This is a genomic window from Pseudomonas fluorescens HK44, from assembly GCF_000217955.3.
Taxonomy (GTDB): domain Bacteria; phylum Pseudomonadota; class Gammaproteobacteria; order Pseudomonadales; family Pseudomonadaceae; genus Aquipseudomonas; species Aquipseudomonas fluorescens_AQ.
This window is the reverse complement of record NZ_AFOY02000010.1, coordinates 114,997-172,667: the sequence shown is the minus strand read 5'-3', so window position 1 is coordinate 172,667 and position 57,671 is coordinate 114,997. Positions and strand designations below refer to the sequence as shown.

Below are 57,671 nucleotides of genomic sequence, written 5' to 3'. Positions count from 1 at the left end.
AGTTTGATCGATTCACAGGCTCTCTTGCGGCGTCATATGATCTTCTATACACAGCAATTGACGCAGGGGCATGCATTGAGATCATTGCGATTACAGCAAATCAAATAGACGCACATTTAAGGTTGAGCCTGGTAATTGCAAAGCAGTTGGAGAACAAGACGGACGATATCGAAATTAGATATCTTTTCCAGGCAGATGGTGAAAAGGGAATAATGGAGAGAAAGGTCTTCGAAGATGCTTTAAAATTTCAAGTAATCGATCTGGAGACTTTCGATAATTTAAATGACCTCTACAATCTGAGAAACCGCGTTATCCACCGATACATCATCTCAGACATTAGATCGTGCGATCTCGTAGAGATCGCTGAAAAATATTTGAATGCTTTGGAAAAAACACGTTTAATCCTTCGCGACTTCGAGCAGAAACAAGCGGTCGTGCCTTATGGGTTGTACGGAACGAAACTTGGGAAAACCCCTATTACGGACGACGCTATAAGACGGTTATATGCGAGTGCAAATGACAAGCATCTTCTCCAAAAATATAAAAGAAGCGTTAGTGAAAGAAAAATTTAACAAGACACCTGGTCGAACAGCATGCGGTGCGTGAATGTCTAGTGGCCAAAATCGACGGAGGCCTCGCCTGGGGCTTGTCGATTCGCCTGGGTAGCAGCAGCGCCCGCTGGGTGCCGGTGCGCTCGCGACGTGGACGTTGCGCACCTGGGCCAGCCTGACGGCGGTCGGACGCTTCGCCGACAACGTGGGCCTTCGCGGATTCAGTGTGGAGCTGTGACCGGCGACAGCTACGCTATTGGCTGAAAGCAGCCATCGCTTACCAAAATTACCTATTCGCCGCGCCCTCCCCGAAAATGTCATCCGTCGAGCTATGCTGCATTCATTTTCAGGGCGACGAGATGAGTACCGAAGACGAACATTCCATCACGAACGAAAAGCTGGTCGCTGTTCTCAGCAATGCTGTGGCTTACGTTGCAAATGAGGCGGTTGTTCTAGGCCAATATGAACGAATCCAGCAAGGGCGATTCACGCAGCTATGGCCTGCGGGTGGTGACAGTGAAGACTTTGAAAAACGTATTAATCGCGTCGTAGAGCATTTGGGCGGCCCGCCTGAGCTGTATTTATTACGAACAGGCGAAAGTCCTCCCCCTGCTGATGACTACCCGGCGAGCTCGATGCGTGAAGTGTTCGACGTGTTCCGGCGCGCACGCAAATCAGTAATACGCGCTCATTTATTCATGACCGGTTCAACGATGCTGGTCGAGCAACCGGATTTACTGCAAAAGCCTGAGAATCCGGGCACCGAAGAATTGTTTAAAAAGCATGCGCAGTCAGCTTTCTGGGAGCACGCAGAGGCCGCGTACATTCGCCTCTTTTCGTTTTGGGATCGAATAGGACAAGCCCTCGATTTCACATTCTTCAACATACGGAAATTCGACCATAACGGCTTTCATGCTGTAATGGATCGCATCCATGCGAACGTGAGGCCGATGAACGATCACCTTTGCAATAGCGGCAGCTGGAAGCGCCTCCGCGCGTTCCAGACGTCAAACAAAGACGACGGCCTACAGTTTCTTCTCCAGCGACGTAACCTTCTTGTGCATAGCCTCCACCTACATCCGCACAGGACCGACGACGATGAAATGTTCAAGTCTCAGTTCAATCACCTGGATGAAGCCCATCGCAAAAAACTGCAACCACGAGAGCCAGCAGCTGAAGCCGAGCTTTTAGTTGGCCAGCTCAATAAAGCGTCGACGCTGTTCGACGACTTTCTGGTATTGGTCGAATTTTCCTCGTCTCGTAAATCCAGTCGTTGGTGAGCTATTGAAAAACACCAGTGTCTCGAAAACGCCTGCTCGCTAAGGGCTGCAGGCGTTTTTAACCATCCCAACACCCGGCCCATAAAACAATACAAGTGGGATCCGCTCAAATCCCAAAAACACTCCAAAACTCAAATTTTGAAAGTCTTAGCCCAATTAAACTGGGCACTTCAGAAAAAATGGGAACAAGAAAAAATGGACCGCAAAAAGGGGACAGATTTATTTTTTGCCCACTGCCCACCACTGATGATGGTAAAAAATAAATCTGTATAAAATAAATCCGTCCCCTTTGATTCGGGTTGCAGGAAATGTCCGATGCTGGTGTGGTGTGTTGGTAGCTGGATTCAATTGTAAAAATTTGCTCTGTTTGCTCGCCGTCGCCTCGATGACCAATCGACTGGAAGCACTGGAAGACTGGGTCGCCGGCTTGCTCCGGCAACTTGAACCCGCAGCGCGAAATCAGCTCGCTCGTAGTCTCGGTCAGGCATTGCGCCGCAGTCAGCAGCAGCGGGTTATCGCCCAACGTATCCCGGACAGCAGCAAGTACGCTCCTCGTAAACAGCGCAACCTACGGGGTAAACAGGGTCGAGTGAAACCCAAGGTGCAGATGTTCCAGAAAATGCGCACCACACGCTTCATGAAGGTCAAGGCTGATGGCAACTCTATCAGCGTTGGGTTTAAAGGGCGTATTGCCCGCATTGCCTGGGTGCACCAGTACGGACTGAAAGACCGCACTGAACGAAGTGCACCGGATGTAATGTACGAACACCGGGAAGTGCTCGGTTTCATGGAGGCTGACCTCGATTTGATTCATGACGGTCTACTAGTGCACCTCGCGAACTGAAGGTTTGAGTCAGGCTCGCGAGTACTAGCAGTTCTGCTAGTACAGAGGACGAATCCATTACTGTAAAACTGAAACCATCTCTATCAACGTCCAGGACGGCAGACAGCTATGGTCACTCTTACTCAAACCAACGAGAACGGCCAGCAAACGATTCTACTGGCCACAGTCCAAAGCCAATCCGTGCTGCTAGAAGTGACTCTGGGTGAAGTCAACAGACTGAAGTACACCGCGTACGGGCACCTCAGCACAGATCGTCAAATATCAACCCGCTTAGGATTTAATGGTGAGCTTCGGGAGCAACGCACCCACTGGCACATGCTCGGCAATGGCTATCGTGCTTACAACCCGGTACTGATGCGTTTCCATAGTCCCGACAAATTAAGCCCGTTCGGGACAGGCGGGTTGAACTCATACATGTACTGCGTCGGAGATCCCATAAATCATCGTGATCCCACAGGACGCTTCGGCATACCGATTATCCTGAGTCAACTTCTAAGTTTTGCAGGCGGGACCTCATCAGTCGGGGGTATGGGGCTTTCGTTAACCAGTAGTGGACGCTTCAGCAGACAAGGAATTTTGGCTCTGGGTACAGGGGCAACTGGGGTATTACTTGGTGCGGCAGCTGCTGTAAACCCGGCATCCGTAATTGCGCCCATTCTGGCCAGCTCAAGTATCGCCTCAGGAGCAGCGAGTCTGACGTTGGCATATAGGGCTGCGAGAGCTGCCACGACAAGGAGCACTCAATGGTTTCAGGATATGGCACGAGTTTTCGATAGACCTCCTCGATATTCAACTCTGTCATTAGCCGCGCCGGAGGCACTACCCCCTTCATTCTCCAGCCTGAGTCTGCCCCCACCATACTCGCCACCAAGGACCCGAAGCCCGATTGCGCTCACTCACACCACTGCTCGTGCGATACCGGCTGCAACTGAACGCCGGCCGCGGAATCTACACTCTGTGAGAGATCATGAGGCACTCTTGAATCCCCCGGTGCTATTGAAGGCCAGGATGAGTGAACTACCTAAACTGCATTACATAGACGAAACCAGATCTGTATCGACAAAAATCAGATCATCGGTTTCCTAAGTACCAGCCACTGTTTTGTAAACCTTGCAGTTACAACCTCAACCGTGAGCAGGCTACGCGTGAGTGCGCCACTGCAGGCGCCATGAACGACTTAGCCTCCTCGCCCGCCTGATTGAAAACCTCATCCGCTTCGGCACCATTAAAACAAAGGGGACACCCATTGATTATTGTCAGCGTGACACACTATTTCTTTCTTGGATCGTCTGCCGGGTTGACGTAGTCAATCCCGGTTGGGCCTGGGCCATCCACCTGAAGGATGACCTCTGTGCCTTTGCTTGCCCCAAAGTGCCTCACGTGCCCCTCTCCATAAATGCTTCCGGCCGGAAACTCATGCAGTTTTGTCGCATCGTATTTATCCCCATCGCCGTGATACCACGTACCCGAGATCACAGTGACTGTGCGCTCGTCGGGATGAGTGTGGGCGGGAAGAATATAGTTCGGCGGGAGTTTTACTCGCACGATATACGGGCCAGCGTTGGGGTCGCCCTGGATGACGGCGGTTTTTGCCCCCTTTGGTAAAGCAGGGTTATCGGCCCATTTGATGTCTTTTGGGGTAACCATGATGTAAGCGCCAGGCTCAGCCCACCCCGTTGATGACCCAAGGCATCCAATCGCAAAGACAACGGATAACGCCGCGAGATTGCTGTTCATCGTGTTCTCCTCAGAGCGGTTTGAACGAGGTGGGGGGATATTGAGCACGCAGGCATTGGCCTACCAAGACTGCCTGCCTAACTGATCATCATAGTCCAGGGTTGAAGGCACACCGAGACACTCGACACAGCGCCCCCCCCCCTTTTCAGCCATCCCACCCCATTCCTGATAAACTGCCGCCTCGCCCCACCGATCCAGATACCCATGCCCTTACTTACCACGCCAGCCACGCCCCAATCCCTCTCCCGCCGCTTCTCCGTCGCCCCCATGATGGACTGGACTGACCGCCACTGCCGTTTCTTCCTGCGCCTGCTCTCCAAGCACGCTCTGCTCTACACAGAAATGGTCACCACCGGCGCGCTGCTCAACGGCGATCACGAGCGTTTCCTCCGTCACAACGAAGCCGAGCATCCACTCGCGTTGCAGTTGGGCGGTAGCGTTCCAGCCGATCTGGCCGCCTGCGCGCGTATGGCGCAGGAGCACGGTTACGACGAGGTGAACCTCAACGTCGGCTGTCCGAGTGATCGGGTGCAGAACAATATGATTGGTGCGTGCCTGATGGCGCATCCGGTGTTGGTGGCGGAGTGTGTGAAGGCGATGCGCGATGCGGTGTCGATTCCGGTGACGGTGAAGCATCGGATCGGGATCAATGGGCGGGACAGTTACACGCAGTTGTGTGATTTCGTCGGGACGGTTCGGGATGCCGGCTGCACCAGTTTTACCGTGCATGCGCGGATTGCGATTCTGGAGGGGTTGTCGCCGAAGGAGAATCGGGACATTCCGCCGTTGCGCTATGACGTGGCGGCGCAGTTGAAGACTGATTTTCCGGAGCTGGAGATTATTCTCAACGGCGGGATCAAGACGCTGGAAGCCTGTCACGAGCATTTGCAGACCTTTGACGGCGTGATGCTGGGCCGCGAGGCGTATCACAACCCTTATGTGATGGCTGAGGTGGATCAGCAATTGTTTGGCAGCACGGCGCCGGTGATTTCACGGGCCGAGGCGCTGGCACAGTTGCGGCCTTATATCGCCGCGCACCTGGATGCGGGTGGTGCGATGCACCATATCACTCGGCATGTGCTGGGCTTGGGCACCGGTTTTCCGGGGGCGCGCAAATTTCGGCAGTTGCTGTCGGTGGATATTCACAAGGCTAAAGAGCCTTTGGTGTTGCTGGATCAGGCGGCGGAGTTGCTAGAGGGGCGCTAGCCCGCGACGGCAAGCTGATCATTACACGATGGTAGTCACGTTTACTGCCACGTAAGTCAGATCACGCGGACAGCCGCGGTAGGAATCAGCCTTCGCCAGGCAGCTTCCTCCAACATTATCGAAAATTGGGCCGTAGTCAGCCGCCAGCCGCTGGCAGCTTGCGGCCCTATCTCGGCGCTCTTGGTTCCCTCAATCCAAAAATTCGCCACTCTCGCCATATGGCCCTATACTTTCGCCAAATGGCACGCGCGAGGTAGCCTCCCATGACAGCTCAAGTCGAAACACATCATTACCAATCTCAGGATCCAACCAAGCCGCTGCAGCTATTATTTGGTAGCCGGCCACCCCACGCGCGAACTGCATTCGAGGTTCATGAGCTCATCGAAAAAGGGTTTCCTTCAGATGTGGTGATCAGCTTCGTTCAGTCCATCAATCGATTCAAAGACAAGCAGGTCTTCGTCAAAATCATTGGAATTTCTGATCGCACCCTTCAACGCCGTATCAAGAACCCGGAGCCTCTGACGTCCGAGCAAAGCAGCAGTGCCTGGCGGTTAGCCAAGATATTCAGTAAAGCAGAGGAGGTTTTTGGTGACCGGCAGGAATCGGCGAACTGGATGGTAACGCCCGCGCTTGGGCTTGAGGGGCGCGCACCAATGGATTTACTGACCACTCAGGTGGGCTTTGAGTTGGTCGATGACTTCCTGACCCGTATGGAATATGGAGTCTATTCTTGATGGACTTACCGCTTGGTAGTAAGGAGGTCTACCTCTGGAGACTGGACCGCAAGGAGCACTCTGCGACATGGTTCAGTGGGATCGGCGCAGAATTGGGTGGTGGTCGATGGAATTCGAAGGGAGTAAAAGCGGTATATAGCTCTGCCGATCCTTCTACGGCCATCCTTGAAGTCGCCGTCCATAAAGGCTTTCGCGCGCTCGATGCGGTCCCCCATGTACTGACTGGCGCACGCGTCATCGATCTATCCCATGTGCATCGCGTGACTCCTGACGATGTCCCAAACCCGAACTGGCTGGTACCGGGCACACCTAGCCTTGACCAACAGAAATTCGGAGATGATCTACTGGCGCTACACCCGTTCATCCTGATTCCATCGGCAGTCTCTCGACATAGCTGGAACATCATAATGAATCCAGATTTGGCTGAAGGGTTGTTTGAGGTTGTCCGGCAAGAAAGGTTTGCCCTCGATACGCGCTTGAACCCGCCAGTTCGCTGACTAGCCTCCCATTAGGGACAACTCGGATCGGCAGCTTCTCTCTTACAGCTACCCGTCACTCCGGTTGAACCTGTGGTCTGTTTTGACATCGTAATTAGCGGATACCGCCAGGCCTTTCAAACGCCTGTTCTCAGGTTGTTGCCGCCCTGGCCGTTGTTACGCATTTACACCCTTGAGTGGCTGTCAGCGCTCGGGTAATGTCAACAGACCCACAGGATAGAGCACGCTCATGACATCCAAGCTGGAACAACTCAAACAATTCACCACCGTAGTGGCCGATACCGGCGACTTCGAGGCAATCGCTCGCGTTAAACCGGTGGATGCCACCACCAACCCTTCCCTACTGCTTAAAGCGGCGGCCATTCCTGCTTACGCCGATTTGCTGAACGCCTGTGTCAGCGACTGCAAAGGCGACGTAGGTCTGGCCAGCGACCGTTTTGGGGTCGCGGTCGGCCAAGAGATTCTGAAAGTGATTCCGGGGCGTATTTCCACTGAAGTGGATGCGCGCCTGTCGTTCGACACTGACGCCGTATTGAAGCGCGCGCACCGTCTGATCGAGCTGTACGAAAAGGCCGGCATTGGCCGCAACCGTGTGCTGATCAAGATTGCTTCCACCTGGGAAGGCATCCGCGCCGCCGAGAAGCTGGAACGCGAAGGTATTCAGACCAACCTGACGCTGCTGTTCTCCTTCGCCCAGGCGGTTGCCTGTGCCGAGGCCGGGGTGTTCCTGATTTCGCCGTTCGTGGGCCGCATCTACGACTGGTACAAGAAGGCCAACGGCAACGACTACACCGGTGCCGATGATCCGGGCGTGCAGTCGGTGACGCGCATCTACAACTACTACAAGGCCAATGACTACAAGACTGTGGTCATGGGGGCGAGCTTCCGTAACCTCAATCAGATCGAGCAACTGGCCGGCTGTGATCGCCTGACCATCAGCCCGGACCTGATCGAGAAACTGGCGGCCGACACCGGCAAGCTGGAACGCAAACTGGCGCCAGGCCACGCTGGCGAAGCGCGTCAGAGACTGACGGAAGCGCAGTTCCGCTGGGCGTCGAACGAGGACGCCATGGCGACCGAGAAACTGGCTGAGGGTATTCGTCAGTTCGCTCGCGACCAGGAAAAGCTTGAGGCGCTGCTGCAAGCCAAGCTGTGATCTGATCCAGGCAAGCGCAAAAAGGGCGAACCCTCACAGGTTCGCCCTTTTTTGTGCGCTGATTTTAGGGCTGCTTCGCAACCCAACGGGAGCAAGCTCCCTCGCCACAGGTCCAGCCTTGCCTCAGTGACGCTCCAGGGCGTTCACCAAGTCATGGAATGCTTCGCGGTTGGAGTCGTTCAGGCCCATGAGGATCTTGTGCGCTTCCAGCACCTTGATCCGCACCACTTCTTCGGACTGATCCTGGTCTGGCAGGTCGGTCAGGCATTCCGGGCACGGAATCGGGCGGTCAACGATGTTGAACACCTGTTCGAAGCCCATGGACTCCAACAGCCGCGTGATGTCTTCGTGGGTGGTGACGACGGTCGGCAGCAGGCCGACCTTTTGCCGCGACATGATCGACAGCTTGGCCAGCAGGCCCAGGGTGGTGCTGTCGATGCTGCGGGTTTCGGTCAGATCGATCACGATCGCGTTGAAATTCACCGCGTTGAAGATCCGCTCAATAGTCGCATCCAACGCCGAACACAAGGTCAGGCGAACTTCACCGACGAACTTCAGGACGAAGGTGCCGTCCTGCTCGGCGAACTGGATTCTACCGGTACTCATTAAAGATTCCTGCTCAACACCAACAGGGCGATATCATCCGGCATCTCCCCTAGCGTGGCCAATCCAAAAACCTGCCGCAAGCCATCCAGGCTGCCGCCCGCCGTTCTTACCCGTTCAGGTAAGGCAGCCTCTTTCTCTTTGAGTGTAGGTTCTGGCAAAAGGTCCAGAATGCCATCGGACATCAGCGTCAGGCTGAACACCGGCGGCAGCTCGATAACGTGGTCTTCGTAGGTGGCTTCATTGAACAAGCCCACCGGCAGGCCGCGCCCTTCGAGATAACCCACACTGTCTGGCGTGTACAACACTGGCAACGGCAGGTGTCCGCCGATGCTATAGGTCAACAAACCCGTCTCCTCGTCGATGACTCCACCGACCATCGTGACATGTTTGCCCAGCTTACAGCTGATCAGGCCTCGGTTGATATGACCAAGGACCTCTGAAGGGGTGAATTCTGGCAAGGTGCCATTACGCTTGGATTCAAACAGCAAGCGCGTGGTCATGAATTTCAGCAGTACGGTCACGAATGCCGATGAAGCGCCATGCCCTGAAACGTCCGCCAGGTAGAAGGCGACCCGACGCTCGTCGACCCGAAAGTAGTCAACGAAGTCGCCCGACAGGTACAGCGACGGGATGATCTGGTGCGCGAACTTGAACTCGTCGATCGTCCAGGGACTGACCGGCAGCATGTTCATCTGCACCTGGCGCCCGGCGTTCTGGTCTTCCTGCAACAGGTTCAGGCTGGCTTCGAGCTCGCGGTTGGCGTTTTCGAGTTTTACCCGATAACGCTGGTTTTCCAGCAGCAGGCGCGCACGATCCAGGGCCCGGCGCACGGAGTGCTCGAGCACGGCCAGATCTTCCAGCGGTTTGATCAGGTAGTCCGCCGCGCCCAGGCGCAAGGCCTCGACGGCGTCGTTCATCACGCCGGCACCCGACACCACGATCACCGGCGTTTGCGGCGAAAGGTCGGTGACCTGACGAATGAGTTCGAGCCCGCCCATCTGCGGCATGCGCAGATCGCAGATCACCAGGTCGGGTTGGTTTTTCTTGAATACCTGAAGCCCCTGCTGGCCATTGCTGGCCTGAAGGACGCTGAACCCACTGTCTTCCAAATAGGCCGCGAGACTCGCGCGTACTACTTCGTCGTCATCGATTATCAGCAGCGTGGCACTGGTTTTTTGCATGTGGGCAAACGGCGCCAGAATTAGGTTGGCGTAGCTGGCAGGGCATTCGCCCCGGCACACACTACTGGATTCGCTTTCTAGCCTCTCTGTCGCACCGCTTTCGAGCATTTGCCCTACAAGCGTGTTCATCAGAGGTGCCCTTCTAAGGCGCAGACGGTACTCCCATCCGCGAGGCGTTTCAAGCTCACGCCGATGCTCATCAGGCGTCTTTACATCGCAAATCACCGGGAGTTATAAGAACAGCCAAAACCGCAACACAATGGAAGGATCGAGCCCATGAGCCAAACCGATCGTGACTACAGTGAAAAGCGCGATTACATCCGCATGCGGGTCGATGCGGATATCACATTGATTCACGCCGGTGATTTGATTCCAGCTGTCTGTATCGACCTTTCCAGCAGCGGTATGCAGGTTCGGGCGACCCGATCGTTTCAGGTGGGCGACACGCTGAACGTACGCATCGACTCCGAGCATGCCGCGCTCAAGGGCCTGGAAGCCGAGACTGAAGTGGTCTGGGTGACTCAACAGGACGCTGGCGGTCAGAAACTTGGGCTTACAATCCTGAAAATGAATTGAGCACGAACACAAACAAAGAAGGCGGCCAAATGGCCGCCTTCTTGTTGTTGCGCGGGTGACGATTTAAAAATCGTCTTCCACCTTGCCATCTTTGACCTTGAATTCGCGGTTCTGCAGGTAAGCGTTGCGAATGAAGATGTATTTGTCGCCGGTGATCAGCTTCTCGCTCGACAACAGGCTGGCGCGGGTGTCGATCACGCTCATGCCGTACGCCATGTTGCGCGCCGGAATGTCGTTCATGTAGCGGTAGGGTTCGGTGTAGGTGTCGATGTATTTGGACGGTGCATCACGCAATGTGCTTGGGCCGAAGAATGGCAGCATCACGTAAGGGCCGCTAGGCATGCCCCAGTAGCCAAGGGTCTGACCGAAGTCTTCGTCGTTGCGGTGCAGGCCCATTTTGGTACCCACATCGAAGAACCCGGCCACGCCGAAGGTGGTGTTCATCAGCAGACGAGCCGTATCGACGCCAGCGGCGTGAGGCTTGGCCTGCAGGATGTCGTTGGCCAGGTTGCCGACGTCACCGATGTTGCGGAACATGTTGTGAATGCCGTCCGAGAGAAACGTCGGCGTAATGAATTGATAGCCCTGTGCAATCGGTTTCAAGGCGTAGGTATCCAGCACGTCGTTGAACTTGTAGATCGGCCGGTTCACGCTTTCCCAAGGGTCATCTTCCGATGCCGCCTGGGCGGCGAACGGAACCAGCAATACGCTGGCACACATACATAGTCGAGCTAGACGATTGCTCCAGCGCATAGCAAAAAACTCCTTGGACCGTACTGGCGCGGGCCTCAATACCCGGGCGATAAGCGAGCTAGTATAAGACGGATAAGCATTTTTAGGCAGCCACCCGGGAAGCGCCCTACGACGAACCGGCCTTGATGCGGCCGATTCATCCCGATGTCACTCAACTGTCATGGGGCCTCCCTAATCTCCAAGATTATTTCAGGGACGTTGAAATGCCCCACGCCCAAGCCCTCCCCCAGAGCATTCCCAACCCGACCGCCGTGCTCTTCGGTCTCAGCGGCTGCCTGGTGGATTTCGGCGCCCGCAGCCGTCAGAACGACCGCGACACCGCTGAACGAGCGCACCTGACACCGGGCGCCCTGGAGGCGCTGAACCGCCTGCAACTTCAAGGCATTCCGTGCGCCTGGCTCGACGAGTTGCCGCACGCGCAAAGTCTCGCGCTGGCCACCTCGCTGCCGGACTGGATCACCGCCAGCCCTCACACGCTGAACATGGGGCAATGGCCGTCCCCCGATGCGTGCTGGCAAGCGTTGATGATGCTGAACATTGATCGTCTGGACGGTTGCGTGCTGGTCAGCGGCGAACCGCGCTTGCTGCAATCAGGCCTCAACGCCGGGCTCTGGACCATCGGCCTGGCGTCCTGCGGCTCGCTCTGCGGGCTGACGCCCAGTGAGTGGCAAGCCTTGAGTCAGCCGGAACGCGAACTCAAGCGCGGCAAAGCAACCGTGCAATTGTTCGGCCTTGGCGTGCACTCGGTGATCGATCACCTGGGTGAACTCGACACCTGCCTGTCAGACATCGGCCTGCGCCGACACAAGGGTGAAAAGCCCTGATCGGCCGTTCTTGATCAAGATCATGCACTTCGCTCGCCAGTGGATTAATCTAAAGGTCAGATGCAGACCTTTGGCCCATCGCTGCGGTCTATGCCAGTGCCTATCGATAAAAGGAAGAACGCCATGCCTGCCCGCGAACTGCAAGAACAGCTCAACGCCCTGCGCGAGCAACTGGAGCAGAACCCGCCGCTCACGCTGGAAGAGCGTGAGCACCTGCAAGAACTGATGCAGAAGATTGAGGCACAAATCAAACTGGAAACCGCGACGCCTGACAGCAGCCTGGCGGACGGCGTCAACCTTGCCGTGGAGCGTTTCGAAGTGGACCACCCGGCGCTGGCCACCGTGTTGCGCAGCATTGTGCAGACCCTGGGCAACATCGGGATCTGACTCTTCAGATGCAAAAAAGCCCCGTTAGCGATAGCGGGGCTTTTTAGTTTGTGCGGCCGAAACAAAGTCTGACGACCACCGCCAACCCATTGTGGCGAGGGGGCTTGCCCCCGCGGGGTCGCGAAGCGCCCCCCCCCAAACCAGCCGCCTAAATTTTTCGGGTGTACCGCATCGAATGGTTTACGACTGCTTCGCAGCCGAACGGGGCGGTGCGGCGTTCCGACAAGCCCCCTCGCCACGGAACACCTGCCTGATTTTACTGGCGGACCAAACGGCGGTTCGGCAGTTGCACGTCTTCAGTGCTGCGATACGGGTTGATGTCCAGCCCGCCGCGACGCACGTAACGCGCATACACGGTCAGTTTTTCCGGTTTCAGCAAGCGTTGCAGGTCGAGGAAGATCCGCTCTACGCACTGCTCGTGGAAGTCCGAGTGCTGGCGGAAGCTCACCAGATAGGCCAGCAGACTCGCGTGATCCAGCGCTGCGCCTCGGTACTCGACCGCGACACTGCCCCAGTCCGGCTGGCTGGTGACCGGGCAATTGGATTTGAGCAGGTGGCTGTGCACGCTCTCTTCAATGATGCGCGAATCGTCACAACGCAGCAGTTCCGGGCGCGGATGCTCGTAGTTGCTGACGCTGATATCCAGATCATCGATGCACACGCCTGGCAGCGCTACAACGCCTTCAGCCTCGACCTCACTCAAACTGCGAATGCGCACGCCTACCGGTTTGCCCGCGGCCGCCGACAAATCGCTCACCAGCGTGGCTTCAAGGCTTTGGGTATCGGCAAACGGCGTCTGGTTCAGCGAGTTCAGGTACAGCTTGAACGACTTCGACTCGATGATGTTCGGCGAGTCCGCCGGGATGCTGAATTCGCCGATGGCCACCACCGGCTTGCCCGATGGCAACAGCCAGGACAATTCGAAGCAGTTCCAGAAATCCACGCCCTTGTACGGCAGGGTTTGCGCCGTCAGGCCCAGCTCGGCCCATTTCGCGGTGCGCGGGATCGGGAACAGCAAGGACGGCGTGTACGTGGCGATGTATTCACTGGATTTGCCCAGCGGCGAATGTTCGGCTGCGGGATGCATGGCGGAAACCTGACTGAAGAATCAGCGGATTCTAACAGCCTTTGCTCCCGCCTTTGAGTGCTTACTGACTGACAGTCAATTTGCCGACCATGCCCGCCTGATAGTGACCGGGGATGTTGCAGGCGAATTCCAGGTTGCCGGCCTTTTTGAAGGTCCAGGTTAATTCGGCGGTTTTGCCCGGTTCAATCAGCACGCTGTTCGGATCATCGTGCTTCATGCTTGCGCCGTGATCCATGCCTGGCATCGAGTTGTGATCCATGCCCGCCATCGAGCCGTGGTCCATGGGAGCGCTTTTCATCATGGTCGGAGAGAGCATGCCGCTCTGTTGCATTTTCAGCATTTCCTGTTGATGCGCAGCATGCATCGCCGCATCGCCGAGGTTGAACTCGTGCAGTAACTGGCCTTTATTGATCAGCACAAAACGCACTGTCTCGCCGGCCTTGATGTCCAGCGCCTTGGGTGTGAACGACATGTCGTTCATCACGATTTCGACGCTGCGCGTAGCCTTTGCCGCCGGGGCCGGTGCGCCGAAGTCATAGGTCTGTGCCGGCGATGCCCATACGGGAAAACTCAACACCAGCAAACAGCCGGCAAGCACCAATCGATGACGCAAAAACATGATCACACTCCAACAAGATGAGGTTCAGCCTGTGGGAAACTCTACAGCTGCGCCGCTGCCAGCCAGCTGACGGCCAGATTACAACTTTGTAAGGTTGCGCTGCATGGCCGTCCACCACGGTATAACGCACCTGTTCCATTGACCTCGAGCTGCCCATGAAACTGCTGATCGTCGAAGACCAACCGAAAACCGGCCATTATTTGCGCCAAGGCCTGACCGAGGCCGGTTTCAACGTCGAACTGGTGGCCGACGGCGACACCGGCCAGCACCTTGCGCTGACCGGCGATTACGCGTTGCTGATTCTCGACGTGATGCTCCCCGGCCGTGACGGCTGGCAGATACTGCAAGCGGTGCGCAGCGCCGGCCTGGACATCCCGGTGCTGTTTCTCACCGCCCGCGACGCCGTTGAAGACCGGGTTCATGGCCTGGAACTGGGCGCCGACGATTACCTGGTCAAGCCTTTCGCCTTTTCCGAGTTGCTGGCCCGCGTGCGTAGCCTGTTACGTCGCGGCAGCGCGACGCCGCAGGAAACCAGTCTGCAACTGGCCGATTTACGACTGGACTTGATTCGCCGCCGGGTCGAGCGCAGCGGCCAGCGCGTCGACCTGACCGCCAAGGAATTCGCCCTTTTGGAACTACTCTTGCGCCGCCAGGGCGAAGTGCTGCCCAAATCGCTGATCGCCTCGCAGGTCTGGGACATGAATTTCGCCAGTGACACCAATGTCATTGAAGTGGCGATCCGCCGCCTGCGCCTGAAAATCGACGACGACTTCCCGAACAAGTTGATTCATACCGTACGCGGCATGGGTTACGTGCTTGAAGAGCGTCCCGCCTGATGCGCCGTCTATCCCTGAGCGGCCGTCTGGCACTGTTGTTTGCCGCCTGTACGGCAGTGGTTTCGTTGTTCGCCGGCGTGCTGTTCAGTCGCGCCAGCGAGACGCACTTCATTGAACTCGACCAGCAACTGCTCGACGGCAAGCTGATCGCCCTGCGCAGTGTCTTGGCCGGCGCCGACGACCCGCGGTTGTTCGCCGAACGAAAAGCCCGATTGCAGGATGAAATGAGCCATCAGCCGGACCTGGCATTGCGGGTGCGCGGCGCCGATGGTCACGTGTGGTTCGACAGTGCAGCGAACCTCCCCGACGACTTGCCAACCCAGTCCGGCATTCACAGCTTGCAAAGCGCCGGCACGGCGTATCGGGTCTACAGCGCCGCGCTGGAGCCGGACAAAGCCGATTCCGCGCAGCTGATGCTGATGCTCGACATCACCCACCATCAGCACTTTTTGCAGCGCATGCAGCATTTGATCTGGCTGACCGTCGGCCTGTCGGCGCTGGCCACTGCGCTGCTCGGCGCGTGGGCAGCGCGCAGTGGTTTGCGGCCGTTGCGGCGCATGAGTGAAGTGGCCGCCGGGGTGTCCGCCAGCTCGCTGACCCAGCGCCTGCCCGAAGATCAAATGCCCGCCGAACTCGCCAATCTGGCCCACACTTTTAATGCCATGCTCGGTCGTCTCGACGACTCGTTCCAGCGGCTTTCAGCCTTCTCTGCCGACATTGCCCACGAGCTGCGCACACCATTGTCGAACCTGCTGACCCACACTCAGGTCACCCTCACCCGCCCGCGCGACCTGGAAGATTACCGCGAGGCGCTGCACAGCAACCTCGAAGAGCTGCAATGGATGGCGCAACTGGTCAACGACATGCTGTATCTGGCCAAGGCCGATCACGGCTTGCTGACGCCAAAACGCGAACCACTGCAACTGGCCGAGGAAGCGGATCTGTTGCTGGAGTTTTTCGCACCGCTGGCCGAAGACGCACGGGTCAAGCTGACCCGTCTCGGCGACGCCAACCTCAATGGCGACCGCAGCATGCTGCGCCGCGCCCTCTCTAATCTGCTGGACAACGCACTGCGTTTCACCCCGCCCAACGGTGAGGTTCAGGTGCGGATTGTCGATGAGCCGAAGGGGTTAAGCCTGACTGTTGCAAACAGCGGCGACGGGATTTCTGAAGAGCTGCTGCCACGTCTGTTCGACCGGTTCTACCGCGCAGACCCGGCGCGCCATGAAGGCAGCCACGAGCATGCAGGATTGGGATTGGCGATCACTCAGTCGATCATCCGCGCCCATGGCGGGACGATTCGTTGCGAATCAGGCCTGGGGTGGACGCGGTTTTTGATGGAGTTGCCGAAAGGGGGTTGAGGCCAGGCTGGCTGGCCCCATCGCGAGCAAGCTCGCTCCCACAGTTGACCGAGTTGAATCACACTTTTGTGAACGATTCGAGTCCCTTGTGGGAGCGAGCCTGCTCCGGGCGGCGATCCGACGATTGCGGTGTAACGACTTACGAATAGCGCAACGCAGTCGCCGGTTCGATCTTCGCAGCGCGCCAGGCCGGGTATACCGTGGCCAGGAAGCTCATGATGAAGCCCGCCGAGCAGATCAGCAGCACATCGCCGCCTTGCAGTTCCGACGGCAAGTTGCTGACGAAGTACACGTCGGAACTGAAGATATGCTGGCCCGTCACGCGCTCCAGCCAACCCACCATCTCACTGACGTTCAACGCCGCGATCACCCCGAGGACGCCGCCAATCAGCGTGCCGACAATGCCGATGACCGTGCCCTGGACCATGAAGATTGCCATGATCTCCCGAGGTGTGGCGCCGATGGTCCGCAGGATCGCGATGTCCGCGCCCTTGTCGTTCACCACCATGATCAAGGTGGCGATGATGTTGAACGCAGCGACCGCCACGATCATCAGCAGCAACAGGCCGATCATGGTTTTTTCCATTTTCATGGCGCTGAACAGACTGCCTTGAGTATGGGTCCAGTCATCGGCCTTGAAATCGACGCCCAGGCCGCCAGCAATGTCTGACGACACCTTGGGTGCGGCGTACAGGTCTTTCACCGCCAAGCGCACGCTTTGCACCTGATTCGGCTCCCAATGCTGCATTTGCGCCGCATCGGCGACATGAATCAGTGCCATCGAGCCGTCGAGTTCGGCACCGACCTTGAACACCCCGACCACGTTCAGCCGCTGCATGCGCGGCGTGATGCCACCCGGCGCAGTGCTGACTTCCGGCACAATCAGGGTGATCTTGTCGCCGACGTTCAAGCGGAAGCGCCGTGCGGTGATTTCACCGACCACCACCCCGAACTCGCCCGGCTTCAAGTCTTCCAGACGCCCCTGCACGATGTGCTGGGCGACGATGGACACCTTGCCTTCCTGCGCCGGATCAACGCCGCTGATCTGGATCGGCTGCATCGAGCCCTTGTAGGACAGCATGCCTTCCATCTCGGTGAACGGCACGGCGGCCGTCACTTCAGGGTTCTTCATCGCAGCAGCGGCGACAGGCTGCCAATCGTTGATCGGCTTGACGCCAACGATGGTTGCGTGGGGCACCATGCCGAGGATGCGCGAGCTCATTTCACGCTGGAAGCCGTTCATCACCGACAACACCACGATCATCGCCAGCACGCCCAGGGCGAGGCCGATCATCGAGGTCATCGAGATAAACGAAACAAAGCGATTGCGGCGCTTGGCGCGGGTATAGCGCGTGCCGATAAAGATCGATAACGGTCTGAACATTCGCTGGGGCACCGTATAAAAATAAAAGACCCGACACGCTTTTCAGTCGTGTCGGGCTTCGGCCAATCAGATGGGCGTCAGGCGACCTTCCTGCAGGTGCAGGACGCGATCCATCTGGCGGGCCAGGTTCATGTCGTGAGTCACCACCAGGAACGCGGTGCGCATCGACGTGCTGAGTTCCAGCATCAAGTCCTGAATGCCCTGGGCGGTATGGGAGTCGAGGTTGCCGGTCGGCTCATCGAGCATCACCAGCCCTGGCTTGTTCACCAGCGCGCGGGCGATGGCCACGCGCTGACGTTCACCACCGGACAGTTCGGCCGGTTTGTGCTCCAGACGATGGCCCAGCCCTACCCGCTCCAGCAAGGCCGTGGCGCGCTGACGGGCTTCCGGGATCGCAGTGCGGCCGATCAATAGCGGCATGCAGACGTTTTCCAGCGCGGTGAACTCAGGCAGCAAGTGGTGGAACTGGTAAACGAAGCCCAGCGAGCGGTTACGCAACAGGCCACGGGCCTTTTCGTTGAGCGCCGACAGCTCTTCACCGGCCAGCCAGACACTGCCTTTGGTCGGCGTATCAAGGCCGCCGAGCAAGTTGAGCAAGGTACTTTTACCGGAACCGGAGGTGCCGACAATCGCCACGCGCTCACCTGGGTGCAGCTCCAGTTGCAAACCGGACAACACCACCACCGATTCCGGGCCTTCCTCGTAGGATTTACCCAGGTCGCGGCAACTCAAGACTGCTTTAGTACTCATACCCAAATCACTCATAACGTAGCGCCTCCGCAGGCTGGGTGCGCGCAGCACGCCAGGCTGGATAAAGGGTGGCGAGGAAACTCAGGACCAACGCCGCGCCGCAGACCATCAACACGTCTTCGGCCATCAGTTGCGACGGCAAGTAGTCGATGAAGTACACGTCGGCGTTAAGGAATTTGTGCCCGATCAGGCCTTCGAGGACGGAAATCGCGGCGCTGACATTCAGTGCGGCAAACATTCCGACCACGGCACCGATCGCCGTGCCGACCACGCCAATCACCGTGCCCTGGACCATGAAGATCGCCATGATCTGGCCCGGCGTGGAACCGAGGGTCCGCAGGATCGCGATGTCACCCTTCTTGTCGTTCACCACCATCACCAGCGTCGAAATGATGTTGAACGCGGCCACCGCAACGATCAGCAGCAACAGCAGGCCGATCATGGCTTTTTCCATGCGGATCGCCTGATACAGGTTGCCGTGGGTGCGGGTCCAGTCACGGGCGTAGTAATGGTCTCCGCCCAGGTTCTGGGCAATGTTCCATGCAGTGCGAGGCGCCTGGAACAAATCGTCGAACTTCAGCCGCAAGCCCTGGACCTGGTCCGGCTTCCAGCGATGCAGGCGCGCCAGGTCATCCAGATTGGTCAGCCCCAGGTAGCCGTCCAGCTCACCGGCGCCGACGTGGAATATGCCGACCACGGTGAAGCGCTTCATCCGCGGGAACATCCCGGCCGGGGTCACGGTGACCTCCGGGGCGACGAAGGTCAGCTTGTCGCCGAGACCCACGCCAAGTTTGGTCGCGGCCTTGTCGCCGATCACGATGCCGAAGCTGCCCGGCGACAGGTCGTCGAGTTTGCCCTGCGTCATGAAGTTGTCGATGATCGAGACTTTACGCTCCTGATCCGGGTCGACGGCATTGAGCAGGACTTTCTGCACCTGGCCGTTGTTGGTCAGCAAACCCTGCATCTGGGTGAACGGCGCAACCGCCACCACCTGCGGGTTCTGCTGGACCTTGGCGGCCAGGCTTTGCCAGTCGCTGATGGGCTCACCGGACTCGATGGTCGCGTGGGGCACCATGCCCAGCACGCGGGTGCGCATTTCATGATCGAAGCCGTTCATGACCGATAGCACCACGATCATCACGACCACGCCGAGGGCGAGTCCGATCATCGAGGTCAGGGAAATGAACGACACAAAATGATTGCGACGCTTTGCACGGGTATAACGCGTGCCGATAAATACGAAGAGAGGTCTGAACATGTCGGGGCTTGTTCGGAGGGAAAAGGAACGTCCTTGTGGCGGGGGTCGATAACCAGCTTTACACTCAGACCACCGCCGCTACCATGGGTTCGCCATGTCGACATTAGATGAAGAAGATCGCCGCGAATACTACCGTATCGAGGACACGATCGCACTGGAAATTCGGCCCCTGTCTGCCTCCGAAGCGGCAGGCCAGGAAGTGTTGCAGGATGCTTCCCCGCTGTTCAACCTGCTCAGCGAACTGCACTTGAGCGAATTCGAGTCGCAGCACTTGCTGCGCCAGATCAGTGAGCGGGATCGAAACACCGCCAACTATCTGAAGGTCATGAACAAGCGCATCGACCTGCTGAGCCAGGTGGTCGCACACACCGTGCTCGGCAAGTTCGGCGAGCCGCAGCCCGTGGTGCTGTCGGAAGGCGGCATCGAGTTCGAGCACCACCTCGCCTACCCGACCGGCAGCCATCTGGCGGTCAAGCTGTTGTTGATGCCGCAAGCACTGGGCCTGCTGTTGCGGGCCAGGGTTACCCACTGCGAACCGGAAAGCTTCGGCACGTTCGAGATTGGTACCGAGTTCGAAGCCCTGACCGATGCGCAACGACAACTGCTGGCCCGCTATATCTTGCAGAGACAGGCGCATGAGCGACGCCTGGCACGCGAGCAAAACGAATCAGGCAATTAATTAAGGAAGACCCGTGACCCTAATCTACGGCCACCGCGGCGCCAAAGGCGAAGCACCGGAAAACACTCTGAGCAGTTTCCAGGAATGCCTCAAGCACGGCGTACGCCGCTGCGAACTGGACCTGCACCTGTCCATGGACGGCGAGTTGATGGTCATTCACGACCCGACGCTCAAGCGCACCACCGAGCGTCGCGGCAAGGTGGTCGAGCATACGGCGGCAGAATTGGTGACCTACGATGCGCGCAAGGGTGGTCCGGGCTGGATCAAGCCCTGCCCGATTCCAACGCTGGAAGAGCTGTTCGAAAAGTGCGATTTCGAGCACTGGCAGCTGGAGGTCAAGAGCGCGTCGCGTATGCGCGCGGCGACGACAGTGTTGGCGATCCGCGAAATGGCGCAACGGTTTGGCTTACTGGACAAGGTCACCATCACCTCGAGCTCGCGCGAAGTGCTGAAGGCCGCAGTCGATCTGGTACCGGATGTGTCGCGTGGACTGGTCGCCGAATATGCCTGGCTCGACCCGCTGAAGGTCGCGCAAAGTTATGGCTGTGAGATTCTTGCGCTGAACTGGACCCTGTGTACGCCGGAACGCCTGCAGAAGGCGCAGCGACAAGGTCTGCATGTGTCGGTATGGACAGTCAACGAACCTGCGCTGATGCGCAGGCTCGCTGATTTCGGCGTTGACAGCCTGATTACAGACTTTCCCGGTTTGGCCAGCGCCACGCTCGAGAATTGCTGAAATCGGTCTCCCCGGCCGGCTCAGGCCACCGGCCGGAGCCGCTCAAAAAAGCCGGTTGAGGCCGTCGTAGGCCGCTACCCGATAGGCTTCGGCCATGGTCGGGTAGTTGAACGTGGTATTGACGAAGTACTTCAACGTGTTCTGTTCACCTGGCTGGTTCATGATCGCCTGACCGATGTGGACGATCTCCGATGCCTGATAACCGAAGCAGTGCACGCCGAGCACTTCCAGCGTCTCGCGGTGGAACAGGATCTTCAGCATGCCTTGCGGCTCGCCGGCGATCTGCGCACGCGCCATGCCCTTGAAGAACGCCTTGCCGACTTCGTACGGCACTTTGGCCTGGGTCAGCTCTTGCTCGTTCTTGCCGATCGAGCTGATCTCCGGAATGGTGTAGATCCCGGTCGGTACGTCGTTGACGAAACGCCAGCTGTTGTTATCGACGATGCTGCCAGCGGCCGAACGACCCTGGTCGTGGGCGGCACTGGCCAAGCTCGGCCAACCAATCACGTCGCCCGCACCGTAGATGTTCTGGATGCAGGTGCGATAGTTCTGGTCAACTTCGATCTGGCCACGGCTGTTGACCTTCACGCCGATGTTTTCCAGGCCCAGCGCGTCGGTATTACCGGTACGGCCGTTGCACCAGAGCAAGGCGTCGGCCTTGATCTTCTTGCCGGACTTGAGGTGCAGGATCACCCCGTTGTCCACGCCTTCGACGCGATCGTAATCTTCGTTGTGGCGCACAGTGATGTTGTTGTTGCTGAAGTGGTAACTCAGCGCCTGGGAGATTTCCGAGTCGAGGAAGCTCAGCAACTGACCGCGGTTGTCCACCAGCTCGACCAGCACGCCCAGACCACTGAAGATCGACGCGTATTCGCAACCAATCACGCCGGCGCCGTATACAATGAGTTTGCGCGGGGTGTGGCCGAGGCTGAGGATGGTGTCGCTATCGTAGATACGCGGGTGGTGGAAATCGATGTCGGCCGGGCGATACGGACGCGAGCCGGTGGCGATGATGATGTGTTTGGCCACCAGTGTTTCGACCACGCCGTTGGCGCAAACCACTTCGATGGTTTGATCGTCAGCGAAGCTGCCGGTGCCGAAGAACACGTCGACCCGATTGCGCGCGTAGTAACCGGTTCGCGAGGCGACTTGTTTGGCAATGACTTTTTCTGCGCTTTTCAGTACGTCCGGAAACGAGAACCAGCGCGGCTCACCAATGGCCCGGAACATCGGGTTGGTGTTGAACTGCATGATCTGCCGGACCGAGTGACGCAAGGCCTTGGACGGGATAGTGCCAAGGTGGGTGCAGTTGCCGCCGACCTGGCGACGACTATCGACCATCGCCACTTTGCGCCCTGCTTTGGCGGCGTTCATTGCCGCGCCTTCTCCCGCCGGGCCGGAACCCAACACCACCACGTCGTAGTTGTAGACAGCCATGCGTACTCCTCAGAACAGGCCGCGGCACCCCGTTGGCACCTGCGGCTAAATCATGCCGGCCTTGCGGCATGAAGGAACAATTTGGGGTCAGTCGAGAACCCGGACACAGTCTATAGAAGCGTCAACGCCGCGCACATTAACCCTTGGTCGCGTCGTAGGCTAGTTTTGCCTGCACTACAACGCCAACAATGAGTGTCCATGAAACCGCATTTACTTGGCTTTTTCGGCGCTCATGCGATCAAAAGCCTGACTGGTTCGCGTGACAAAGCCGGTATCGGTTCGAATCACAAAAAATGCACCGATGTCATGCTTTTCGGCGTAGTCCCAACCGCGCTCGGGGCCGAGAATCAGCAACAGCGTCGATAAGCCATCGGCCATCAGCGTCGAAGGATGAATCACCGTGACGGACGCCAGGGTATGGGTGATCGGTGCGCCGGTTCGGGCATCGAACGTGTGGGAATAGCGCCGGCCATCCTGCATGAAATAATTGCGGTAGTCGCCTGAGGTCGAAACACCGTTGCCGTCCAGCGTGATCACCCGCTCGACAACCTGCTGATCATCGCGCGGCTCCTCCAGCGCAATCATCCAGGGCGAGCCGTCGAGCTTCTTGCCGACGGCCTTGAGTTCGCCCGTGGCATCGGCGATGAAGCTGTCGATACCCATTTCCTGCAACTTCGCAGCGATCCTGTCGATGGCGTACCCGGCGCCAATGCTGCCGAAGTCAACCTCGACCGGCGCGTCCTTGCATAACTGATCGCCTTCAATCCGCAGATGCGCATAACCAACGCGTTGTCGGGCCAAAGCCAAGGCTTCGGCGCCTGGGACTTTTTCATCGCGCGATTGTGGGCCGAACCCCCAAAGGTTCAGCAACGGCTCCACCGTCAGGTCGTAGGAACCGTCGCTCGTCTCTGACAGTTGCTCGCCCACCTTGACCAATTGCAAGACCGGCACCGGCATTGGCTGACAGCTATGGGCCGGCAAACCATTGAATCGCTCGATGTCCGAATCACTGCGGTAGGTCGACAACTGCCGGTCGATCTCGGCCAGAATCAACTCGACCTGCTTCTGCACCTCGACCGGCCCGGGAGTCCCCGGATGGCGGATGTATTTGACCGAATACGTGCTGCCCATGGTCGGGCCGCCAAAGCTTTCCAGAGTGTCGCCATTACCACAGCCTGACAAGGCGCCGACAAGCACCACGAAAACACCCAATCGCCGGTTCAACAACGCGCCCCCCTCCCCAAAAGAACTCCCCCGACGGAACGCCAAGGCCAGCCATTATGCGACAGATGCTTGAACTGGCTCATGGCTATAACGTTTAAGCAGCACGCTAACTATTGGTTGCCTACCGTTCCTCTTACACATATCGTTACAAAACTGCTCGAGGCACCGGCACAGACCAGACCCGTCAGCAAGGATGTTTCAAGACCATGGATTTCTAATAAGACAGCCAAAGTGAGTAAGATCAAATGGCCTCGACTACGAGCAAGGGCAAAGCGATATTTCGCGTTGTCAGCGGTAACTTCCTAGAGATGTTCGACTTCATGGTCTACGGCTTCTATGCCACGGCCATTGCCAAAACCTTCTTCCCTGCCGACAGCGCTTTCGCTTCCCTGATGTTGTCACTGGCCACCTTCGGTGCCGGCTTCCTCATGCGCCCACTGGGTGCAATCTTTCTCGGCGCCTACATCGACCGTCACGGCCGTCGCCAAGGCCTGATCATTACCCTCGCGCTGATGGCGGCCGGGACCGTGTTGATTGCCTGTGTGCCGGGTTATGCGACCCTTGGCGTCGCTGCGCCGCTGATCGTACTGTTCGGCCGCTTGCTGCAAGGTTTTTCCGCGGGCGTGGAATTGGGCGGTGTGTCGGTTTACCTGGCCGAGATCGCTACCCCTGGCCGCAAGGGCTTTTTTGTCAGCTGGCAGTCCGCGAGCCAACAAGCAGCCGTGGTGTTTGCCGGTTTGCTGGGTGTGGGCCTCAACCACTGGCTGAGCCCCGAGCAAATGGGTGATTGGGGCTGGCGCGTGCCGTTCCTGATCGGCTGCATGATCGTTCCGGCGATTTTCATCATTCGCCGCTCGCTGGAGGAAACCCCGGAATTCCAGGCGCGTAAACATCGCCCAAGCTTGAGAGATATCGTCCGTTCGATCAGCCAGAACTTCGGCATCGTGCTGGCCGGCATGGCGCTGGTGATCATGACCACCGTGTCGTTCTACCTGATCACCGCCTACACCCCGACGTTCGGCAAAGCCGAACTGCACCTGTCGGACTTCGACGCGTTGCTGGTCACCGTGTGCATCGGTCTGTCGAACTTCTTCTGGCTGCCGGTGATGGGTGCCCTGTCGGACAAGATCGGGCGTAAACCGCTGCTGCTGGCGGCGACTACTCTGGCGATTCTGACGGCTTACCCGGCGCTGTCCTGGCTGGTCGCCAACCCGAGCTTCAGCCATCTGCTGATCGTCGAGTTGTGGCTGTCGTTCCTCTATGGCTCGTACAACGGCGCCATGGTGGTGGCCCTGACCGAAATCATGCCGATTGAAGTCCGCACCACCGGTTTCTCCCTGGCTTACAGCCTGGCGACCGCGACCTTTGGCGGCTTCACCCCAGCGGCCTGTACTTACCTGATCCACGTGCTGGACAACAAGGCAGCACCGGGGATCTGGCTGAGCGGCGCAGCGGTACTTGGCCTGATCGCAACGCTGGTGCTGTTCCGTGGCAATCGGCATGAATTGCGGACTGCGCAGGCGGCTGTAGTCGGCGGCACCCGCTAGATCGAATTCGCGAGCAGGCTCGCTCCCACAGGTTCAGCGGTGTTCACACAATCGTGATCACACCGCAAATCCAATGTGGGAGCGAGCCTGCTCGCGACGAGGCCAGCGCAAACACCCCACATCATCGATTCGCCACTTTCACCGACTGACTCCACCCCCCGCCCAACGCCTTGTACAAGTCCACCTGATTGATCTCCCGCGCCAGTTCCATTTGCGTCAGCTTCTGCTGCGCGTCGAATAACGAACGCTGTGCATCCATCGTCGAAAAATAGCTGTCCAGCCCCGCCTCGAAGCGCAATCGGGACTGTCGGTAGGCTGCTTGATAATCCGCCACCAGACGCTTCTGATAGTCGACCTGGGTGAGCATCTCCTGGCGGGCGTTGAGGGCATTGGCGGCTTCGCGGAAAGCGTTCTGCACCGTGGCTTCATACGCCGCCGCCTGCCCGTCGAACCGCGCATGGCTGGCGTCCACCTGCGCCTTGCGCGCACCGCCGTCGATCAGGGTCAACGACCCCGCCAGAGCCACCGACCAGAACTCGGCCGGCGCACTCAACAATCGCGAAAAGTCACCGGTCAGGCCGCCCACCGCCGACGTCAGCGAAAAGGTCGGGAAGTACGCGCTGCGGGCTGCGCCGATGTCCGCATTGGTAGCTCGCAACAAGGCTTCGGCCGCCATGATGTCGGGCCGCCGCGCAATCAGTGACGACGGTAACCCAGCGGGCACGTCGGCGGTTGCCAACTGCTCCCCCAGCACGCCAGTGGGCAGCAACCCAACCGGCACCGGCTGCCCGACCAACACGCGCAGCGCATTCATGTCCTGCGCCACCTGCATGCGGTACGTGTTGATCTGAACCGCCGCCGTGTTGGCTTGCGCATCCGCCTGATGAACATCGATTTGAGCACTGGAGCCCAGGTTGTAACTCTTGTGCAACAACTGACCGTAGTGGTCCTGGGATTGGTAAGTGTTCTGTGCGAGGTCGAGCAGATTCTGATTGGCCTTGAGGCTAAGCCAGGTGCTGGCCACTTCACCGATCAACGCCAGGCGAGCCGTTTGATAGTCCGCCTCGGTCGCCTCGAAGCGTGCGCCTGCGGCGTTTCGCTGACTGCGGATGCGCCCGAACAGGTCCAACTCGTAAGATGTGAAGCCACCGCCGGCCTGAAAGGTGTTAGCCGTGCTGCCTGAACTGACGCCGCCTCCCTGCGTCCTGACTTGTGACGGAAACTTGCTGCGGCCGGCGTAGGTGTTGAGTCCGATGGAGGGAAACAGCCCGGATTCGGCACCGGCGTACCCTGCCCTCGCCTCCTCGACGCCCGCCTCGAACTGGCGCAGGCTGCGGTTGTTCTTCAAGGACAGGTCAATCAACTGGCGCAGTCGTTCATCGAGCACGAAGCCGTGCCAATCCTTGTCGAACGCCTGCTTGGCGCTGCAACAGTCACTGGCCGAACTGGCTGGCCATTGCTGATCGATCGGCGCCTCCGGCTTCTCGTATTTGGGTTCCAGAGAACAACCGCCGAGCAGCACCAGCGACATGAGACATGAGGTGGATAAACGTCTGTTCATGAGGCGCACCTACAAGCGTTGGCCGAGCAAAGCTCGTAACGGAGTGAGAAGGAAAGCCCAAAGACCTGAGCGGGTGGCGCTGATTTGCGGCAGTGGCTGCTGACGCGAACGGAGGCTGATCGGGCGTAATCCAGGCAGTGAGCTGTAGGACGGCGCCTTGACCGGCCGCCACGAAGGCGGCGCCGTGCGCTTCTCGCCGAGCAACGAACGCCGCAACAAGGTGCCGAAAGCCAGGCCTGGTTCAGCCTTGCCGACCACGTTGACCGGCGCGTCACTGAACAGCCGCGCGATCAGCCGGCGCCGAAGCGTTTCGTCAAGGTCGACGAACCTCAAGCCCAAACGGTCCTCGCCGTGATGACGCATGACCTCGACATCCAGCCAGCCAAGTTTATTGATCCACACCTGCCCCCGCAGCCCGGGCTTGATCAATGACGCAACGGCACAGGAAATGGAGGCGCCACTCAGCGAAATATCCACCAGTTGGCCCGCCAGGGTTTTGCCGGCGAAGCGCAACCCACTGGGTTTATCGAAAGGAAAGCGCTCTTCGCCGTGCAAGCGTGGCCGGTCAACACACGCCACCAGGGTGGCCAGGTTGTAGATCAGCGCGACCACCGTCCAGCACAGGTTGAACAGCATATTGCCGTCGAACGCAGCCGCGTTGCTGATGGTGATGTAAGCGCCTATTTGCGAGAACAGTGTCAGCGCAAAAAAGAACCCGAACAACTTCCAGTGAACCGTTGTGCGTGAACGATCCAGGCCCTTTGCCGTGACCTTGAAGGGTCGCCCGAACGGCCGGACCATGGCGCTGATGATCGTCGCCGTCACCGCCAGTGAGGCGACGATTTGGGTGACCTCGGTAAAAATCGGCAAGGTACGCCGGTCAGTGACCCACGTCCCGTAGCCCCAGAATGCGATCAACGCCGGCATGCCGAAGGCCATGAAATCCGCCGGATGGGCGTAGAACCCGGCAATACCGAAATACCAATACAACACCGGCGACACCAGCATCATCAGGATGAATGGCTTGGAGAACCAGTGCATCAAGCCATGCACGAAGTGCAACCGTTCATTGAGTGAGTAGCCACGACCGCGCAAGGGGCCCTCCTTGAGCAGCGCGACCTGGATCGTCCCCAGGCACCAGCGGCCACGCTGATTGATGTACTCGGTCAACCCCTCGGCGGACAAACCGATCGACAGTCGCTCATTCAACCAGCGGGTGACGTAGCCTTTTTGCTGCAGACGGCAGCTGGTGTAGATGTCTTCGCAGACCGAACCCGTCGGAAAGCCACCCATTTCAGTAATCAGATCACGCCGCACGACAAACGAAGTGCCCACGCAAAACGCGGTATCCCAACCATCCTTGGCCGGCTGGTAGACGTCGAAGAACACTCGCTGCTCATCGACCCAGCAGTTGGATGAACCGAGGTTGTGCTGAATCGGATCGGGGTTGTAGTAGAACTGCGGCGTCTGCACCAGGCCGACCTTGGGATCGTCGAACAATCCCAGGGTGCGCATCAGGATCGGCTGCTGCGGGGCGAAGTCGGCGTCGAGCACCAGTATGTACGGCGCATTGCTGCTGGCCGCCGACAGACGCAGGCCGTTGTTCAGGTTACCGGCCTTGGCGTGGGAATTGTCGGGACGTCGGGCGTATTGCACACCGACCTCGGCGCAGTAGTCGCGCAACCAGTCGCGGCGGGTATCGTCGAGCACCCAGATGGTCACGTTGGGGTAGTCGATCGCCTGGGCGGCGATGATGGTTTTTTCCAGGATCTCGAGGCCTTCGTTATAGGTGGCGATGAACACATCCACCGCCGGCACCGAGCGGCCCTGGGCACGCAAACGTTGCTCCCCGGCATCGGCACTGGCGTGGTGATCCGAGCGACAGAGCAGGACGATGATCGAAAACAGCGTGTAGCCGATCGCCAACATTTCGAAAAACAGGAACGCATAAGCCCAGACCGAGGCAAACCCTGCGTGTCCATCGGGCAAGGTGTCGCGAATCCGCCAGGCCACGTAATTGATCAACAACAGCGCGGTCAAGGCTCCGAAACCGGCACGTGCCATCCATTGATCACGGTGCGTCAGGCAGGTGAACAGAATCACCGCGACCACGGTCCAGAAATTGATTTGCACAAGTTGCAGCGTGTCCAGTGCCTGCATGTCAGTCAGCCTCTTGAAAACCGGTAAAGGGGTTGATGCCGGTAGCAGCGATCGCGGCCCATGCTGTAGCGCCCAAGTGAGGCAGGTGGTAATAGAAAAAGTCGTTGGTGGTTGAGTCCGGGCCGATCGCCAACCCGGTACTGATACGCGGTGCGGGAGTCGCAAACAGCCAGCCATTGCCGGCCTGTTGAGCCAACAACACATTCCACAGCGGCTGCGCCTTTTCCTTCATACCGCTCAAGCCCGCTACGGCGGCGGTTTGCGCGGTGCCCTCGGTCCATAAACCGTCCGGGTCGCGGTTGAAGCCATACCCGGCACCCGAGCGGTGCGCCTGATCGATAAACGTGAAGACACGCCGCCAGTCCGCAGGAGGATCACTCAAGGCGATCAAGGGCCAGATCTGCGCGTCCAGTCCTGAACGCTGGCGATCCGAGGTTCGACCATCCTTCCCGGTGCCAATCAGAAAGCGCCCTTCCCCGGCGTCCCACTGACTCGACACGAATTGCCGGGCAATCTGCGCCTGGCGCGCCGAGCCCGGGTCGGGCGCAACCGTGTTGAGTGCCGACCAGGCCGCTGCAAGGTCGACGTTATGTTCGGTGGACTTCCAGGTCTGCTGGATCTGTTTGGGGAAATACCCGTAGTAACCGCCGCTGAAACCCGCGGGGGCCTGTCCGTCAAAAGTGTTTTTTCCGGACCACTGCAACACCCTGCGAGCGGCCTCCAGGTAAGAGGAATCACCGCTCTGGCGCAACGCCTCCAACAACGCCAACGCGGCCCAGGCCTGATTGCCGGTGGCACTGCTGACCTGATAGGCGTCCTGATTCCAGGCATTGCGCTCTACGCTCCAATAACCCGGCAGGCGCATCGACGACGAACCCACCGGGCCTGCCGCGTAGGCGTTACGCAAGCGTCCATCCTGATATTCCGGGTCGTGGGTCGTGGCGAAGGCCAGCGCATCGGCAATCCGTCGCGCCGACTCGGCTTTACCACAGGCAAACAAGGCAATGCTGGCCAAGGCGTTGTCGTAGGTGAACGCAACCCCACGCAATGCCTGGATTGGCGCCGGCTGACCGTCCAGCGGCGGATAACTGGCCAGCAACACCGGCCCCGCCGCTTGCGATTGCACCGCGTGATCCAGCGCTGCACACGTCATCGCCGCCAGTTGCGGCCTGGCTTGCGTCGCCAGCGCAGATCCGCCACTGCTCATCAGCATCACCCCGATCAGGCCCGGCAGCCACGGCCATTGCACAACGTTGCGCGGACTCATCAGTGAGACACCTCGGCGCTGGCCCACAGCCCTGGATTGCAGGTCATGGCGCGCTGGCTGTCGGTGAGGTCATCGGCAAAAGTACCGACGACGTACACCGAGTTCTGCTCGGCATACGGGAAAGGAACGCTGTAGCTGTTAGGGCGAATATCCTTAGTGCTGGATAACAACTGCACGACATTGGCCTTGAGCGGTTCGTCCAGGCCATGGATTCTCACCGTCAGGACACTGTCGTGATCAATCTTGCTGGCCATGCGTTCAGGAAACACTGCGACGACATAGCTTTCTTTGCAGTTGGTGGCGCGCAGCAAGGTCGACCCGGCTTGCACCACCGTCCCTTGGGGCGCCAACAGCTCTTGAACGGTGCCGGACGAATACGCCGTGACCTCATAGCCAGCTGTCAACTTGACCCGATTCTGTTCGGTTTCGATCAGGTGATTGAGATTGTCGAGTTCGCGTTGATAGGTCTCGCGGTTGCGGGCCTGATTTTCCAGGCTCAGTTTCAGGGTGGTCATCTGCGCGCTGAGGTCGAACATGCGCAACTGATCAGGGTCAAGGTAGACCTGCTTATTGGCGGCATTGACATCACCGTCATTGATTTGCAGCTGTGAACGGACAGACTCTGCCGCGCCTTGCAACGAGGCCAACTTGGCTTTCGAGGAGGCGACGACCGCGCCACTGACCGCCCCTTGAGTGAACAACTCGAGGTTGCGATCGAGGGTTTCCTGTGCGTCCGTCAAGCGGGCGCTGGCGGCACTGCTCTCGGCCTTCAGCGCACGTTGTGCATAGAGCTGACGAGTATGAAACGCCGATTGGTAGCGCTGACTGGTTTTCTCCAACTCGTCGTAATACTGCTGGTCGTGCTCGGCCTGGCTGGCCGATGATGATAGCTCCTGCTCCAGGGTCAAACGCCGGGTTTGCAGGGTCAACAATGTCTCCTGGTTAGCCCGCGGGTTTTCAACCACCGCAATCTTCTGGCCCTGGGTAAAGGTCGAGCCGGGTTTGACCTCAAGCGAATTCACCACCCCCTCGATGGGCGTCGTCAGCAGAATGACCGGCGCATTCAGAATTGCCCGTGTCGCCGATGTCGACACCAGCGGCATCAGCAACGTCGAGAGCAACAGCCAGATGATAAATACCAGGACACCCAAGCCCACCAGACGCGGCAACAGGGACCATGAAAAAAACCTTGAGCGTTCTTCTGCCATGTTTAATTCTCCCAATAAGCCATGAATACACACGGCTATATGTCAGCACTGCGCAGCCGTCATGCCCGATTAGAACGTAACCGCAAAACACATTAAGCAAGATCAACGAAAGCGGATCATCAACTCCCCGGACAGCAATAAAGCCAGCACGGTTTATTTAGATTCAGTGTGATGTGAGCAGGAATAAGTTCCCTGTCTTTTTGGAGTATTAGTTGCCATCATGACGCACATTAAAACGCCATTACTTTTAAAGCAGCACTGTCAAAGTTGTGAAAGTTACCGTGAATATTTGCCCGACAGTACAGGCCATTTGCTGTCACCCAGCCCCGGTCTGTGCCGGAGCTGTGAGGAGGAGACACTAATTTCAGCACCCATCGCTGTCAAGCAGCGATCCATTCAATAAAATGGCGTCAATTATCTAACGCGCCATGCATTGGATCCACATAAAGCAAGTAACAACACCCTCCCATTGCAACCGCTTATTTTATTTGAGGATTTTTTTATTATTGAATTTTTATAACTGTGACATGTCGAGCTTTACAGTGTTTTGATCTGGCACACATCAAGAACAAAACGATATAACTACACGGCACTGACCGGACATAGCAGATGACGCATGAACACTTACAATTTAATAGATGATGTCTAATTGCTCCTTATAATGAACCGCTGTACATGAAAACGCCCCGACAAGTCGGGGCGTTTTCATGTACAGCCAGGGCTCAGCGCGGCAACGCTGGAGAGTTCACATCGGCCGCCACTCAGTCCTCCGCCAGCGAACAGCAATCCAGTTCACTCAGGATTCGATGCGCCAGGCGCACCCGGGGTTCGTTGGGGTAGCTCTTGTTGGCCAGCACCACAATGCCAAACTTCTTCTCGGGGACGAAGGCCACATAAGCAGAGAACCCGCCGGTCGAGCCCGTCTTGTTGACCCAGACCGCCTCCTGCGGTGCCAGGGGCGGGTTTAATGCCGTGACGACATGACTGTCGTAAATCATCTTGTCGGCGTTGCCTTCAACCAGCGCACTCAGCTGCACCGGGTAGGCGTACTGCTCCCAGATCAGGTCTTGAGTCATCGGACCAACCTGGAAATAGCCCTTGTGCGTCTCCATCAGTGCGCGACCGAGTTTTGCTTCGACCTTCGCGACGCCCAGGTTGGCCTCGACAAAGCGAATCAGGTCCGTGGAGCTGGTTTTTACCGAGTAGGCCTCGTCACCCAGCACACCTGGATTCAACCTGACCGGGACATCCTGCTTGTTGTAACCCTGAGCATAGAGCGACAGCTTGCTCGCCGGGATGTTGATGAAGCTGTTAGGCATACCGAGCGCCGGGAAGAGTCGCTGTTCCAGCGCCACCGCGAACGGCATCTTCATGCTGATCGCCGTAATCATGCCCAGCGCCCCGATGCTGGGGTTGGCATAGGTTCTTTGAGCACCCGGCGCATACGTCGGCTGCCACGCCTTGAAGTAGTCCATCAGCTGTTGGTTGTTCTGCACCTGATCCGGCACCTGCAAGGGGAAACCGCCTGCGGTATGGGTCGCCAGGTTGATCAGCGTCGCTTTATCGAACGGGCTACCCGCGAGCTCGGGTAGGTACTTGCCGGGGTGGTCAGTGAGTGAAAGCTGACCGTTAACCTCGGCGTAGGCCGCCAGGGTGACCGTGAAGGTTTTACTGATCGAGCCGATTTCAAACAGTGTGTCGCTCGTGACCTTCTGCTGTGTTTCCCTTGAGGCCACGCCGAAGTTGTAGAAATGCTGCTTGCCATTCGCGGTCACCGCAATGGCCAGACCGGGAATGTTGTACTGCTGCATGACCGCTTGGGCGGCATCTTGCACGACGTTGTCGATATCCGACCGCTGGGCATTCGCCATGGCGAGGTTGCCGACAGAGACGGTGCTGGCCAGCAATAGCAATGCCGCGCAAGGCTTTGCGATAAAACGCATACAGTGGTCCTCAGGTCTTTTTGATCGCGGGCAAACCTATCACGTTGATGCGACGGCTCCGGAAGCGATTTATCACAAAATATTTCGCCGACTCCGTAGGCCAGCCAGACAAACCACACAAACAAAAACGCCCCGACAAGTCGGGGCGTTTTCAGGTGCGGCTAAGGCTTAGCGCGGGAATGCTGGCGGGTTTACACCGGCCATGTCTTCCATCACGCGAACCACCTGGCAGCTGTAACCGAATTCGTTGTCGTACCAAACGTACAGAACAACACGGTTGTCTTGGCTGATGGTTGCTTCAGCGTCCACTACGCCTGCGTGGCGCGAGCCAACGAAGTCGGTGGAAACCACTTCCTGCGAGTTGACGAAGTCGATTTGCTTATGCAGATCGGAGTGCAGCGCCATGTAGCGCAGGTACTCGTTCATCTCTTCACGGGTGGCGGCTTTCTCAAGGTTCAGGTTGAGAATGGCCATCGACACGTTCGGCGTTGGAACACGGATCGCGTTACCGGTCAGCTTGCCGGCCAGCTCAGGCAGGGCCTTGGCAGCAGCGGTAGCAGCACCGGTCTCGGTGATTACCATGTTCAACGCGGCGCTACGACCACGGCGATCGCCTTTGTGGAAGTTGTCGATCAGGTTCTGGTCGTTGGTGTACGAATGAACCGTTTCAACGTGACCGTTGATGATGCCGAACTTGTCGTTCACAGCCTTGAGCACCGGCACGATGGCGTTGGTGGTGCAGGAGGCGGCGGAAACGATCTTGTCGTCAGCGGTGATTTCACCGTGGTTGATGCCGTGAACGATGTTCTTCAGCTTGCCTTTGCCAGGCGCGGTCAGAACAACGCGGTCGATACCCGGGCAGGCCAGGTGCTGGCCCAGACCCTCGGCGTCACGCCACACACCGGTGTTGTCCACCAGCAAAGCATCTTTGATGCCGTACTGGGTGTAGTCCACTTCAGTCGGGTTCTTCGCGTAGATAACCTGGATCAGGTTGCCGTTGGCGGTGATGGTGTTGTTGGCTTCGTCGACGGTGATGGTGCCGTTGAACGGACCATGAACCGAATCGCGACGCAGCAGGCTGGCGCGTTTGATCAGGTCGTTTTCAGCGCCTTTGCGCACAACGATGGCGCGCAGACGCAGGCCGTCGCCACCGCCGGTTTTTTCAATCAGGATGCGCGCCAGCAGACGGCCGATACGACCGAAGCCGTACAGTACAACGTCAGTGCCTTTGCGTGCGGAAGCGTTCTGCTGGCCTACAACGTCGGCCAGTTCTTCACGGACGAACTGCTCGGCAGTGCGGCCTTTGCCTTCGGTCTTGAACTTGACCGCCAGCTTGCCCAGGTCTACCGAAGCGGCGCCGAGCTTGAGCTCGCTCATCGCTTTGAGCAGCGGGAATGTTTCGTGAACGGACAGTTCGGCGTCATCGGACTGACGATGGCGAGCAAAGCGGTGAGCTTTGAGAATCGCGATGACAGACTGGTTGATCAGGCTGCGGCCATAGATCGAGCTCACCACGTTGTTATTGCGGTAAAGCTGACCGATAAGCGGAATCATCGCTTCTGCGAGTGCTTCACGGTCGATCCATTCACCAAGACACTGGTCGGGCTTCTGAGTCACGGGAACCTTCCACATGTAGGGGCTGAAAAAAGGGGCTACATTATGCCGCCGAGTCGTCTGCGGAGCAATGCACGCCTATCGCAACATGCTTTTCCTTTCGTCGGCGGTAGTCTGCAACTGACAGCCGGCACCTTCGCCCGCTACAATTACCGACTTTGTCGCAACGCTGGAGCTCAACCTTCCGTGCCCGTCCTGCGTCTACCGCTTCTCCCTGCCGCGGCAGGTAAACAGCACTGGGGCAACCTGCCCGGTGCCGCCCTGAGCCTGGCCATCGCCGAGGCCGCAAGCGCTGCCAAGCGCTTTACCCTGCTACTGACCGCCGACAGCCAAAGCGCCGAACGGCTGGAACAGGAGCTGAGTTTCTTCGCCCCCGATTTGCCGGTGCTGCATTTCCCGGACTGGGAAACCCTGCCTTACGACCTGTTTTCGCCGCACCAGGACATTATATCCCAGCGCATCGCCAGCCTGTATCGCCTGCCTGAGCTGAGCCATGGCGTTTTGGTAGTGCCGATCACCACCGCCCTACATCGCCTGGCCCCCACCAAGTTCCTGCTCGGCAGCAGCCTGGTGCTGGACATCGGCCAGAAGCTCGATGTCGAGCAAATGCGCACGCGGCTGGAGGCCAGCGGCTATCGCTGTGTCGACACGGTGTATGAGCACGGCGAATTCGCGGTGCGCGGCGCACTGATCGACCTATTCCCGATGGGCAGCAAACTGCCCTATCGCATCGACCTGTTCGATGACGAAATCGAGACCCTGCGTACCTTCGACCCGGAAAACCAGCGTTCTATCGACAAGGTCGAATCGGTCCGACTGCTGCCCGCCAAAGAATTTCCGCTGCAAAAGGAAGCCGTGACCCGCTTCAAGGCACGCTTTCGCGAGCGCTTCGATGTCGATTTCCGCCGCTGCCCGATCTTCCAGGACCTGAGTAGCGGGATTACACCGGCCGGTATCGAGTACTACCTGCCGCTGTTCTTCGATGAAACCTCGACGCTGTTCGACTACCTGCCGCAGGACACCCAGGTGTTTTCCCTGCCGGGTATCGAACAGGCGGCGGAAAATTTCTGGAATGACGTGCGCAACCGCTACGAAGAGCGCCGCGTCGATCCATCCCGGCCATTGTTGCCGCCGGCCGAGCTGTTCCTGCCGGTGGAAGACTGCTTCGCACGCCTCAAGAGCTGGCCACGGGTGGTCGCCAGCCAGCAAGACGTCGAAACCGGTGTCGGGCGCGAGCGCTTTCCGGCCAAGCCTTTGCCGAACCTGGCCATCGAAGCCAAGGCCAACCAGCCACTGGAAGCACTGGCAAACTTCCTTGATGGATTTTCCGGTCGCGTGCTGTTTACCGCCGAGTCGGCCGGTCGCCGCGAAGTGCTGCTGGAACTGTTGGAACGCCTGAAGCTGCGACCGAAAACCGTCGACAGCTGGCCGGACTTCGTCGCCAGCAAAGAGCGCCTGGCGATCACCATCGCACCGCTGGACGAAGGCCTGGTGCTGGACGATCCGGCCCTGGCACTGATTGCCGAAAGTCCGCTGTTCGGTCAGCGAGTGATGCAGCGCCGTCGCCGCGAGAAACGCGCCGACGCCAATAACGACGCCGTGATCAAAAACCTCACCGAGCTGCGCGAAGGCGCACCAGTGGTGCATATCGATCATGGCGTTGGCCGTTATCTGGGCCTCGCGACCCTGGAAATCGAAAACCAGGCCGCCGAGTTCCTGACCCTCGAATACGCCGAGGGCGCCAAGCTTTATGTGCCGGTGGCCAACCTGCATTTGATCGCCCGCTACACCGGCAGCGACGATGCACTGGCACCGCTGCACCGCCTTGGTTCTGAAACCTGGCAGAAAGCCAAACGCAAAGCTGCCGAACAGGTGCGTGACGTCGCCGCCGAACTGCTCGACATCTATGCTCGCCGCGCGGCCCGCGAAGGTTATGCCTTCGCCGACCCGAAAGCCGATTACGCAACCTTCAGCGCCGGCTTCCCGTTCGAAGAAACCCCGGACCAGCAAACCACCATCGACGCGGTGCGCGAAGACATGCTCGCGCCGAAACCGATGGACCGCCTGGTCTGCGGCGACGTTGGCTTCGGCAAGACCGAAGTGGCGATGCGCGCGGCATTCATTGCCGTGCATGGCGGACGTCAGGTCGCGATTCTGGTGCCGACCACCCTGCTCGCCCAGCAGCACTACAACAGCTTCCGCGACCGCTTCGCCGACTGGCCAGTGACCGTGGAAGTGATGAGCCGCTTCAAGTCGACCAAGGAAGTGAATGCCGCCGTTGCCGACCTCGCCGAAGGCAAGATCGACATCGTCATCGGCACGCACAAGCTGCTGCAAGACGACGTGAAGATCAAAAACCTCGGGCTGGTGATCATCGACGAAGAACACCGTTTTGGTGTTCGTCAGAAGGAACAACTCAAGGCCCTGCGCAGCGAAGTCGACATCCTGACCCTGACCGCCACGCCGATTCCGCGCACGCTGAACATGGCGGTGTCGGGCATGCGCGATCTGTCGATCATCGCCACGCCGCCAGCGCGACGTTTGTCGGTGCGCACCTTCGTCATGGAACAGAACAAGAGCACGGTCAAAGAAGCCCTGCTCCGTGAGTTGCTGCGTGGCGGCCAGGTCTATTACCTGCACAACGATGTGAAAACCATCGAGAAATGCGCCGCCGATCTCGCCGAACTGGTGCCGGAAGCACGGATCGGCATCGGCCACGGGCAGATGCGCGAGCGCGAACTCGAACAGGTGATGAGCGACTTCTATCACAAGCGCTTCAATGTGCTGATCGCCTCGACCATCATCGAGACCGGCATTGACGTGCCGAGCGCCAACACCATCATCATCGAGCGTGCCGACAAGTTCGGTCTGGCGCAGTTGCACCAATTGCGTGGCCGCGTCGGTCGCAGTCACCACCAGGCTTACGCCTACCTGCTGACACCGCCGCGCCAACAGATCACGCCAGATGCGGAAAAACGCCTGGAAGCGATCGCCAACACCCAGGACCTCGGCGCAGGCTTTGTGCTGGCCACCAACGACCTGGAAATCCGTGGCGCCGGCGAACTGCTGGGCGATGGTCAGAGCGGGCAGATCCAGGCCGTCGGTTTCACCCTGTACATGGAAATGCTCGAACGCGCGGTGAAATCCATCCGCAAGGGCGAGCAGCCAAACCTCGATCAACCATTGGGTGGCGGTCCGGAAATCAACCTGCGCTTGCCGGCGCTGATCCCGGAAGACTACCTGCCGGACGTCCACGCACGATTGATCCTCTACAAACGCATCGCGTCGGCGACCGACGAGGATGGCCTCAAAGACCTGCAAGTGGAGATGATCGACCGCTTCGGCCTGCTGCCGGAACCGACCAAGAACCTGGTGCGCATGACCTTGCTGAAACTGCAGGCCGAGCAACTGGGGATCAAGAAAGTCGACGGCGGCCCGCAAGGCGGTCGTATCGAGTTCGGCGCACAAACGCCGGTCGATCCGCTGGTGCTGATCAAGCTGATCCAGGGCCAACCCAACCGCTACAAATTCGAAGGCGCCACGATGTTCAAATTCATGGTGCCGATGGAGCGCCCGGAAGAGCGCTTTAATACAGTGGAGGCGCTGTTTGAGCGCCTCACTCCAAAATCTGCTTGAAGGACGCCGCATGCGCCTGTTTCGCTCATTGACCCTGTTGCTGACCCTCGTTGCCCCGACGGCGTTTGCCGACAGCTTGTATCAGGTTGAAATGATCCTGTTCCGCCAGAACGCCGTGCCGGCCATTACCAGCCGCACCGCACCGGAAGACTGGGCGGCCGGTGCACGGCCGATCAGTGCCGACAGCCTGCGCACCCCAAGCCTCAATGCCGAGGCTGAAAAGCTGCGCGCCAGCGGCGATTACACGGTGCTGCTGCACAAGGCCTGGCAACAGAATCTCGGCGAGGACGCGAGAAAAATCTCGATCAGCGACGGCAAGGAGCAATTCGGCCAGTTTCCGGTCGAAGGCTCGCTGAACCTGAAGCTCGGGCGCTTCACCGATGTCGACGCGAACTTCTGGGTCAACCAGTTCGATGCCTATGGCCGGGTTACCGCCAGCGAACGTCTGAAGCAGCAAAGCCACACCAAAAACGGTCAGCTCAACTACCTCGACAACGGCCACCTGGCGCTGCTGATCAAAATCACTTCGCTGACTGCACCTGCGCGTCCGCCAGTCCCTGACGTTCTCCCGGACTGATTGAAGTCCCCATGCCCCCGAACCTGAGCAAACCCCTGGCCCCTTCCTGGGTCAGCCGATTCAAGGAACAAAGCCTGGAGCGTGGCCGCCGCTACGCACTGGAAAATCGCGTCAGGATCGTCGAGGCCGGCGACAGCACCATCACCGCCAGTTGCGAAGGCTCTGGCGGCAATGTTTACCGCCAGACTATTACCCTGCGCGAATCCACCAAAGGCACGCTGTTGTTGGTCGATGCAACGTGCAGTTGCCCGGTGCGCGTTAACTGCAAGCATTGCGCCGCAGTACTGCTAAAAGTCCAGGAGACCCTTGAGTACCCGGCCGCTGCCAAAGACGCCGAACTGCTGGAAAAACTTCAGACGGTCCTTGAAAACCGTACGCCCGCACCCTTGCCACAACGGCTGGTGGACAACGTGCAACCGGTGCCGCGCCTGTGGCTGGCGAGCATCGAGTTCAGCGCCTTCGAACCGCGCAACGGCAAAATGCAGCGCTACATCCAGCACCGTGCCGCGCTGTCGTTCAACTATCTGGATGAATACGTCAGCGGGCAGAAAAATGCCGACATCCTGATCCGACAGGAACAGCAAACGCTACGAATCAAACGCCAGCCGGACGTCGAAAAAGCCTACCGGGAACAGCTGAGAATCCTCGGATTCAGAGTGGCGACCCGCCAAAGCAAAGCCTTGCCGGAAAGTGCCGGCGAACTTTATGAGATGGTCAACGACAGCGCCTGGCTGACGTTCACCCTCAATGAGCTGCCCAAGTTGCGCACCCAGGGCTGGGAGCTGCAGATTGACGAAGACTTCGGCTTTGACCTGACGGCGGTCGATGACTGGTACGCCACGGTCGAAGAGGCGCCGGAGCGCGACTGGTTTGATCTGGAGCTGGGGATTATAGTCAACGGCGAGCGCCTGAGCCTGCTGCCGATCCTGCTGAACCTGATGCGCTCACACACCGAGATTCTCAACCCGGAACGCCTGGCCAGACGCCGCGACGATGAGTTGATCCTGGTGAACGTCCCGCACCGTCCGAACTCCGAATACGGCCCGTTACAGGTCGCGCTGCCGCTCGGCCGTTTAAAGCCGGTACTGGCGACCCTCGGCGAGTTTTACCTGCAAGAGCCCGGCGAAACCAAACTGCGCCTGAGCAGCGCCGATGCCACCCGCCTGAATCCGCTGGAAGACATGCCCCTGCTTTGGGAAGGTGGCGAGCACATCCGCACCTTCGCCCAGCGCCTGCGTGACATCAAGGACTACACGACCGAGGCGCCCGAAGGGCTGAACGCCACATTACGGCCTTATCAGCTTGAAGGCTTGAGCTGGATGCAGTCGCTGCGGCAACTGGAAGTCGGCGGCATCCTTGCGGACGACATGGGTCTGGGCAAAACCCTACAGACCCTGGCGCATGTGCTGACCGAGAAAAACGCCGGTCGCCTGGACCGGCCATGCATGGTGGTGATGCCCACCAGCCTGATTCCCAACTGGCTCGACGAAGCGGCGCACTTTGCTCCGCAACTCAAAGTGCTGGCGCTGTATGGCACCGGACGTAAAAAACACTTCGAGCATTTGGCCGAATACGACCTGATCCTCACCACATACGCACTGCTGCCCAAGGATGTCGAACGCCTGGCAGCGCAGCCATTGCACGTGCTGGTGCTCGACGAAGCGCAATACATCAAGAACCCCAACAGCAAGGCCGCTCACGCGGCGCGAGAGCTCAATGCCCGCCAGCGCCTGTGCCTGAGCGGCACACCGCTGGAAAATCACCTGGGCGAGCTGTGGTCGCTGTTTCACTTCCTGCTGCCCGGCTGGCTGGGCGACGTGAAAAGCTTCAATCGCGATTACCGCGTACCGATCGAAAAACGCGCCAGCGACGTACGACTGCAACACCTGAACGGTCGGATCAAACCGTTCCTGTTGCGTCGAACCAAGGAACAGGTCGCCACCGAACTGCCGCCGAAAACCGAGATCGTCCATTGGGTCGAGCTCAACGAGGCGCAGCGCGACGTTTACGAAACCATGCGCCTGGCCATGGACAAGAAAGTCCGCGACGAGATCACCCGCAAAGGCGTGGCTCGCAGTCAGATCATCATTCTTGAAGCGCTGCTCAAGCTGCGTCAGGTGTGCTGCGATCTGCGCCTGGTCAATGAGGCCGCCCTGCCCACGCGCGGCAGCAGCTCGAGCAAGCTCGACAGCCTGATGGAGATGCTTGAGGAGCTGTTCGAAGAAGGCCGCAAAATCCTGCTGTTTTCACAGTTCACCTCGATGCTGTCGCTGATCGAAGACGAACTGAATAAACGCGGCATCGCTTACGCGCTGCTGACCGGGCAAACCCGCGATCGACGCACTCCGGTGAAAGACTTCCAGAGCGGAAAGCGTCAGATTTTCCTGATCAGCCTGAAGGCGGGCGGCGTTGGCCTGAACCTGACCGAAGCCGATACGGTGATTCACTACGATCCGTGGTGGAACCCGGCGACGGAAAACCAGGCCACCGACCGCGCTTACCGGATCGGCCAGGAGAAGCCGGTGTTCGTCTACAAGATGATTGCCCGCGGCACCGTCGAAGAGAAAATCCAGCACCTGCAAAAGGAAAAGTCCGACCTGGCGGCCGGCGTACTGGATGGGCGTTCAACCGGGGACTGGAAGCTGCAGAGCGACGATATTGAAGCGTTGTTTGCGCCGTTGCCGGACAAATCAAAGATTTAGCGGCGTCCAATAGACCGCTATCGCGAGCAGGCTCGCTCCCACAGGTGCAATGTTGATCTTGTGGGAGCGAGCCTGCTCGCGATGGGGTCGATTCGGTGTAACGAATGCTTAACCTTTAAGCACCCGCGCCAACGTCGACTTCACTTTACCCATCCCGTCATGCAGCGCCTGTTCGATTTCGGCCATGGTAATCACCGCCGTCGACTTGCCCGCCGCCGGGTTCACCACCAGCGCCAGACAGGCGTAATCGAGCTCCAGTTCGCGAGCCAACGCCGCTTCCGGCATACCGGTCATGCCGACGATATCGCAGCCATCACGCTCCAGGCGGGCGATCTCGGCAACGGTTTCCAGCCGTGGTCCCTGCGTGCAGGCATACACACCGTGACTGCTGTAGGCGCAGCCTTCAGCCGCCAACGCGGCAATCAACTGCTCACGCAATGGTTCACTGTAGGGATAGCTGAAGTCGATGTGGGTCACCTGCTCCAGATCATCGGCAAAATAGGTGTGCTGGCGACCGCTGGTGTAATCGATCAATTGATGAGGCACGCAGAAATGCCCGGTGCCCATGGCCGCATGAATCCCGCCGACCGCGTTGACCGCCAGAATCGCCTGAGCGCCAGCCTGCTTCAATGCCCACAGGTTGGCCCGGTAATTCACCTGATGCGGCGGAAAACGGTGCGGATGGCCGTGACGCGCGAGAAACAGCACTTCACGCCCGGCGTATTCCCCGATCTGGATCTCGGCCGACGGCGCGCCGTACGGCGTCTCCAGAGCCAATGACTGACGAATGCTCAAGCCTTCGAGCTGGGTCAGGCCGGTGCCACCGATAATCGCGTAAACCGTCATTGCAAAAAGTCCTTAATCAATCAGTTGGGCATCTTTGAGCGCACCAAGGGCGGTAAGCCAGCGCGGGTCCTGCCGGTAATCGGTGCTGGCAAACGACTGGCTGCGCATCCGCCCGATACGTTTAGACGGCGTGACTTTCAGGCGTTGAGCTGCGCTCAGGGCCAGTTCGGCGGCCGCGCGATCATTGCAGACCAGTCCCATGTCGCAACCGGCCGACAATGCCGCTTCGATCCGGCTGGCAGCGTCGCCAACCACATGGGCACCGGCCATCGACAGATCGTCGCTGAAGATCACCCCATCGAACTGCAATTCACCGCGCAGGATGTCCTGCAACCAGCGGCGCGAGAAACCGGCGGGCTGCGAGTCAACCTGCGGGTAGATCACGTGAGCAGGCATCACCGCCGCCAGCTGCTTGCTCAAGCGTGCGAACGGTACGAGGTCCTTGGCGCGGATCTCCTCAAGACTGCGCTCGTCATTCGGAATCGCGACGTGCGAATCGGCCTCCGCCCAGCCGTGACCAGGGAAGTGCTTGCCGGTCGCCGCCATGCCGGCGCTGTTCATCCCGCGAATGAACGCGCCTGCCAGCATGGCCGCACGTTCCGGGTCACCTTCAAACGAACGGGTACCGACCACGGCGCTGCGCTGGTAGTCGAGGTCCAGCACCGGGGCAAAGCTCAAGTCGAGACCCACGGCCAGCACTTCAGTCGCCATGATCCAGCCACATTGCTCGGCCAGGTATTCGGCGTTCGGGTTGTCAGCAATCGCCCGCATGGCTGGCAGACGCACAAAGCCCTGGCGCAGGCGCTGCACTCGACCGCCCTCCTGATCCACGGCCAACAGCAGGTCGGGACGCACCGCGCGGATCGAAGCGCTCAACTCGCGAACCTGACGCGGATGCTCGATATTGCGCGCGAAAATGATCAGGCCGCCCACTTCGGGCTGACGCAACAGTTGGCGATCTTCGGCCGTCAGCCAGGTACCGGCGACGTCCACCATCAACGAGCCTTGCAGGCCAGCAGTCATAAAAATTCCTTGATAACGAAAAGCGCGCGCGGCGCATCTTTGAAGAGCCCGGCCCGACGCAGACACACGACTTCACCGCCAAGGGCAATGCCCGGCGGAACGCGGTCGACAAAGGAGAAATGGAGCGGGTCTGAAACGAGAGTCGGCATGGGCGGCTAGCTTAGCGGATGTAAGCTGCCGCGCCCACCCGTGAGCCGTTAAACCTTGGCGGCGACGGGTGCCGATTTGCTGCGAGGACGCAACTGGGCCGACGCCATGGCCTCGTCGGTGACGCCGGTTTCTGCGCGCATTCCAGCGGCCAGGAACGGCACCATCAGACGCATCACCTGCTCGATCGAGGTGTTCACCCCGAAATCGGTCTCGGCGATAGCGCGCAAGGCCTTGATCCCCGACATGCTGAACGCTGCTGCGCCGAGCATGAAGTGCACGCGCCAGAACAGTTCGATAGGTGGAATACGCGGTGCGGCGTCATTGACCAGCAACATGTAACGACGGAACACCTTGCCGTACATGTCTTCCAGGTAACGCCGCAAGTGCCCCTGGCTCTGACTGAATGCCAGCCCCAACAGGCGCATGAAGATAGACAAGTCATTGCCGCTGCGTGGCTGCACCACGAGGGCTTGTTCGACGAGGATTTCCAGCAGTTCCTCAAGGCCTGGCTTGCTGTCCGGCTTGGCCTGACGGCGCTCCAGCTCACGATCGAGGCTGATGCAGAAAGGCCCGAGAAAACGCGAGAAAACTGCCTGAATCAAGGCCTTCTTCGAGCCGAAATGATAATTCACCGCCGCCAGATTGACCCCAGCCTTGCTGGTGATCAGCCGCAATGAAGTTTCGGCAAAACCTTTTTCCGCGAACAACTGCTCGGCAGCATCGAGAATGCGTTCAACGGTTTCCGACTGGGCCATGGCTACTCCGCCTGACAAACACTTGTTTGAAACATACGTTTCAGCCTGAGCATTGTCAAGCCTGCCTGTTCGTTTTGCGAACGGTCGGTCAGCTATTTAACCATACAAGTCGGGAGCTGTAGCCAGTCCTGCCGACAGCGCGCAAACGATCTGTAAACCGACCGTCCAGCGGTCGGATAAAAAAGGAGGATTGCCAAGACCACTTCACTGTATATAATCCCAGTCACTGTATAAAAAGACAGAGCGATCGACATGCTAAAACTGACGCCACGCCAAGCTGAGATTCTGGCTTTTATCAAACGCTGCCTCGAAGACAACGGTTATCCGCCAACCCGCGCAGAAATCGCCCTGGAGCTTGGCTTCAAATCGCCCAATGCGGCTGAAGAACACCTCAAGGCACTGGCGCGCAAAGGTGCAATCGAAATGACGCCCGGCGCCTCGCGCGGCATTCGCATCCCGGGCTTCGAAGCCAAGGCCGACGAGTCCACCCTGCCGATCATTGGCCGGGTTGCTGCCGGCGCTCCGATTCTCGCTCAACAGCACATCGAAGAATCCTGCAACATCAATCCTTCCTTCTTCCATCCACGCGCCGACTATTTGCTGCGCGTTCACGGCATGAGCATGAAGGACGTGGGGATTTTCGACGGTGACCTGCTCGCTGTGCACACCACGCGCGAAGCCCGTAACGGCCAGATCGTGGTTGCGCGGATCGGCGACGAAGTGACCGTCAAGCGCTTCAAGCGCGACGGCAGCAAGGTCTGGCTGATTGCCGAAAACCCCGAGTTTGCCCCGATCGAAGTGAACCTGAAAGATCAGGACCTGGTGATCGAAGGCTTGAGTGTCGGCGTCATTCGCCGCTAAAGGAGGCGTTATGCAGTTCCCTCACACACCACAGCACACACAACTTCCGCTGTTCGAAGCGTTCATGACTCAGCCGCTGGCGCCGATTCTCAAAGACGTGGTTGAGTCGCCCTGGAGCGCCGAACCCGAAGCATTCAGTGAGCTGTCATTGCGTGGTGCGGCCGGGAACTGCCTGAACCTTCTGGCCCCCATCCTCAGAGAGTTGAGCCAGGACAAGGACGCTCGCTGGCTGACGCTGATCGCTCCGCCTGCCAGCCTGACTCAAGCCTGGCTGCGAGATGCCGGCCTGAACCGCGAACGCATTCTGTTGCTGCAACCACGGGGAACACAAAGCGCCCAGCAACTGGCTTGCGAAGCCTTGCGCCTGGGCCGCAGTCACACCGTTGTGAGTTGGCTGAACCCGTTGAGCTCCAGCGCGCGCCAACAGCTGATCAGCGCCGCCCGTACCGGGGATGCTCAAAGCCTGAATATTCGGCTGGGTTAAGTGACATGCACGGTGCACTTGAAAGGCGCAGGGCTTCTCCAGGACAGAGAAGCCAATCTGTAACGTCGATGTGAAATGATGCCTTACGAAAAGCCGACGAACGGAATCAATGAAGAATCCGCGGCCCTTCTTCTTTGTCGAACTCGCCTTCAACCAAGCGCCCAGCCATTTGCACACCCACGCTCAACATCGCCTTGGCGACTTCAACGTGCTGGCCCTGCAGGAATGCTTTGGCATCTTCAGAGAAGTTCAAAGTCACCAGAGAACCCTCGTCCTCAGCTCTGCGCAGCTCAATACGGCCGTCTGGCAGTTCGACAATTTCTAGAAAGGACGTTGGCATAAAGGTCTGTTCTCCACGAAAGGCGGGGATTATATAGTCATCAGCGCGACTTCGCTCGGGATCTTGACCGGCTGCACGTCACTGAAACCGACGCTTGAAGATCATCCCTGATCCATGGCCCACACTGAATGCTCAACGTTCAGTACAGAGACTCAGCACTCATTCAACCCTTCGCGAAACCGAATCGCCAGGTCTTTGAGGTTCTGACGCCAGCTCTCCAGCTCTTCTCGACTCAACTCTTGAGGCGTCTCTTCCTCATCGAGGTTAACCGCCATGATCAGCGGCTGCGTCACATCGCCTTTGGGCTTGTGCGGTGCACGTGGTGGTTGAAACAGCGCAGCATGGGCAGCCAGAAGCTTCGCCAGCCAGGTTTCAGGGTTGTTCGCCAACTCGACCATCTCTGCCATCTCCGGAATAGCGATGGTTTCGAGCACTTCACGAGTCAACAGTAATTCTGCTCGCGGCGCATTGGCCTGAGGCAAACGGTAGAAACCGGCAATCTCATGGCACAAGCCCAACAAAGCGCCGTACAAATGAAACAACGCTGACTCACGCCCGGCCTGAATCAGCGCCAGGGAGTTCATCGCCCGCCCCTCTTCCGCTCGGGCCAGCGCCTCAAGCGACAGACCAGCGAAGTAAATTTTCTGATTGGTACGGGTATAGAGCTCAAAGGCCATGACGGCAGTCTCCACAACGAAATAAGACGCGTGATGCAGGTCTGACAGTGTCATGGATCAGACAAGCTGACCGCAAGCACAAAAAAAAAAGGCCGCATGAAAACCCGAGGGTTCGCATGCGGCCTTTTGCATCGCATTGCCCGATTACTTGGCTACGCGCTTGTCTTCAACCACCCACTTGCCACCGTCGTAGAACGCCCTCCAACCGGTAGGCTTGCCTTCGACCTCGGTCTGCACGTACTGCTCCTTGGTCTTGCGGCTGTAACGGATCACCGCCGGGAGACCATCCGGATCCTTCTTCGGCGCTTCACAGAGGAAGTGATATTTCGGATCGATCTCATCCTTGTGCGGCACGATCTCGATCACCAGCGGAGCACGGGTTTCGCGGTTTTTCGGGAACTGGCTCGCCGCCAGGAACAGGCCGGAAGCACCGTCACGCAGAATGTAGGTGTCGTTGACCTTCTCGCACTTGAGCTCGGGCATCTTCACCGGATCCATCTTCGGCGGTGCCGCGTCACCGCTTTTGAGCAGTTTGCGGGTGTTCTTGCAGGTCGCGTTGGTGCAACCGAAGAATTTGCCGAAACGGCCCGTCTTCAACTGCATTTCGCTGCCGCACTTGTCGCATTCCAGGCTCGGACCTTCGTAGCCCTTGATGCGATAGCTGCCTTCTTCGATCTCGTAGCCTGCGCAATCCGGGTTGTTACCGCAGATGTGCAGCTTGCGCTTCTCATCCAGCAGGTAAGCATCCATCGCGGTGCTGCAGATCGGGCAGCGATGCTTGCCACGCAGCACCAAAGACTCCGACTCACCCTCGTCGTCTGCAGCGATTTCATCGCCCGGCACCAGGTTGACGGTGGCTTTGCAGCGCTCTTTTGGTGGCAGGCTGTAACCCGAGCAACCCAGGAATACGCCGGTCGATGCGGTGCGAATCTGCATCGGACGACCGCAGGTGAGGCACGGGATGTCGGTCATGACCGGCTGGTTGGCACGCATGCCGTTTTCCGCGCTCTCGGCTACTTCGAGTTTCTTCTTGAAGTCGCCGTAGAACTCGTCCAGCACGTTTTTCCAGTCGCGCTCGCCCTGGGCGACGTCATCGAGGTTCTCTTCCATGCCGGCGGTGAAGCCGTAGTCCATCAGGTTCGAGAAGCTTTCGGACAGACGCTCGGTGACGATGTCACCCATCTTTTCCGAGTAGAAACGACGGTTGTGCAGCGCGACGTAACCGCGGTCCTGGATAGTCGAAATGATCGCTGCATAGGTCGACGGACGACCGATACCGCGCTTTTCCATTTCTTTAACCAGGCTCGCTTCCGAGTAACGCGCCGGCGGCTTGGTGAAGTGCTGGCTAGGATCAAGCTTGATCAGCTTCAGCACATCGCCTTGCGCCATGTCCGGCAGCACATCGTCGTCGCCAGGCTTGGCCATTTGCGGCATGACGCGGGTGTAACCGTCGAACTTCAGGATGCGGCCCTTGGCACGCAGCTCGAAGCCGCTGGCGGCGACGCTGACGGTGGTCGACAGGTATTTCGCCGGCAGCATCTGGCACGCGACGAATTGGCGCCAGATCAGCTCGTAGAGACGCTCAGCGTCACGTTCCATACCCGACAGCTTGCTTGGATCGGTGTTCACGTCAGAAGGACGAATCGCTTCGTGAGCCTCTTGCGCACCTTCCTTGCTGCTGTAGACGTTCGGTGTTTCCGGCAGGTATTTGCCGCCGAACTCACCTTCAATATAAGTACGCGCCATCGCCACGGCATCAGCCGAGAGGTTGGTCGAGTCGGTACGCATGTAAGTGATGTAGCCGGCTTCGTACAGACGCTGGGCCATCATCATGGTTTTCTTCACGCCGAAGCCCAGGCGGTTACTGGCAGCCTGTTGCAGTGTTGACGTGATGAACGGTGCCGACGGCTTGCTGCTGGTCGGTTTGTCTTCGCGCTTGGCGATGGTGTAGCTGGAAGCCTTGAGCTTCTCCAGCGCAGCCATGGCCTGGGCTTCGTTGAGCGGCTTGAAGGCCTCGCCGTTTTCACGGGCCACTTCAAAACGCACATTGGCGCCCTTGGCCGTGCCGAGGTCAGCGTGGACTTCCCAGTACTCTTCCGGGTTGAACGCGCGAATCTCGCGCTCACGCTCCACCACCAGCTTCACGGCTACCGATTGCACACGGCCGGCAGACAGACCACGAGCGATCTTGGCCCACAGCAGCGGCGAAACCATGTAACCCACCACGCGATCGAGAAAGCGACGCGCCTGCTGAGCGTTGACCCGATCGATGTCCAGCTCACCTGGCTGGGAGAAGGCTTCCTGAATCGCCTTCTTGGTGATTTCGTTGAACACCACGCGCTTGTAGCGGCTGTCGTCACCACCGATGGCTTCGCGCAGGTGCCAGGCAATGGCTTCCCCCTCGCGATCCAAGTCGGTTGCGAGATAGATGGTGTCAGCATCTTTGGCGAGCCGGCGCAGCTCTTCGATGACCTTTTCCTTGCCCGGGAGGATCTCGTACTTGGCTTTCCAGCCGTGATCGGGATCGACACCCATGCGCGAGACCAGCTGCTTGCGCGCCTTTTCTTTAGGCGACAGCGCCGGCGCTTCACCAGCAGCAGCCTTGCCGCGCTTGGCAGCAGGCTCTTTGCTGGCGCTAGCCGAACCGCTGGTGGGCAGGTCTCGGATATGGCCGATACTCGACTTCACCACGTATTGGTTACCCAGATACTTGTTGATGGTCTTGGCCTTAGCCGGGGATTCCACAATGACCAGCGATTTGCCCATGGATCAGAAAATTCCTGAATTCTAGAAGTGAAAGGCGGTTGGCGCCTGACGCGGCACCGCTATATATAGTGGCAACAAGGTGAGGTCAAGCGCAGGGTTCTGCGCGCGCTCCGCTTATGGCCTTGAAAAAAGGCTCGGTTCGGCCTGCACCAAAGCAAAGCGTGGGACCTGCTCGCCGTCAACTTCGACCGACTCCAGGAACATGCTCAAGGGACGCACCCAAAAGCCGTAATCGCCATACAGGGCTTGGTAGAAGACCACTTCTTCTTCGGTCTCGGAATGCCGCGCCACACTGAAAACGCGGTACTGCGGACCTTTGTAATGCTGGTAGAGCCCTGGTTGTATCGGCATGGTCTGGGCCTCCCTCAAATAGAAATAAAAAAAATCTTCAGAAAAACAAAAACCGGGGCACTTCCCCGGCTTCCGACGACGAAACGCTTAAACGCGTTCGAAGACGGTGGCAATGCCCTGGCCGAGGCCAATGCACATGGTCGATACACCGAAGGTGCCGCCATTTTGCTTCATCACGTTCAGCAAAGTGCCGGAGATACGCGCACCGGAGCAACCGAACGGGTGACCCAAGGCGATCGCGCCGCCGTGCAGGTTAACCTTCTCGTTCATCTTGTCGAGCACTTTCAAATCTTTCAGCACTGGCAGGGCCTGTGCAGCGAAAGCTTCGTTGAGTTCGAAGAAGTCGATATCGGCAATACCCAGACCTGCACGCTTCAGTGCTTTCTGTGTCGCCGGTACTGGACCATAGCCCATGATCGCCGGGTCCACACCTGCCACTGCCATCGAGCGGATCACCGCCATCGGCTGGATGCCCAGGTCCTGTGCACGCTGCGCCGACATCACGATCATGCACGAAGCACCATCGGTGATCTGCGACGAAGTACCGGCTGTCACGGTGCCACCCTTTGGATTGAACGCCGGCTTCAATGCCGCCAGGCTTTCCAGGGTAGTTTCCGGACGGATGGTTTCGTCGTAGTCGAACAGCTTCAGGAAACCGTTCTCGTCGTAACCCTGCATCGGGATGATTTCGTCTTTGAACTTGCCTTCCACCGTCGCTTTATGGGCGAGTTGGTGGGAGCGCACGCCGAAGGCATCCTGCTGCTCACGGGTAATGCCGTGCATTTTGCCGAGCATTTCAGCGGTCAGGCCCATCATGCCCGAGGCTTTCGCCGCGTACAGCGACATGTGCGGGTTCGGATCGACACCGTGCATCATGCTCACGTGCCCCATATGCTCGACGCCGCCAACTACGAACACGTCACCATTACCGGTCATGATCGCTTGCGCTGCGGTGTGCAATGCACTCATCGACGAGCCACACAGGCGGCTGACGGTCTGACCGGCAGCCGTATGCGGGATCTGAGTCATCAAGGACGCCATGCGGGCGATGTTCCAGCCCTGCTCCAGGGTCTGGTTCACACAGCCCCAGATCACGTCTTCGACTTCGCTCGGGTCGACCTTGACGTTGCGCTCCAGCAATTTGCTGATCAGGTGCGCCGACATGTCTTCGGCGCGGGTGTTGCGGTGCATGCCGCCCTTGGAGCGGCCCATCGGAGTACGACCGAAGTCGACAATCACGACGTCTCTTGGATTCAAGCTCATAAATATTCTCGCTCTAGTCGTTTGGGCGCTTAACCGAAGAAGCTCTGGCCGTTTTGGGCCATCTCGCGCAGCTTCTCGGTCGGGTGGTACAGCGCGCCCAAATCAGCGTACTGGTCAGCCAGGGCAACGAACTCTGCAACACCGATTGCGTCGATGTAGCGCAGTGCACCGCCACGGAATGGAGGGAAACCAATACCGTAGACCAGACCCATGTCGGCTTCGGCAGCGGTTTCGACGATGCCGTCTTCCAGGCAACGCACGGTTTCCAGGCACAGCGGGATCATCATCCAGTTGATGATGTCTTCGTCGGTCACTTCACGCTGTTCGAAGACGATTGGCTTGAGCACTTCGAGTACCGACGGATCGGCTACTTTCTTCTGCTTGCCGCGCTTGTCGGTCTCGTAGGCATAGAAGCCCTTGCCGTTTTTCTGACCCAGGCGCTTGGCTTCGTAGAGCACGTCGACGGCCGAACGACGGTCGTCTTTCATGCGGTCCGGGAAGCCTTCAGCCATCACGTCACGACCGTGGTGACCGGTGTCGATACCGACCACGTCCATCAGGTACGCCGGGCCCATTGGCCAGCCGAATTTTTCCATGATCTTGTCGATACGGACAAAGTCCACACCGGCACTGACCAACTTGGCGAAACCGCCGAAGTACGGGAACAGGACGCGGTTGACCAGGAAACCCGGGCAGTCGTTGACGACGATCGGGTTCTTGCCCATTTTCTTGGCGTAGGCAACGGTGGTAGCAACGGCCAGCTCGCTGGACTTCTCGCCACGAATGACTTCAACCAGCGGCATCATATGCACCGGGTTGAAGAAGTGCATGCCGACGAAGTTTTCCGGACGCTTGAGGGCCTTGGCCAACAGGCTGATGGAAATGGTCGAGGTGTTCGACGCGAGGATGGTGTCCTCTTTGACCTTGTCTTCGACTTCGGCCAATACCGCTTGCTTGACCTTAGGGTTCTCGACAACGGCTTCGACCACCAGGTCGACGTGAGCGAAATCACCGTAGGACAGGGTTGGACGAATGCCGTTGAGCACTTCAGCCATTTTGGCTGCGGTCATGCGGCCTTTATCAACACGGCCAACCAGCAGTTTCGCCGCTTCAGCCAGACCCTGCTCGATCCCGTGCTCGTTGATGTCCTTCATCAGGATCGGCGTGCCTTTGGACGCCGACTGATAAGCGATACCGCCCCCCATGATACCGGCGCCGAGTACGGCAGCCTGCTTCACGTCTTTGGCGATTTCGTCGTAGGCCTTGGCTTTTTTCTTCAGTTCCTGATCGTTCAGGAACAGACCGATCAAGCTCTGCGCAGCAGAGGTCTTGGCCAGTTTGACGAAACCGGCGGCTTCAACTTCCAGAGCTTTGTCGCGACCGAAGTTCGCGGCTTTCTGGATAGTCTTGATCGCTTCAACCGGCGCCGGGTAGTTCGGGCCGGCCTGACCGGCCACAAAACCTTTGGCGGTTTCGAAAGCCATCATTTGTTCGATGGCGTTCAACTTGAGCTTTTCCAGCTTCGGCTGACGCTTGGCCTTGTAATCGAATTCGCCGGATATGGCGCGCTTGATCAGTTCCAGGGCCGCTTCCTGCAGCTTCTCTGGAGCGACCACCGCATCAACTGCGCCGACTTTCAGCGCGTCTTCCGGGCGGTTTTCCTTACCGGCGGCAATCCATTCGATGGCGTTGTCGGCACCGATGATGCGCGGCAGGCGAACGGTACCGCCGAAGCCTGGGTAGATGCCCAGTTTGACTTCCGGCAGACCGATCTTGGCCGTGGTGGACATGACGCGGTAGTCCGCTGCCAGGCACATTTCCAGACCGCCACCCAATGCGATGCCGTTGATTGCGGCCACGGTTGGAACGTTGAGGTCTTCGAAATCGCTGAAAATCTTGTTGGCTTCGAGGTTGCCAGCAACCAGCTCTGCATCCGGCAGCTTGAAGTTGTCGACGAATTCGGTGATGTCGGCACCGACGATGAACACGTCCTTGCCACTGCTGACGATCACACCCTTGACCGACGCATCTGCCTTGATGGCGTCTACGGCCGAACGTAGTTCGTTCAGGGTTAGACGGTTGAACTTGTTGACGGACTCACCCTTGAGGTCGAATTTCAATTCGACGATGCCACTTTCAAGAGCCTTAACCGTGATGGCTTTACCTTCGTAAATCATCAACTGATCTCCACGATATGGAAGCTGAACAGTACACGTCGGACGCTGACGTTCTGGCTCGGCATGGACGCTACCGTCGATGCTAACGCCATCCCACCAGGCACACCCGCCAACGCGATAGTCGGGATTCTGTAGGAGCCGTCTGTAATACAAACGCTCATTTCATACGCCCGTTTGATTTGGGTACGCCACCTTCACGGAATTTCCGACAATTGTCAATCGCCCAAAATGCGGGTTGTCACTCGACTTTGCGGTCATATCCGTACCACGAAGACCTGCAACACGCGGACGCATGTTCAACTATTCATAGAATCAATATTTAGAAACGTCGCCCTAATTACCGGCACAACTCGAAATACAAGCTACGCTGGCCGGGGACGATAAATGAAAAACAGAAGCGCTTATGGCGCACGCCAAGCGCAAGATCAGTGCCACGCCTCGGACAGCGTGACGATTCAGCGAATTACCGGCCTGCCTGGCCACTCCAGCCCGATGAAGATGTCGGGCTTTTTATTGGCTCACAGAATCCCAGGAGGAGCCTGAAAACAGCCCGGTCATGGCTGATAGTGCCTGACCAGCATATTGTTACTGCACCTTCGTTCAGGATTTCCCCGCTCATTATTTGCGCTGACGGTTCGGATTGCTCACATTCTGCATGAACGGCCCGCCACCCAAACGTTCAGAGATCGACGAAGGCAGGAGCGGGAAAAGCTGAAGGCTGCCCAAGGCAGCCCTCAGCTATGGAACATGTTTACCGCACACTAGTGACGCGGAGCATGGGAGCGATCAGTGTTGAACTTGCAAACGAATTACAACTCGGCAGCCAGACGCGCCCCCTGATTGATCGCACGCTTGGCATCCAGCTCAGCCGCCACATCCGCACCACCGATCAAATGCACGTTCTGCCCGGCAGCTACCAGACCGTCGTGCAATTCGCGCAACGGGTCCTGTCCGGCGCAGATCACGATGTTGTCCACCGGCAGCACTTGCGGCTCACCGGCTTCACCGATGCGGATATGCAGGCCTTCGTCATCGATCTTCAGGTACTCGACGCTGTTGAGCATCTGTACGCGCTTGTTCTTCAGCCCGGCGCGGTGAATCCAGCCGGTGGTTTTGCCCAAACCGTCGCCGACCTTGGATGTCTTGCGCTGCAACAGGAACACCTGGCGTGCCGGCGCATGAGGTTCGGCCTTGATCCCGGCGACACCGCCACGGGCCTGCAGGTGAGTATCGATGCCCCACTCTTTCCAGAACGCTTCGCGGTCCTGGCTGGTGGCGACGCCTTGATGCACGAGGAACTCCGAGACGTCAAAACCGATACCGCCGGCACCGATCACCGCAACGCTCTTGCCCACCGGTTTGCGTTCGAGGATCACGTCCAGATAGCTCAGCACTTTGCCATTCTCGACACCCGGAATCGCCGGTACACGCGGTGCAATGCCGGTGGCCAGAATCACCTCGTCATAACCGCCGTCCACCAACTGCGCGACATCGACCCGCGTGTTCAGGCACACCTCGACATTCGTGGTCTGCAACTTGCGTTTGAAGTAGCGCAGGGTTTCAAAGAATTCTTCCTTGCCCGGCACGCGCTTGGCGATGTTGAACTGGCCGCCGATTTCGCTGGCGGAATCGAACAGTGTCACTCGATGGCCACGCTCGGCGGCCACGGTTGCCGCGGATAACCCCGCGGGGCCTGCGCCTACCACGGCGATTTTTTTGATCTGCTGCACCGGCAAGTAATTGAGCTCGGTTTCGTGGCACGCCCTGGGGTTCACCAGACACGAGGTCAATTTACCGCCGAAGGTATGGTCCAGGCAGGCCTGATTGCAGCCGATGCAGGTGTTGATTTCATCAGCGTGACCGGCGGCGGCCTTGTTGACGAACTCCGGGTCGGCGAGGAACGGCCGCGCCATCGACACCATGTCGGCATCGCCTTCGGCGAGGATCTGCTCGGCGACTTCCGGGGTGTTGATGCGGTTGGTGGTAATCAGCGGGATACCTACCTCCCCCCGCAACTTGGCCGTGACCTTACTGAAGGCTGCACGTGGAACCTTGGTGGCGATGGTCGGAATCCGCGCTTCGTGCCAGCCGATCCCGGTGTTGATAAGGGTCGCGCCCGCTTGCTCGATGGCCTTGGCCAACTGAACGATTTCTTCCCAGGTGCTGCCGCCTTCCACCAGATCAAGCATCGACAAACGGAAGATGATGATGAAATTCGGGCCTACCGCTTCGCGTACGCGACGGACGATTTCCACCGGCAGGCGCATCCGGTTTTCATAGCTGCCACCCCAACGATCGGTGCGGTGGTTGGTGTGAGCAGCGAGGAACTGGTTAATGAAATAACCTTCCGAACCCATGATCTCGACACCGTCGTACTCGGCTTTCTGCGCCAGGGTCGAACAGGTGATGAAGTCGCTGATCTGTTTTTCGATGCCTTCCTCGTCCAGCTCTTTGGGCTTGAACGGGTTGATCGGTGCCTGAATCGCACTCGGCGCGACCTGTTTCGGGCTGTAGGCATAACGCCCGGCGTGAAGAATCTGCATGCAAATCTTGCCACCCGCCTCGTGTACGGCACGGGTGACGATCTGGTGCTTGAGCGCCTCATCGAGAGTAGTCAACTTGGCAGCCCCGGAGTAAACCCCGCCCTCATCGTTCGGGCCAATACCGCCGGTGACCATCAGACCGACACCACCGCGAGCACGTTCGGCGAAGTACGCCGCCATGCGCTCAAAACCGCCAGGCTTCTCCTCCAGGCCAGTGTGCATCGAGCCCATCAGGGTACGGTTGCGCAGCGTGGTAAAACCCAGGTCCAGCGGGGCCAACAGGTGCGGGTAATGAGCGGCGGTCATCGGTAGCTCCACAACGAACGATCACGGAAAAAGTGCGGGAGCTCTTTGGCACCCATCGGTTATGTGCCACAGACTAAAAGCAGGTTTGTCATCGCTCAATGACCGTAACTGACAACTTATTGATCCAAACGTGCAGCACCTCTTGGCATTCATCGACATGGGGCCTACCCTAGTCGGCGAATCCTGCACGCGGCCGCTGACTGTTTCCCCATGCGCAAACTTCTTTATCTGACCGCCTCCATGGCGTTGATCGCCGTCATCGCCGCGTACGCGATGTGGACCGCTGATCGTCCGGTTGGCCATTACCTCTCGGACCTGCGCATCAACCTCGCCGTCAACCAAGGTGTTCCTGCCAATCGCGGCAACTTGCTGGGCATCCAGCCCGAGTTGTTCCCTACCGACTATCAAAGCCCCGAGCACCTGCACCGCAAGCTCGCAGCCTATTTGCAGCAGGCTCGCGAACAGGGCCTGCTGAACGAAAAGACCATCGTCGTGCTGCCGGAACACATCGGTACCTGGCTGATGGTCAGCGGCGAGAAAGACGAGTTGTATCAAGCCAGCACGCTGGACGAAGCCATGAATTGGCTGGCGGTGAGCAATCCCCTGAGCTTTTTGCGTGCGCTGATCAGCGCCAAGGGCGACAGCCGCCTGGATGACGCGCACCTGCGCATGAAAGCCAAAAGCATGGCCCGGCAGTACCAGGCGCTGTTCGGTGGGCTGGCCAACGAGTTCGGTATTACCCTGGTGGCGGGCAGCATCGTGCTGCCCGACCCCAGTGTCAGCGACGGCATACTGAAAATCGGTCGTGGTGCGCTGTACAACAGCAGTCTGGTGTTCGGTCGCGATGGCTTGCCGATCGGCCAACCGCAGCGCCAGCTGAACCCGGCCTTCGATCAACGGGGCTATATCCAGCCGAGCACCGATCAAGTAATCAATGTCATCGACACTCCGGCTGGACGTCTGGGCGTATTGATCGGCAACGACAGCTGGTACCCGGACAACTATCGCAAACTCAACGATCAGGGCGCTCAGTTGATCGCCGTGCCAGCCTTTGTCATCGGCCGAAATACCTGGGACAAGCCTTGGCGCGGAGACAAAAAGCCATCGACCCCGAGCGCAATCGGTCTCGAACCCGGCTCGCTCAGCGAGGGCCAGGTCTGGCATCGCCTGACGCTGACCAGTCAGCGCCCGGTCAGTCGGGCCAACGCCGG

General features: G+C 58.7%; 50 protein-coding genes and 1 pseudogene (2 of these 51 only partly in view). 23 read left to right on the top strand and 28 right to left on the bottom strand.

Annotated elements, in window-relative coordinates; genetic code table 11:
• From HK44_RS10965 to HK44_RS10950, 5 genes and pseudogenes are all read left to right on the top strand, one after another.
• Window positions 1–572 carry the 3' portion of a hypothetical protein gene (locus HK44_RS10965; RefSeq protein WP_019692703.1) on the top strand. Its footprint begins 430 nt before the window's first position, so the window shows 572 of its 1,002 coding nt (coding positions 431–1,002); its start codon lies off the left edge, out of view; the stop codon is at window positions 570–572.
• An 8-nt stretch (window positions 573–580) separates the two neighbouring features.
• A pseudogene (locus HK44_RS29690) lies at window positions 581–789 on the top strand (hypothetical protein).
• Between the two features lie 121 nt (window positions 790–910).
• Window positions 911–1,831 (top strand): hypothetical protein, encoded by a 921-nt coding sequence (locus HK44_RS10960; RefSeq protein WP_019692704.1) that lies wholly within the window; start codon window positions 911–913, stop codon window positions 1,829–1,831.
• Between the two features lie 385 nt (window positions 1,832–2,216).
• Window positions 2,217–2,675: a phage virion morphogenesis protein gene (locus HK44_RS10955; protein WP_024264857.1), complete on the top strand. Its 459-nt coding sequence runs from the start codon at window positions 2,217–2,219 to the stop codon at window positions 2,673–2,675.
• A 108-nt stretch (window positions 2,676–2,783) separates the two neighbouring features.
• Window positions 2,784–3,761 carry an RHS repeat-associated core domain-containing protein gene (locus HK44_RS10950; RefSeq protein ID WP_080690605.1) on the top strand — a complete coding sequence of 326 codons (978 nt, stop codon included), beginning with the start codon at window positions 2,784–2,786 and terminating at the stop codon, window positions 3,759–3,761.
• 183 nt (window positions 3,762–3,944) lie between these two features.
• Here HK44_RS10950 and HK44_RS10945 read toward each other — a convergent pair whose 3' ends face one another.
• Entirely contained in the window at window positions 3,945–4,412 is a 468-nt protein-coding gene (locus tag HK44_RS10945; RefSeq protein WP_019692707.1) for a cupin domain-containing protein, read from the bottom strand.
• 204 nt (window positions 4,413–4,616) lie between these two features.
• Here HK44_RS10945 and dusA point away from each other — a divergent pair, with 204 nt between their 5' ends.
• The 4 genes from dusA (at window position 4,617) to tal (ending at window position 8,005) form a co-directional block, all read left to right on the top strand.
• A complete protein-coding gene (dusA, locus tag HK44_RS10940; protein ID WP_019692708.1) occupies window positions 4,617–5,618 on the top strand; it encodes a tRNA dihydrouridine(20/20a) synthase DusA in 1,002 nt (333 codons plus the stop codon).
• Window positions 5,619–5,881: 263 nt separating this feature from the next.
• Window positions 5,882–6,352, top strand: coding sequence for a type II RES/Xre toxin-antitoxin system antitoxin (gene parS / locus HK44_RS10935; protein ID WP_019692710.1), 471 nt, complete (start codon window positions 5,882–5,884; stop codon window positions 6,350–6,352).
• Window positions 6,352–6,849: a type II RES/Xre toxin-antitoxin system toxin gene (locus HK44_RS10930; RefSeq protein ID WP_019692711.1), complete on the top strand. Its 498-nt coding sequence runs from the start codon at window positions 6,352–6,354 to the stop codon at window positions 6,847–6,849. The genes parS and HK44_RS10930 overlap by 1 nt, the downstream gene beginning before the upstream one ends.
• Before the next feature lie 229 nt (window positions 6,850–7,078).
• The gene (gene tal, locus HK44_RS10925) at window positions 7,079–8,005 is read left to right on the top strand and encodes a transaldolase (RefSeq protein ID WP_019692712.1); all 927 of its coding nucleotides are present in this window, start codon (window positions 7,079–7,081) and stop codon (window positions 8,003–8,005) included.
• Between the two features lie 123 nt (window positions 8,006–8,128).
• Here tal and rssC read toward each other — a convergent pair whose 3' ends face one another.
• Both rssC and rssB read right to left on the bottom strand, forming a co-directional pair.
• Window positions 8,129–8,611, bottom strand: coding sequence for an anti-sigma factor antagonist RssC (rssC, locus tag HK44_RS10920; RefSeq protein ID WP_019692713.1), 483 nt, complete (start codon window positions 8,609–8,611; stop codon window positions 8,129–8,131).
• Entirely contained in the window at window positions 8,611–9,792 is a 1,182-nt protein-coding gene (gene rssB / locus HK44_RS10915) for a two-component system response regulator RssB (protein WP_019692714.1), read from the bottom strand. Before rssB ends, rssC begins: the two co-directional genes overlap by 1 nt.
• Window positions 9,793–10,068: 276 nt before the next feature.
• On the opposite strand from rssB, the gene HK44_RS10910 reads away from it, so the two are divergent.
• Window positions 10,069–10,368, top strand: a complete 300-nt coding sequence (locus HK44_RS10910; RefSeq protein ID WP_019692715.1) for a PilZ domain-containing protein — start codon at window positions 10,069–10,071, stop codon at window positions 10,366–10,368.
• A gap of 63 nt (window positions 10,369–10,431) precedes the next feature.
• On the opposite strand, the gene HK44_RS10905 is transcribed toward HK44_RS10910, so the two are convergent.
• Window positions 10,432–11,121 (bottom strand): MlaA family lipoprotein, encoded by a 690-nt coding sequence (locus HK44_RS10905; RefSeq protein ID WP_019692716.1) that lies wholly within the window; start codon window positions 11,119–11,121, stop codon window positions 10,432–10,434.
• Window positions 11,122–11,324: 203 nt separating this feature from the next.
• Between HK44_RS10905 and HK44_RS10900 the strand changes: the two genes are divergently transcribed.
• Together HK44_RS10900 and HK44_RS10895 are read left to right on the top strand one after the other, a co-directional pair.
• The gene (locus HK44_RS10900; RefSeq protein ID WP_019692717.1) at window positions 11,325–11,945 is read left to right on the top strand and encodes a phosphatase; all 621 of its coding nucleotides are present in this window, start codon (window positions 11,325–11,327) and stop codon (window positions 11,943–11,945) included.
• A 123-nt stretch (window positions 11,946–12,068) separates the two neighbouring features.
• Window positions 12,069–12,332, top strand: coding sequence for a DUF4404 family protein (locus HK44_RS10895; protein ID WP_019692718.1), 264 nt, complete (start codon window positions 12,069–12,071; stop codon window positions 12,330–12,332).
• A 256-nt stretch (window positions 12,333–12,588) separates the two neighbouring features.
• Here the strand turns inward: HK44_RS10895 and queF are convergent, their stop codons facing one another.
• Together queF and HK44_RS10885 are read right to left on the bottom strand one after the other, a co-directional pair.
• Entirely contained in the window at window positions 12,589–13,419 is an 831-nt protein-coding gene (gene queF / locus HK44_RS10890) for an NADPH-dependent 7-cyano-7-deazaguanine reductase QueF (RefSeq protein ID WP_019692719.1), read from the bottom strand.
• A gap of 61 nt (window positions 13,420–13,480) precedes the next feature.
• The gene (locus tag HK44_RS10885) at window positions 13,481–14,038 is read right to left on the bottom strand and encodes a cupredoxin domain-containing protein (protein ID WP_019692720.1); all 558 of its coding nucleotides are present in this window, start codon (window positions 14,036–14,038) and stop codon (window positions 13,481–13,483) included.
• Window positions 14,039–14,193: 155 nt separating this feature from the next.
• Between HK44_RS10885 and HK44_RS10880 the strand changes: the two genes are divergently transcribed.
• Together HK44_RS10880 and HK44_RS10875 are read left to right on the top strand one after the other, a co-directional pair.
• Window positions 14,194–14,874 (top strand): heavy metal response regulator transcription factor, encoded by a 681-nt coding sequence (locus tag HK44_RS10880; protein WP_019692721.1) that lies wholly within the window; start codon window positions 14,194–14,196, stop codon window positions 14,872–14,874.
• Window positions 14,874–16,235 (top strand): heavy metal sensor histidine kinase, encoded by a 1,362-nt coding sequence (locus HK44_RS10875; protein WP_019692722.1) that lies wholly within the window; start codon window positions 14,874–14,876, stop codon window positions 16,233–16,235. Before HK44_RS10880 ends, HK44_RS10875 begins: the two co-directional genes overlap by 1 nt.
• A gap of 139 nt (window positions 16,236–16,374) precedes the next feature.
• Here the strand turns inward: HK44_RS10875 and HK44_RS10870 are convergent, their stop codons facing one another.
• From HK44_RS10870 to HK44_RS10860, 3 genes are all read right to left on the bottom strand, one after another.
• Window positions 16,375–17,619, bottom strand: a complete 1,245-nt coding sequence (locus HK44_RS10870; RefSeq protein WP_019692723.1) for a lipoprotein-releasing ABC transporter permease subunit — start codon at window positions 17,617–17,619, stop codon at window positions 16,375–16,377.
• Between the two features lie 66 nt (window positions 17,620–17,685).
• Complete coding sequence (gene lolD, locus HK44_RS10865) at window positions 17,686–18,369, bottom strand: lipoprotein-releasing ABC transporter ATP-binding protein LolD (RefSeq protein ID WP_167368529.1); 684 nt, start codon at window positions 18,367–18,369, stop codon at window positions 17,686–17,688.
• 7 nt (window positions 18,370–18,376) lie between these two features.
• Window positions 18,377–19,627 (bottom strand): lipoprotein-releasing ABC transporter permease subunit, encoded by a 1,251-nt coding sequence (locus tag HK44_RS10860; protein WP_019692725.1) that lies wholly within the window; start codon window positions 19,625–19,627, stop codon window positions 18,377–18,379.
• Between the two features lie 94 nt (window positions 19,628–19,721).
• Here HK44_RS10860 and HK44_RS10855 point away from each other — a divergent pair, with 94 nt between their 5' ends.
• On the top strand, window positions 19,722–20,306 hold the full coding sequence (locus HK44_RS10855) for a PilZ domain-containing protein (RefSeq protein ID WP_019692726.1): 585 nt from the start codon (window positions 19,722–19,724) through the stop codon (window positions 20,304–20,306).
• 13 nt (window positions 20,307–20,319) lie between these two features.
• Window positions 20,320–21,042 carry a glycerophosphodiester phosphodiesterase gene (locus HK44_RS10850; RefSeq protein WP_019692727.1) on the top strand — a complete coding sequence of 241 codons (723 nt, stop codon included), beginning with the start codon at window positions 20,320–20,322 and terminating at the stop codon, window positions 21,040–21,042.
• Window positions 21,043–21,084: 42 nt separating this feature from the next.
• On the opposite strand, the gene sthA is transcribed toward HK44_RS10850, so the two are convergent.
• Complete coding sequence (gene sthA, locus HK44_RS10845) at window positions 21,085–22,479, bottom strand: Si-specific NAD(P)(+) transhydrogenase (RefSeq protein WP_019692728.1); 1,395 nt, start codon at window positions 22,477–22,479, stop codon at window positions 21,085–21,087.
• A 210-nt stretch (window positions 22,480–22,689) separates the two neighbouring features.
• Window positions 22,690–23,676 (bottom strand): FAD:protein FMN transferase, encoded by a 987-nt coding sequence (locus HK44_RS10840; RefSeq protein WP_080690611.1) that lies wholly within the window; start codon window positions 23,674–23,676, stop codon window positions 22,690–22,692.
• 272 nt (window positions 23,677–23,948) lie between these two features.
• Between HK44_RS10840 and HK44_RS10835 the strand changes: the two genes are divergently transcribed.
• Entirely contained in the window at window positions 23,949–25,250 is a 1,302-nt protein-coding gene (locus tag HK44_RS10835; protein WP_019692730.1) for an MFS transporter, read from the top strand.
• 121 nt (window positions 25,251–25,371) lie between these two features.
• Here the strand turns inward: HK44_RS10835 and HK44_RS10830 are convergent, their stop codons facing one another.
• The 6 genes from HK44_RS10830 to HK44_RS10805 form a co-directional block, all read right to left on the bottom strand.
• The gene (locus HK44_RS10830) at window positions 25,372–26,811 is read right to left on the bottom strand and encodes an efflux transporter outer membrane subunit (protein ID WP_024264851.1); all 1,440 of its coding nucleotides are present in this window, start codon (window positions 26,809–26,811) and stop codon (window positions 25,372–25,374) included.
• 9 nt (window positions 26,812–26,820) lie between these two features.
• Window positions 26,821–28,971, bottom strand: a complete 2,151-nt coding sequence (locus HK44_RS10825; RefSeq protein WP_019692732.1) for a glycosyltransferase family 2 protein — start codon at window positions 28,969–28,971, stop codon at window positions 26,821–26,823.
• 1 nt (window position 28,972) lies between these two features.
• The gene (locus HK44_RS10820; RefSeq protein ID WP_019692733.1) at window positions 28,973–30,238 is read right to left on the bottom strand and encodes a hypothetical protein; all 1,266 of its coding nucleotides are present in this window, start codon (window positions 30,236–30,238) and stop codon (window positions 28,973–28,975) included.
• Window positions 30,238–31,446, bottom strand: a complete 1,209-nt coding sequence (locus tag HK44_RS10815) for an HlyD family secretion protein (RefSeq protein ID WP_019692734.1) — start codon at window positions 31,444–31,446, stop codon at window positions 30,238–30,240. The genes HK44_RS10820 and HK44_RS10815 overlap by 1 nt, the downstream gene beginning before the upstream one ends.
• Before the next feature lie 761 nt (window positions 31,447–32,207).
• Window positions 32,208–33,389 (bottom strand): class C beta-lactamase, encoded by a 1,182-nt coding sequence (gene ampC / locus HK44_RS10810; RefSeq protein ID WP_019692735.1) that lies wholly within the window; start codon window positions 33,387–33,389, stop codon window positions 32,208–32,210.
• A 168-nt stretch (window positions 33,390–33,557) separates the two neighbouring features.
• The gene (locus HK44_RS10805) at window positions 33,558–35,021 is read right to left on the bottom strand and encodes a glyceraldehyde-3-phosphate dehydrogenase (RefSeq protein WP_019692736.1); all 1,464 of its coding nucleotides are present in this window, start codon (window positions 35,019–35,021) and stop codon (window positions 33,558–33,560) included.
• 168 nt (window positions 35,022–35,189) lie between these two features.
• On the opposite strand from HK44_RS10805, the gene mfd reads away from it, so the two are divergent.
• Genes mfd through HK44_RS10790 form a run of 3 tightly spaced genes read left to right on the top strand, consistent with a single transcriptional unit; the run spans window position 35,190 to window position 41,918 of the window.
• Complete coding sequence (gene mfd / locus HK44_RS10800; protein WP_020723545.1) at window positions 35,190–38,639, top strand: transcription-repair coupling factor; 3,450 nt, start codon at window positions 35,190–35,192, stop codon at window positions 38,637–38,639.
• 10 nt (window positions 38,640–38,649) lie between these two features.
• Window positions 38,650–39,216, top strand: coding sequence for a CsiV family protein (locus tag HK44_RS10795; protein WP_019692738.1), 567 nt, complete (start codon window positions 38,650–38,652; stop codon window positions 39,214–39,216).
• 11 nt (window positions 39,217–39,227) lie between these two features.
• A complete protein-coding gene (locus tag HK44_RS10790; protein ID WP_019692739.1) occupies window positions 39,228–41,918 on the top strand; it encodes a DEAD/DEAH box helicase in 2,691 nt (896 codons plus the stop codon).
• A 108-nt stretch (window positions 41,919–42,026) separates the two neighbouring features.
• Here the strand turns inward: HK44_RS10790 and HK44_RS10785 are convergent, their stop codons facing one another.
• Genes HK44_RS10785 through HK44_RS10770 form a run of 4 tightly spaced genes read right to left on the bottom strand, consistent with a single transcriptional unit; the run spans window position 42,027 to window position 44,692 of the window.
• On the bottom strand, window positions 42,027–42,764 hold the full coding sequence (locus HK44_RS10785) for an S-methyl-5'-thioinosine phosphorylase (RefSeq protein WP_019692740.1): 738 nt from the start codon (window positions 42,762–42,764) through the stop codon (window positions 42,027–42,029).
• A gap of 12 nt (window positions 42,765–42,776) precedes the next feature.
• Entirely contained in the window at window positions 42,777–43,775 is a 999-nt protein-coding gene (nagZ, locus tag HK44_RS10780) for a beta-N-acetylhexosaminidase (RefSeq protein ID WP_187682494.1), read from the bottom strand.
• Between the two features lie 8 nt (window positions 43,776–43,783).
• Window positions 43,784–43,936 (bottom strand): hypothetical protein, encoded by a 153-nt coding sequence (locus tag HK44_RS10775; protein ID WP_158002032.1) that lies wholly within the window; start codon window positions 43,934–43,936, stop codon window positions 43,784–43,786.
• A 48-nt stretch (window positions 43,937–43,984) separates the two neighbouring features.
• Complete coding sequence (locus HK44_RS10770) at window positions 43,985–44,692, bottom strand: TetR/AcrR family transcriptional regulator (RefSeq protein WP_019692742.1); 708 nt, start codon at window positions 44,690–44,692, stop codon at window positions 43,985–43,987.
• 252 nt (window positions 44,693–44,944) lie between these two features.
• On the opposite strand from HK44_RS10770, the gene lexA reads away from it, so the two are divergent.
• Both lexA and sulA read left to right on the top strand, forming a co-directional pair.
• The gene (gene lexA, locus HK44_RS10765; protein WP_019692743.1) at window positions 44,945–45,553 is read left to right on the top strand and encodes a transcriptional repressor LexA; all 609 of its coding nucleotides are present in this window, start codon (window positions 44,945–44,947) and stop codon (window positions 45,551–45,553) included.
• 10 nt (window positions 45,554–45,563) lie between these two features.
• Window positions 45,564–46,037 (top strand): SOS-induced cell division inhibitor SulA, encoded by a 474-nt coding sequence (sulA, locus tag HK44_RS10760; protein WP_019692744.1) that lies wholly within the window; start codon window positions 45,564–45,566, stop codon window positions 46,035–46,037.
• 106 nt (window positions 46,038–46,143) lie between these two features.
• Here the strand turns inward: sulA and HK44_RS10755 are convergent, their stop codons facing one another.
• From HK44_RS10755 to HK44_RS10725, 7 genes are all read right to left on the bottom strand, one after another.
• Window positions 46,144–46,377: a hypothetical protein gene (locus HK44_RS10755; protein ID WP_019692745.1), complete on the bottom strand. Its 234-nt coding sequence runs from the start codon at window positions 46,375–46,377 to the stop codon at window positions 46,144–46,146.
• A 152-nt stretch (window positions 46,378–46,529) separates the two neighbouring features.
• On the bottom strand, window positions 46,530–47,054 hold the full coding sequence (locus HK44_RS10750) for a DUF6586 family protein (RefSeq protein WP_019692746.1): 525 nt from the start codon (window positions 47,052–47,054) through the stop codon (window positions 46,530–46,532).
• A gap of 144 nt (window positions 47,055–47,198) precedes the next feature.
• Window positions 47,199–49,820, bottom strand: a complete 2,622-nt coding sequence (gene topA / locus HK44_RS10745) for a type I DNA topoisomerase (RefSeq protein WP_019692747.1) — start codon at window positions 49,818–49,820, stop codon at window positions 47,199–47,201.
• 114 nt (window positions 49,821–49,934) lie between these two features.
• Window positions 49,935–50,171, bottom strand: coding sequence for a DUF1653 domain-containing protein (locus tag HK44_RS10740; RefSeq protein WP_019692748.1), 237 nt, complete (start codon window positions 50,169–50,171; stop codon window positions 49,935–49,937).
• 87 nt (window positions 50,172–50,258) lie between these two features.
• Window positions 50,259–51,434 carry an acetyl-CoA C-acyltransferase FadA gene (gene fadA / locus HK44_RS10735; RefSeq protein WP_019692749.1) on the bottom strand — a complete coding sequence of 392 codons (1,176 nt, stop codon included), beginning with the start codon at window positions 51,432–51,434 and terminating at the stop codon, window positions 50,259–50,261.
• Between the two features lie 29 nt (window positions 51,435–51,463).
• A complete protein-coding gene (fadB, locus tag HK44_RS10730; protein ID WP_019692750.1) occupies window positions 51,464–53,611 on the bottom strand; it encodes a fatty acid oxidation complex subunit alpha FadB in 2,148 nt (715 codons plus the stop codon).
• An 809-nt stretch (window positions 53,612–54,420) separates the two neighbouring features.
• Window positions 54,421–56,460: an FAD-dependent oxidoreductase gene (locus HK44_RS10725; RefSeq protein WP_019692751.1), complete on the bottom strand. Its 2,040-nt coding sequence runs from the start codon at window positions 56,458–56,460 to the stop codon at window positions 54,421–54,423.
• A 210-nt stretch (window positions 56,461–56,670) separates the two neighbouring features.
• On the opposite strand from HK44_RS10725, the gene HK44_RS10720 reads away from it, so the two are divergent.
• Window positions 56,671–57,671: the 5' portion of a nitrilase-related carbon-nitrogen hydrolase gene (locus HK44_RS10720; protein ID WP_019692752.1), read on the top strand. The gene runs 130 nt beyond the window's last position; only the first 1,001 of its 1,131 coding nucleotides appear in the window; the start codon lies at window positions 56,671–56,673; the stop codon falls past the right edge of the window.

Excerpts from the sequence above, each read along its gene's own strand:
- HK44_RS10960 (WP_019692704.1), top strand. The coding sequence starts at position 911 with ATGAGTACCGAAGACGAACATTCCATCACGAACGAAAAGCTGGTCGCT.
- HK44_RS10955 (WP_024264857.1), top strand. The coding sequence starts at position 2,217 with ATGACCAATCGACTGGAAGCACTGGAAGACTGGGTCGCCGGCTTGCTC.
- HK44_RS10950 (WP_080690605.1), top strand. The coding sequence starts at position 2,784 with ATGGTCACTCTTACTCAAACCAACGAGAACGGCCAGCAAACGATTCTA.
- HK44_RS10945 (WP_019692707.1), bottom strand. The coding sequence starts at position 4,412 with ATGAACAGCAATCTCGCGGCGTTATCCGTTGTCTTTGCGATTGGATGC.
- dusA (WP_019692708.1), top strand. The coding sequence starts at position 4,617 with ATGCCCTTACTTACCACGCCAGCCACGCCCCAATCCCTCTCCCGCCGC.
- parS (WP_019692710.1), top strand. The coding sequence starts at position 5,882 with ATGACAGCTCAAGTCGAAACACATCATTACCAATCTCAGGATCCAACC.
- HK44_RS10930 (WP_019692711.1), top strand. The coding sequence starts at position 6,352 with ATGGACTTACCGCTTGGTAGTAAGGAGGTCTACCTCTGGAGACTGGAC.
- tal (WP_019692712.1), top strand. The coding sequence starts at position 7,079 with ATGACATCCAAGCTGGAACAACTCAAACAATTCACCACCGTAGTGGCC.
- rssC (WP_019692713.1), bottom strand. The coding sequence starts at position 8,611 with ATGAGTACCGGTAGAATCCAGTTCGCCGAGCAGGACGGCACCTTCGTC.
- rssB (WP_019692714.1), bottom strand. The coding sequence starts at position 9,792 with ATGCAAAAAACCAGTGCCACGCTGCTGATAATCGATGACGACGAAGTA.
- HK44_RS10910 (WP_019692715.1), top strand. The coding sequence starts at position 10,069 with ATGAGCCAAACCGATCGTGACTACAGTGAAAAGCGCGATTACATCCGC.
- HK44_RS10905 (WP_019692716.1), bottom strand. The coding sequence starts at position 11,121 with ATGCGCTGGAGCAATCGTCTAGCTCGACTATGTATGTGTGCCAGCGTA.
- HK44_RS10900 (WP_019692717.1), top strand. The coding sequence starts at position 11,325 with ATGCCCCACGCCCAAGCCCTCCCCCAGAGCATTCCCAACCCGACCGCC.
- HK44_RS10895 (WP_019692718.1), top strand. The coding sequence starts at position 12,069 with ATGCCTGCCCGCGAACTGCAAGAACAGCTCAACGCCCTGCGCGAGCAA.
- queF (WP_019692719.1), bottom strand. The coding sequence starts at position 13,419 with ATGCATCCCGCAGCCGAACATTCGCCGCTGGGCAAATCCAGTGAATAC.
- HK44_RS10885 (WP_019692720.1), bottom strand. The coding sequence starts at position 14,038 with ATGTTTTTGCGTCATCGATTGGTGCTTGCCGGCTGTTTGCTGGTGTTG.
- HK44_RS10880 (WP_019692721.1), top strand. The coding sequence starts at position 14,194 with ATGAAACTGCTGATCGTCGAAGACCAACCGAAAACCGGCCATTATTTG.
- HK44_RS10875 (WP_019692722.1), top strand. The coding sequence starts at position 14,874 with ATGCGCCGTCTATCCCTGAGCGGCCGTCTGGCACTGTTGTTTGCCGCC.
- HK44_RS10870 (WP_019692723.1), bottom strand. The coding sequence starts at position 17,619 with ATGTTCAGACCGTTATCGATCTTTATCGGCACGCGCTATACCCGCGCC.
- lolD (WP_167368529.1), bottom strand. The coding sequence starts at position 18,369 with ATGAGTACTAAAGCAGTCTTGAGTTGCCGCGACCTGGGTAAATCCTAC.
- HK44_RS10860 (WP_019692725.1), bottom strand. The coding sequence starts at position 19,627 with ATGTTCAGACCTCTCTTCGTATTTATCGGCACGCGTTATACCCGTGCA.
- HK44_RS10855 (WP_019692726.1), top strand. The coding sequence starts at position 19,722 with ATGTCGACATTAGATGAAGAAGATCGCCGCGAATACTACCGTATCGAG.
- sthA (WP_019692728.1), bottom strand. The coding sequence starts at position 22,479 with ATGGCTGTCTACAACTACGACGTGGTGGTGTTGGGTTCCGGCCCGGCG.
- HK44_RS10835 (WP_019692730.1), top strand. The coding sequence starts at position 23,949 with ATGGCCTCGACTACGAGCAAGGGCAAAGCGATATTTCGCGTTGTCAGC.
- HK44_RS10830 (WP_024264851.1), bottom strand. The coding sequence starts at position 26,811 with ATGAACAGACGTTTATCCACCTCATGTCTCATGTCGCTGGTGCTGCTC.
- HK44_RS10825 (WP_019692732.1), bottom strand. The coding sequence starts at position 28,971 with ATGCAGGCACTGGACACGCTGCAACTTGTGCAAATCAATTTCTGGACC.
- HK44_RS10820 (WP_019692733.1), bottom strand. The coding sequence starts at position 30,238 with ATGAGTCCGCGCAACGTTGTGCAATGGCCGTGGCTGCCGGGCCTGATC.
- HK44_RS10815 (WP_019692734.1), bottom strand. The coding sequence starts at position 31,446 with ATGGCAGAAGAACGCTCAAGGTTTTTTTCATGGTCCCTGTTGCCGCGT.
- ampC (WP_019692735.1), bottom strand. The coding sequence starts at position 33,389 with ATGCGTTTTATCGCAAAGCCTTGCGCGGCATTGCTATTGCTGGCCAGC.
- HK44_RS10805 (WP_019692736.1), bottom strand. The coding sequence starts at position 35,021 with ATGTGGAAGGTTCCCGTGACTCAGAAGCCCGACCAGTGTCTTGGTGAA.
- HK44_RS10795 (WP_019692738.1), top strand. The coding sequence starts at position 38,650 with ATGCGCCTGTTTCGCTCATTGACCCTGTTGCTGACCCTCGTTGCCCCG.
- HK44_RS10790 (WP_019692739.1), top strand. The coding sequence starts at position 39,228 with ATGCCCCCGAACCTGAGCAAACCCCTGGCCCCTTCCTGGGTCAGCCGA.
- HK44_RS10785 (WP_019692740.1), bottom strand. The coding sequence starts at position 42,764 with ATGACGGTTTACGCGATTATCGGTGGCACCGGCCTGACCCAGCTCGAA.
- HK44_RS10775 (WP_158002032.1), bottom strand. The coding sequence starts at position 43,936 with ATGCCGACTCTCGTTTCAGACCCGCTCCATTTCTCCTTTGTCGACCGC.
- HK44_RS10770 (WP_019692742.1), bottom strand. The coding sequence starts at position 44,692 with ATGGCCCAGTCGGAAACCGTTGAACGCATTCTCGATGCTGCCGAGCAG.
- lexA (WP_019692743.1), top strand. The coding sequence starts at position 44,945 with ATGCTAAAACTGACGCCACGCCAAGCTGAGATTCTGGCTTTTATCAAA.
- sulA (WP_019692744.1), top strand. The coding sequence starts at position 45,564 with ATGCAGTTCCCTCACACACCACAGCACACACAACTTCCGCTGTTCGAA.
- HK44_RS10755 (WP_019692745.1), bottom strand. The coding sequence starts at position 46,377 with ATGCCAACGTCCTTTCTAGAAATTGTCGAACTGCCAGACGGCCGTATT.
- HK44_RS10750 (WP_019692746.1), bottom strand. The coding sequence starts at position 47,054 with ATGGCCTTTGAGCTCTATACCCGTACCAATCAGAAAATTTACTTCGCT.
- topA (WP_019692747.1), bottom strand. The coding sequence starts at position 49,820 with ATGGGCAAATCGCTGGTCATTGTGGAATCCCCGGCTAAGGCCAAGACC.
- HK44_RS10740 (WP_019692748.1), bottom strand. The coding sequence starts at position 50,171 with ATGCCGATACAACCAGGGCTCTACCAGCATTACAAAGGTCCGCAGTAC.
- fadA (WP_019692749.1), bottom strand. The coding sequence starts at position 51,434 with ATGAGCTTGAATCCAAGAGACGTCGTGATTGTCGACTTCGGTCGTACT.
- fadB (WP_019692750.1), bottom strand. The coding sequence starts at position 53,611 with ATGATTTACGAAGGTAAAGCCATCACGGTTAAGGCTCTTGAAAGTGGC.
- HK44_RS10725 (WP_019692751.1), bottom strand. The coding sequence starts at position 56,460 with ATGACCGCCGCTCATTACCCGCACCTGTTGGCCCCGCTGGACCTGGGT.